Raw genomic sequence first — 54,839 nt, 5'->3', positions numbered from 1 at the left:
CTGCATCGCCATGCCGCGCAGCTCGGTCACGGTATAATCCTCGCGGCCGACCAGCTTCTCGGCGGCGGCCTGCGACAGGCCCATGCCGAACACGGCCGCACCGTCGCGAAGCCCGAGGAACACCGTGCCGGGATTGGCGCCGCATTTCAGCGCTTCGTCGATTCCGAGCAGCGCCCGCACCTTGTCGCCCTCGCGCTTCACCAGCAGCGAGTCGCGATAGACCACGTAGGCGCGCGAGGACGGCTTCTGCTCCAGCGCGAACAGCTTTTCGTCGTCGCGGCGCAGATGCGCGGCGCGGTCGAGGACGTTGGTGACGAAGGCCGGCTGCCCGAGCGGAAACGCGTTGAATGCTGACATTATCGTTCTTTCAACCCAACCAGATCTTGCGGCGAAGCGCGCTGATGAAATTCTGAACCTCCGCGGCGTCATGCGCCAGCGGCGGCATCACGCCCCACACCGGCCGCGGCCAGGCCGCGTCACTGGTGCGGCGCGCGATGATGTGGACGTGCAGCTGCGGCACGAGGTTGCCGAGCGCGGCGATGTTGAGCTTGTCGCATTTGGTGATCTCCTTCAGCGCGCGCGAGACGCGGGAGATCTCCGTCATCAACTGCGCCTGCTGCACCTCGTCGAGATCGATGATCTCGACCGTGTCGGCGCGCCGCGGCACCAGCAGCAGCCAGGGATAATGCGCGTCCTTGATGACCAGCACCTTCGACAGCGGCAGGTCGCCGATATCGATGGTGTCCTCTTTCAGGCGGGAGTGCAGCGACCAGGCGGGTTCGGGCATGAAGGCTTCTCTGGATTGATTCTTACCGTCGCAGAGACCACGCCCCCAGACAACATGCGTGTGCGCCGTGGTCCTTATGCGCCGGACCCGGTTGGACAGGCCGAATGAGGGCGAATTCGGCGCCGGAAGTCCTCAAGCGCCGTCGGATCAGCCCCAGACCCCGCTTGCTTTCCGCTCCCTTTGGCCCCAAATAGGGACCGGGAGATTGGCGGTGGACGAGCCACTCGCCAACCGGGTCAGGTCCGGAAGGAAGCAGCCCTAACGAGGTCCGGATCGGGTCGCTCGTCAGTCTCCTACCTGTTTTTCGAGCGAACCAGCGCCGGCGGTACCAGCCGCCAGCGCGCTCCTTTCCGCAAAAGCCGGCCAAGAGACATTTCATTGCGGATCGACCGATGACCGACGCTGGCGCCCCTCCCGATCCCGACAGCGCCGGCCAGGCCGGCAATGCGCCCTACCGGGTGCTGGCGCGCAAATACCGCCCATCCTCGTTCGACGACCTGATCGGCCAGGAGGCCGTGGTCCGTACCGTCTCCAATGCGTTCGAGACCGGCCGCATTCCGCAGGCCTGGATTCTCACCGGCGTCCGCGGGGTCGGTAAGACCACCACCGCGCGCATTCTCGCCCGCGCACTCAACTACGAGATGCCGGATGGATCGGTGAAGGGGCCGACCATCCACATGCCGACGTTGGGAGTTCATTGCCAGGCGATCATGGAAAGCCGGCACATGGACGTGCTGGAGATGGACGCGGCCTCGCATACCGGCGTCGACGACGTCCGCCAGATCAATGACAGCGTGCGCTATGCCCCGGCCAGCGCCCGCTATAAGGTCTACATCATCGACGAAGTCCACATGCTGTCGACGGCGGCGTTCAACGCCTTCCTGAAGACGCTGGAGGAACCGCCCGAGCACGCCAAGTTCGTGTTCGCGACGACCGAGATCCGCAAGGTTCCGGTCACCGTGCTGTCGCGCTGCCAGCGCTTCGACCTGCGCCGCGTCGAGGCCGACGTGCTGATGAAGCACCTCGCCAGCATTGCGGCGAAGGAAGACGTCGAGATCGAGCCGGAAGCGCTCGGCATCATCGCGCGCGCCGCGGAGGGCTCGGTGCGCGATTCGCTGTCGCTGCTCGACCAGGCGATCGCGCATGCGGCGGGGCAGGTGAAGGCCGATGCCGTCAGGCAGATGCTGGGCCTTGCCGACCGCACCCGGGTCATCGACCTGTTCGAGTCGCTGGCGCGCGGCGACATCGCGTCCGCCTTCAAGGAGTTCCGCGACCAATACGATGTCGGCGCCGATCCCATCGTCGTGCTCTCGGACCTCGCCGAGTTCGTCAATTTCGTCACCCGTGTGAAGGTCATCCCGGCGACCGCCGACAACGTCGCCTATGGAGAGACCGAGCGGGTGCGCGCCAAGGAGTTCGCCTCCAAGATCTCGATGCGCGTGCTGTCGCGGATGTGGCAGATGCTGCTTAAGGGCATCGCCGAGGTGCAGGCCGCAACGCGTCCCGCAGCCGCGGCCGAAATGGTTCTGGTGCGCATCGCCTATGTCGCCGACCTGCCGACGCCCGACGAAGCGATCAGAATGCTCGAGCAGAACGGCGGCGGCTCGCCGGTCGTGAACGGCGGAAGTAGCGCGCGCAACGGCGCGCCGGCCGCGCCGGTTGCCTCCGCAGCGCCGATGTCAGCTGCGCCCGTGCGCATGCCGACAGCCTCGGCTCCAGCGTTTGGCGGTGGCGCCCGGCCGCAGATGGCGGCCCCCGCGCCGGATACGCAAGGGGCGGCGCCCCAGCTGCGCATCGCGAGCTTCACCCAGCTGGTTGCGCTCGCAGGGCAGAAGCGCGACATCATGACCAAGAGCGCGCTCGAAGGCGACATGCGCCTCGTCCGTTTCGAGGAGGGGCGGCTGGAAGTCGCGCTCGAGCCCAACGCTTCCAAGACCATGATCTCGGAACTTGCGAAGAAGTTCGAGCTGTGGACCGGCCGCCGCTGGACCGTGATCGTCTCCAACGAGCAGGGCCAGCCGACTTTGCGCTCGGTGAACCAGGCGGCTAAGCAGGAGCATGCCCGTACCGCGGAAGCCGATCCGCGCGTGCAGGAGGTGCTGTCGCGTTTCCCCGGCGCCAAGGTCGTCGAGGTCCGCAGGCTTGCTCCCGAGACGCCGGAAACCGATATTAACGCCGACTATGGCAGCGACGATCCGCCGGACGGTTCCGACGGCGACGATCTCTGAACCATTCTTTCCAAGGACACGCACCCATGGCTGATTTTCTCGGCATGATGAAACAGGCGGCGCAGCTGCAATCCAAGATGCAGGAGATGCAGGACCAGCTCGCCAACGTCGAGGTCGAAGGCATCTCCGGCGGCGGTCTCGTCGCCGTGCGCATGACCGCGAAGATGGACGTCAAGGGCATCAAGATCGATCCTTCGCTGATGAAGGCCGAGGAGCGCGAGGTGCTGGAAGACCTGCTCGTCACCGCCCTCGCTGATGCGCGCCGCAAGGCCGAGACCGCCATGCAGGAGAAGATGCAGGCCCTCACCGGCGGGCTCGGCCTGCCGCCGGGGCTGTTCGGCCAATAAAATGGGCGCTGTTGCAGGTCCCGAGATCGAGCGGCTGGTCCAGCTGCTCGCGCGGCTGCCGGGCCTCGGTCCGCGCTCGGCGCGGCGCGCGGCGCTGCATCTGATCAAGAAGCGCGAAGCGCTGATGATGCCGTTGTCGAGCGCCTTGCAGGTGGCGCTGGACAAGGTCCAGGTCTGCAAGACCTGCGGCAACATCGACACGCAAAATCCCTGCACCGTCTGCACCGATCCGAAGCGCGATCCTGCGATCATCGTCGTCGTCGCCGATGTCGCCGACCTCTGGGCGCTGGAGCGGGCCAATGCGACCCAGGGGCGCTATCATGTGCTCGGCGCGACATTGTCGCCGCTCGACGGCGTCGGCCCGCAGGACCTCACCATCGACGCGCTGGTGGCGCGCGCGCATGATTCGCAAGTGCATGAAATCATCCTAGCGCTGAATGCGACGGTGGACGGCCAGACCACGGCGCATTACATCACCGACCTGCTTCAGGACGCCAATGTGAAGGTGACGCGGCTCGCCCACGGGGTTCCCGTCGGCGGCGAGCTTGATTATCTCGATGAAGGTACGCTATCGGCTGCGATGCGGCAGCGCACCCTGTTCTAGAGCGTTTTCGAGCGAAGTGGATACCGGTTCGCGTGAAGAAAACGCGTCAAAACAGGAATCTCCATCCAGACTTTACGGAACGGACGACATGACGAAACTTTTCGCCACGCGATGGGCTTTGGTCGCGACGATGCTGATGCTGGTGACCCCGGCCATCTCCGCGCAGCAGGGCGACGCGGCGCTGCCGCCGTCCAAGCCCGGCAAGCCGATCAACACTGGCGATGTGCTCTCCGGCGAGCTCAACGCGATGAAGGTGCGCGACGTCAAGAACGGCAAGCGCGTCGCGACCTACCAGATCACGTCGGAACCGCGCCGCCTGCCGCCGCCGAACGGGCTCTGCAATCTCGAAACCGGCCCCGAGACGTTCCAGCTCGTCACCTCCAGCGAGGCGCAGGCCGCCCAGCTGAAATCCTTCGTCGGCAAGGAGATCTCCGTGAAGGTGGACGAAGTCGCCTGCGCCAGCGATCCCGGCCAGATGAGCGAGGCCGTGATCACGAAGTGGAGCCTGATCAAGAAGCAGTAGGGGTGGAGTCGTCTCCCCGATTCCGGTGTCATCGCCCGCGAAGGCGGGCGATCCAGTACGCCGCAGCTTCTCGGTCGATCACGACTGTCTCGGAGTACTGGATGCCCCGCCTTCGCGGGGCATGACAGGGGTGCCTACACCCGCACCGGCCCCAGTGCCTCGAAATGCCCGCGCTTCTGCAAGTACGCCAGCAACATCAGGCTCGGGATGGCGACGAGGACGGAGATCGCGAAGAACATCGGCCAGCCCGTCGCCTTCGCCAGATAGCCTGCGCCCGACGACAAATAGGTCCGTCCCACCGCGGCGAGCGCCGTCAGCAGCGCATATTGGGTCGCCGTGTGCAGCGGGTTCTGGCACAGCGCCGAGAGATAGGCGACGAAGATCACGGTGCCGATGGCGTTGCAGAAATTGTCGGAGGTGATCGCGAGGGTCAGCGCCCATTCGTTGACGCCGACAATCGCAAGCCACGAGAACGACAAATTGGACATCGCCTGCACGATGCCGCCGATCCACAGGCTGGTCGCGAGCGAATAGCGTCGGGCCACGAAGCCGCCGGCAAAGCCGCCGGCCAGGGTCGCGATGATGCCGACGCCCTTGACGATCACGGCATAGTCGTTCCGCGTGAAGCCGATGTCGATGACGAACGGCACGGTCATGTTGCCGGAGAACGCGTCGGTGAACTTGAACAGCACGACGAAGGCGAGCACGACCCATGCTTCCTTGCGTCGCAGGAATTCCGAGAACGCGCCCAGCGCCGCATGGAACACCCGCGTGAGCGCGCCCTCGTCCTGCGTGGCGGCCTCGGCGCGCGCGGATTGTGCGGGCTCGGTGGCGGCCAGCGCAGTCACCGTGCCGATCAGCACCAGAGCCGCCATCACCACATAGCCCCACATCCAGGCGGCCCCACGAGGGACGATCGCCTCGAAGCCGGTGACGATGAACAGGGCGCCTGCAGTCGAGACCAACATGCCGATGCGATAGGCCGCGACATAGGCGGCCATGCCGGCGGCCTGCTCGCTTTCGGGCAGGCTCTCGACGCGGAACGCGTCGACCACGATGTCCTGCGTCGAGGACATCGTCGCGACCAGCAGCGCGCCGAGTGCGACCAGCAGCGGCGAACGTGCCGGATCGGTCAGCGCCAACAGCAGAATCGCGCCGATCAGCAGCAGCTGCGCAAACACCAGCCACCCACGGCGACGTCCGAAGGCATGCGTGAAGAACGGCACATGCAGCGCATCGACCAGCGGTGCCCACAGGAATTTGAGCGTGTATGGCGTTCCAACCAGCGCAAACAGCCCGATCGTTCCAAGATCGACCCCGGCCTCGGCCATCCACACCAGCAGCGTCGAGCCCGACAGCGCCAGCGGCAGCCCCGAGGAGAAGCCGAGAAACAGCACGATCAGCACCCGCGGCTGCAGGTAAACGGCAAGGCTGTCGCGCCAGGAGGGCGAGGCGGTGGAAGTCGCGGCGGGGGAGGTCGCGTCGGGTGCGGTCATGGGGGGCGTGTTAGCAGATTCTGGGGGAAAAGACTCTCGCGGTAGCTGGTGAGACGGGAGAGCTTCCAACACGCTCGGTGTCATCGTCCGCGAAGGCGGACGATCCAGTACTCCGCGGCGTCTCGGTTCAACCACACGGGCTGCGGAATACTGGATGCCCCGCGTTCGCGGAGCACGACAGTGTGCCCTAGTCTCACTCCCCCGCCTGGAGCTTGCGCGGAAACAGCTCTGCCGCTCCCGTCGCCACCAGGCGCGGCGCCTCCGGCGCATCGCTCTTGCTGAAATCGAGTTCCTCGATGCGCCCTGCGCGCTTTTCGATCTTGTCGGCGGAGATCAGCACCTGGCGGACGTCCTCGTTCACGTCGGCAAAATGCTTTTGCAGCTTGAGCACGCGGTCGCGCAGGCGCCCCAGATCGTCGCCGAGCTTGATCACTTCGGTGCGGATCTGGTCGGCGGCGTCGCGCATGCGCGCATCTTTCATGATCTGCTGCATCACCTGGATCGCGAGCATCAGCAGCGACGGCGATACCAGCACGACGCGGGCGCGATAGGCCTTCTGGATCACGTCGTCGAAGCCGTCATGGATCTCGGCGTAGACCGATTCCGACGGCACGAACATCAGCGCCATCTCCTGGGTCTCGCCGGTGACGAGGTATTTTTCGGCGATGTCACTGACATGCTTCATCACGTCGCCGCGCAGCCGCTGCGTGGCAACGCGCCGCTCCTCGTCGGTGCGGGCGTCGTGCAGCGCCGTCATCGCCTCCAGCGGAAACTTCGCGTCGATGCAGAGCGGGCGCTGGTCGGGCAGGAACACGACGCAGTCCGGTCGTTTTCCGGTCGAGAGCGTGAACTGGAACTCGTAGGAGCCTTTGGGCAGACCGTCCTGGACGATCGCCTCCATCCGCGCCTGGCCGAAGGCGCCGCGCGACTGCTTGTTGGCGAGTACGTCGCGCAGAGTGGTCACCTGCGTGGTGAGGTCGGTGAGGTTCTTGTGCGCGTTGTCGATGATGCCGAGCCGTTCATGCAGCGCGCGCAGGCTCTCCATGGTGTTGCGGGTCGAATGTTCCATGGACTGGCCGACTCGATGCGTCACCGAATCAAGCCGCTCGTTGACCGCGCGCGCCATCTCGGCCTGGCGTCCCGCCAGCGCCTGGGTCATGGCGTCGACCCGCCCCGAGGCCTCGCTCTGGGCGTGCAGCACCTGGGCGAGCCGCTCCTCGAGCTCGTCGGCCCGGATCGCGTTCGCCATGGCGAGTTCCGCGCCACGCCGCCCCGAGCGCGCGATCACAACCGCAATCACAACCAGCAGGATGAGGACGAGCGCACCGAAGCCGATCAGCGCATCGACGATGCGCACCGGCCAGTCGCCCAGCATGACAATGATCTCGTTCATGCCGCCTTGTAGCCGATTCGCCGCGCTCTCGCGAACGAAGAGGGAACATTCTGGGTTAACCGGCCCCTAATTTTCATGGTTAATGAAAGGTGAAGTTTTATGGTTAGCGAGGGGTTAAGGGGTTCCGGGCCGCATTGACCGCATCCGGCGCGCGGCTTAAATCGCGGCCATGGCCCTCAGAGAAATCATCATCCTGCCCGACAAGCAGCTGCGCCTGGTCTCCAAGCCGATCGAGAAGGTCACGGCGGAGATCCGCAAGCTTGCCGACGACATGTTCGAGACCATGTACGACGCGCCCGGCATCGGGCTGGCGGCGATCCAGGTCGCGCAACCCTTGCGTCTCATCACCATGGATCTCGCCAAGCGTGACGAGAGCGGCGAGACCAAGCACGTGCCGCGCGTCTTCATCAATCCTGAAATCATCGCCTCGTCCGAGGAACTGTCGGTCTACGAGGAAGGCTGCCTGTCGATCCCGGAATATTACGAGGAGGTCGAGCGTCCCGCGAAGGTGCGCGTGCGCTTCACCGATCTCGACGGCAAGGTGCACGAGGAGGATGCCGAAGGCCTCTACGCCACCTGCATCCAGCACGAGATCGACCATCTCAACGGCGTGCTGTTCGTCGACTATCTGTCCAAGCTCAAGCGCGACCGCGTCATGAAGAAGTTCGAGAAAGCCGCCAAGCGCGCGGCGGAGTGATAATTCCTCCGCCGTCATGCCCGGGCTTGTCCCGGGCATCCACGTTCTTTGCCGCCGCGAGCAGGACGAACGTGGATGGCCGGGACAAGCCCGGCCATGACGAGTACCTTGCTCGTTTCAAGGATTGTCTCGTCAAATGCCCCTCCGCCTCATCTTCATGGGCACGCCCGATTTCTCCGTGCCGACGCTGCTCGAGCTGGTCGCGCATGGGCACGAGATCGCGGCCGCCTACACCCGCGCGCCGAAGCCGGGCGGCCGGCGCGGCCTGCAATTGCAGCCGACCCCGGTCGAGGAGGCCGCGCGAAAGCTCGGCATTCCCGTGCTGACGCCGAAGACGCTGAAGACCGAGCAGGCGCTGGCGGAGTTCCGCGCCTTCGATGCGGACGCGGCCGTCGTCGTCGCCTATGGCATGATCCTGCCACAGGCGATCCTCGATGCGCCAAAACTCGGCTGCTACAATCTGCATGCCTCGCTGTTGCCGCGCTGGCGCGGCGCCGCGCCGATCAACCGCGCCATCATGGCCGGCGATGCCGAGAGCGGCGTGATGGTGATGAAGATGGATGTCGGCTTAGATACCGGCGACGTCGCCATGGCCGAGCGCATCACGATCACCGACAACATGACCGCGCTCGACCTGCACGATCGTCTGTCCCGCCTTGGCGCCGACCTGATGGTGCGCGCGATGGCCGCGCTCGAACGCGGCGGGCTCCAGCTCAAGGCGCAGAGCGAGGACGGGGTCACCTATGCCGCCAAGATCGAGAAGGCCGAGGCGCGGATCGATTGGAGCAAGCCGGCGCGCGCGGTGCTGCGCCACATCCACGGCTTGTCGCCGTTTCCCGGTGCCTGGGCTGAGCTGGGGGATGCGCGCGTAAAAATCCTGCGTTGCGAGTTGGCGCAAGGCTCCGGCGCGCCTGGCGAAATGCTCGACGATCAGCTTACCGTCGCCTGCGGCGACGGCGCCATCCGCATCATCGAGCTGCAGCGCGAGGGCAAGGCCCGCATGCGGGCCGCGGACTTCCTGCGCGGCGTGCCGTTAAAGGCGGGATCCAAATTCACCTGACACTGTCATACCCCGCGAAGGCGGGGTATCCAGTACGCCGAGGCTTCTCGGTCAATCGGATAAGCTGCGGAGTACTGGGTTGCCCGCCCCAGTGCGCAACAGCGCACAAGGCGGGCAATGACGACGAAACTGGACACGATGCCCCGCTACAAGCTCACCATCGAATATGACGGCGCGCCATTCTTCGGCTGGCAGGTGCAGGACACGCTGCCATCGGTGCAGGGCGCGCTGCAAGCCGCGGTGAAGGCGATGACTGGTTCGGATCTGCGCGTGCACGGTGCCGGCCGCACCGATGCCGGCGTGCATGCGCGCGGCCAGGTCGCCCATGTCGACGTCGACAAGCAGTTTCCGCCGGGCCGTTTTCGCGACGGGCTCAACGCGCATCTGCGCCCGCATCCGATCGCGGTGCTCGAGGCCGAGATCGTGCCCGACGATTTCGAGGCGCGCTTCTCGGCGGTCAAGCGCCACTACCGCTATCGCATCGTCAACACTCGCGCCAATCTCGCGCTCGATGTCGGCCACGCCTGGCGCGTGCCGCGCAAGCTCGATGCCGACGCAATGCACGCGGCGGCGCAGCGCCTGCTCGGCAAGCACGATTTCACCACCTTTCGCGACACAGAGTGCCAGGCCAAATCGCCGGAGAAGACGCTCGACCAGCTGGACGTGATCCGCGATGGCCGCGAGATCAACGTCATCACCTCGGCGCGCTCGTTCCTGCACAGCCAGGTGCGCTCGATGGTGGGATCCCTGGTCTGGGTCGGCGAGGGCCGCTGGACCGCCGACGATCTCTCCGCCGCACTCAAAGCCCGCAACCGCGCCGCCTGCGGCATCGTCGCCCCGCCCGAGGGGCTGTATTTGATGAAGGTGGATTATTAGGCGAGCGGCGCAGAGAGCGGGCACGCTCTCGCCAAACCTCGGTGTCATGCCCCGGCTTGACCGGGGCATCCAGTACGCCGCGGCCTCTCGGCTCAATCACTGCCGTCTCTGGAATACTGGATCGCCCGGTCAAGCCGGGCGATGACGGTCGTGTTTGTGGAGGCAACACTGCCTCAAGCAAAATACCGCGCCAAAATCCCGCGATACACCTTCGTCAGCCTCTCCAGATCCGCCACCGGCACGCGCTCGTCGACCTGGTGCATGGTCTGCCCGACCAGGCCGAACTCGATCACGGGGCAATAGCTTGAAATAAACCGCGCATCCGACGTGCCGCCTGACGTCGACAGCTCGGGCTTGCGTCCCGTCACCTCCTCGATCGCGGAGACCGCGAGATCGGTGAACGGACCCGGCCTGGTCACGAACACGTTCGAGTTGGAGGGCTCCCACACGATGCGGGCCTTGATGCGGTTGCCGCAGGCTTTGGCGAGACGCGTCTCCACCAATTCACGCAAGCTCGCCTGGGTGTGGTTGTCGTTGTAGCGGATGTTGAATCTTGCGCGGGCCTCGCCGGGGATGACGTTGAAGGCCTTGTTGCCGACGTCGACCGAGACGAATTCGAGATTGGACGCCTGGAATTGCGCGCTGCCATGGTCGAGCGGCTCGTCGGAGATCGCGACGATCAGCCGCGAGATATCAGGCACCGGATTGGAGGCGCGGTGCGGATAGGCGACGTGGCCCTGCACGCCGTCGACGACGAGCGTGCCGGATTGCGAGCCGCGCCGGCCGATCTTGATGGTGTCGCCGAGCGTCTCGACGTTGGAAGGCTCGCCGAGCACGCAATGGTCGAATTTCTCGCCGCGATCGGCGACCCATTTCAGCAGCTTGATGGTGCCGTTGATCGAGACGTCTTCCTCGTCGCCGGTGATCAGGAACGAGATCGAGCCCTTTCCGTCGCTGCGCGGCTTGCCGCCGTTGGCGGCGAGATGCTCCAGCACCGCGGCGACCGAGCAGGCGATGCCGCCTTTCATGTCGACCGCGCCGCGGCCATGCAGCGCGCCGTCCTTCACCTCTCCGGAGAACGCGCCGACGCTCCAGGCGCTCTCGTCGCCGGGCGGCACCACATCGGTGTGGCCTGCGAAGGTGATGTGCGGACCGTCGGTGCCGATCCGAGCGTAGAGATTGTCGACGTCGGCGGTGCCTTCCTCGCTGAAGGTCACGCGGTGACAGGTGAAACCGGCAGCGCCCAGGATTTTTTCGAGCACCCCGAGCGCGCCGGCATCGGCCGGAGTGACTGAAGGGCAACGGATCAGGTCGCGGGCAATGGAGAGAGCATCGGTCATGCGCCCCGCTTAACATGCCATTGCGGCGGTGGGCCAGCCTTCTGCGCCGGCATTTCGAGCTCACGCTGCTGATCCCAACCCGGCCTTCCCGTGGGCGGGACGTGGAGCGGATCGGCGCCGAAACGATTGGTCCTCTTCGCGCCGCGGAAGAACAGCAGCTCGATGCCGCCCCAGGTCGCGAGGATGAACGAGATCAGCCCGAGCGTGAAGCCGATATAATCGTTGCTGATCCGGTCCAGGAACTGGTTGATGAGGCCGGGCAGGACAAAGAAGGGCAACCCCCACCAGGCGCTCTTGTCGCGGTCATGGAGCCGTTTGACGGAGGTCGCGGCGAACACCCATGTGAACAGCGGCGTGCCGATCAGCTTGACCAGGATCAGCGGGAGGTCGGCGCGCGATACATCTCGATAGGTTTCGGGATCGACGACCTTGAAGATGTCGTCGACCGAAAAGCGGAAGGGGCGGGGGTCGAACGCCGCCACGATCGCGGCCATCAAGATCATCCAGCAGAGGATGATCAGCCCGGCCAGCCAATATTTGGCGCGGTTGATACGGCCGTCGAAGCGGAAGAGAAACCGGGTCCAGTCCATGCGAGCGGCTCCGGGCGGAACGGGCCGCCCGGACATTGGTCGCGATGGAGGGAAGTTGGGTTCGACGGGTGGTGCGAGGGGCTCTTTCACCTCTCCCCGCCTGCGGGGAGAGGTCGGATCGCTCTTGCGATCCGGGTGAGGGGGTACAGGTCTCGCGGCTATCTCATCCGCGGAGAGAGGTCCCTCAGCCCAACCCTCTCCCCGTAAGAACGGGGAGAGGGGGAGGAGATAGCATCAATCCCGCAGCAGCTCGTTGATGCTGGTCTTCGACCGCGTGCGCTCGTCGACGCGCTTGACGATCACGGCGCAAGCGGTGCTCGGGCCGATCTGGCCGTTCTTCATCGGCTTGCCGGGCAGCGCGCCGGGCACCACGACGGAATATTCGGGCACTTCGCCCATGAAGACCTCGCCGGTCTCGCGGTCGACGATCTTGGTCGAGGCGCCCAGGAACACGCCCATCGCCAGCACCGCGCCCTTGCGCACGATCACGCCTTCGGCGACTTCCGAGCGCGCGCCGATGAAGCAATCGTCCTCGATGATGACAGGCTCGGCCTGCAGCGGCTCGAGCACGCCGCCGATGCCGGCGCCGCCGGAAATGTGCACGCGCTTGCCGATCTGCGCGCAGGAGCCGACGGTGGCCCAGGTGTCGACCATCGTGCTCTCATCGACATAGGCGCCGAGATTGACGAAGGACGGCATCAAGACGACGTTCTTGGCGATGAAGGCCGAGCGGCGCACCACCGCACCCGGCACCGCGCGAAAACCGGCATCGCGAAAGCGGTTTGGGCCCCAGCCTTCGAATTTCGAGGGCACCTTGTCCCACCAGCTTGCCTTGCCGGGGCCGCCGCCAATGACGTCCATGTCGTTGAGGCGGAACGACAGCAGCACGGCCTTCTTCAGCCATTGATTGACCTTCCACTTGCCGTCGCTGCCGCGCTCGGCAACGCGCGCCTCGCCCTTGTCAAGGATCTCCAGCGACTGGTCGACGGCCTCGCGCACCTCGCCCTTGGTCGTGGTCGAGATGCCTTCACGCGCCTCGAAGGCGCTGTTGATGGTGGATTCGAGGGCTGCAAGGGACATCGTGATTTCCTCTGGGAAGCGCGTGGTTTCGCGAGAATTGGAGCGCTTTTTCGGGATTTGGCGGAGCGGAGTCAAGGCTGCGTTCTGGATCACCACCCGGGAAGACCCGTAGCCCGGATGGAGCGAAGCGCAATCCGGGACAGTCTCTCCGCAGCTACGCCAGCCCCGGATTACGCTGCGCTCCATCCAGGCTACGAAATCACCCCGACAACTTTGCCAAAAACCCCGCCAGATCATCCGTGACGTGGTCGACATGGGCGGCGTCGCGGCCTTCCAGCTCCCAGTCCTCGCGCACCACCTCCTTGGTGCCGTCGGGCACCACCAACACGGTGGTCATGCCGAGCCGGTAGGGGACGGTGAGGTTGCGGGCGAGGTCCTCGAACATGGCGGCGCGGGTCGGATCGACCGCATGCTGGCCGAGGAACTTGCGGTAGGTCTGCTCCGCCGGCTTCGGTTCGAACTCGGCGGCGATGATGTCGAACACGCCGTCGAAATGGCCGGCGAAGCCGAGCCGCGCCAGCACGGCATCGACATGGTCGACCGAGCCGTTGGTGAGGATCAGCTTGCGGCCCGGCAGCTTTGCGATGGCCGCGCCAAGCGCCGGATTCGGCTCCAGCGGAGAGTGGTCGATCTTGTGGACATAGGCGAGGTAGTCGTCGGCGGAGACGCCGTGCAGGGTCATCATGCCGCGCATCGTGGTGCCGAAGCGGCGATAATAGTCTTTCTGGATCGCCCGCGCTTCCTCCGGGCCGACATTCAGCCAGTTGCAGACGAACTCCCCGATCCGCGCATCGACCTGCTGCCACAGATTGACGTGATGCGGATAGAGCGTGTTGTCGAGGTCGAACACCCAGGTGTCGACATGGTTGAAGCTGCGGGGGAAGGTCATATCGGCATTCTCAACTTGTCGTCCCGGGGCGCGCGAAGCGCGAGCCCGGGACCCATAACCCCAGGGAGGAGTTTTGCGAAGACTCGGGGTGACCAGCTTCCCTCCGCAACCACTCCCTGGGGTTATGGGTCCCCGCCTTCGCGGGGACGACGGCGGAGCTTGTGGATGCTTGCGTGCTGATCATTGCGCCAATCTCACGGCACCGCAAAGCGCAGCGTCTTGCCGCCGCTCGACATGTCTACCGCGCCGAAGCCCGTTGGCGCAAAGCCGCGCGCGCCGCAATCGGTCTGCTCGCTGGTCTCGAACTTGGTCTCGCGTGTGCAGAGCTGCCTGTCGCCGCCCCAATTCAGCGGCTTGTCCTTCAGCTTGACGATTCGGTTGTCGGCGTCGACCGCTTCCGCGAAGCTGAAGATCTGCTTCGGCTGGCCTGATACATCGGGGTGCAGGCAGGTCTTGGGATCGATGCGATACCAGCCGCGGCTGGTCACCGCCTTGCCGTCGTCGGTCGCGATCGCCGCCATCACCTTGTGCGGCGTGTCGTTGCACCAGGTGAGGCCGGTCGCGGACGGCGTCTGCACGGCATCGACCATGGTCTTGAAGAAGTTCTGCGAGCCCACGATGTCGGACGACAAGCCCCGGCTCTTCAGGAATGCGGCCAGCGCGCTCTGCGTCTTCGGCCCGTCGACGCCATCGATCGGCGCGGCGTCGTAGCCTGCGATCACCAGGAGCCGCTGGATGCCGGCGAGGCGCGCCTGCTCGTCGTCATATTCGGAATCCTCGGCGAGATAAGCGACGAGGTTGCCGTCCGGGCTTTGCGTCGGCGTCACCTGTGTGAAGGGAACCTGCGTCTGGCCGCTGCGGCACTGCCTGGCCGCCGCGATGACGAAATTGTCCTGCGCGACGCACAGCATGTCGTTGCCGCTTTGCGGGATCGGGGACGCGCCGTAGACGCCGAGCGCGCGCGCGTTGAGCAGGATGCGGTCGGCGGTCAGCGTGCCCTGCACCACCACGCGGCAGGCGGCGGGATCGATCCTGAACCAGCCGCGCGTCGCGGTGGCCGCCTTGTCGTCGATGCCGATCGCGGCCTCGACCACATAGGACATGCGGTTGCAGATCTTGAGGTCGGCGATCGCCGGCGCCGAGGAGAAGAAGAAGGAGACAGTTGCGGCAGGCAGCGTCATCAGGAAGCGGGTGAGGGGGGAGCGGCGTGGATGACGCTCTCTCAAATCGTCATGGCCGGGCTTGACCCGGCCATCCACGTCTTTGCCGCGAGAAGAAAGGTCGTGGATGCCCGGGACAAGCCCGGGCATGACGACCTTCTTCCGCTGCTCGCGTTCCCGCATCACTTGTGGATCAGCGTGCCCGTGCCTTGGTTGGTGAAGAGCTCGAGCAGCACCGCATGCTGCATCTTGCCGTCGATGATGACGACGCCCTCGACGCCCTGCTCCAGCGCGTAGATGCAGGTCTCGACCTTCGGGATCATGCCGCCGGAGATGGTGCCGTCGGCGATCAGTTTTCGCGCGTCTTTCACCGACAATTGCGGGATCAGCTTCTTCGACTTGTCGAGCACGCCGGGCACGTCGGTGAGCAGCAGAAGGCGCTTGGCCTTCAGCGCGCCGGCGACGGCCCCTGCAAAGGTGTCGGCGTTGATGTTCAGCGTCTGGCCCTCTTTCGAGGTTGCGAGCGGCGCCAGCACCGGGATCAGCTCGTAGCCGATCAGCTGGTTCAGCAAAGTGAGGTCGACCTTCTCGGGGTCGCCGACGAAGCCGAGATCGATCGCCTTCTCGATGTTCGAGTCGGGATCGACGATGGTGCGCGTCGTCTTGGTCGCCTTCACCATGTTGCCGTCCTTGCCGGACAGGCCCACCGCCTTGCCGCCGGCCTCGTTGATGTAGCCGACGATCTGCTTGTTGACGGAGCCGGCGAGCACCATCTCGACGATCTCGATGGTCGCGGCATCGGTGATGCGCAGGCCCGCGGCGAATTCCGAGACGATCCCAAGACGCTTGAGCATGGTCGCGATCTGCGGCCCGCCGCCATGCACCACCACCGGATTGATCGCGGTCTGCTCCAAGAGCACGATGTCGCGGGCAAAGTTCTTCGCGGTCTCCTCGTCGCCCATGGCATGGCCGCCATATTTGATGACGATGGTTTCCTCGTCATATTGCTGCATGTGCGGCAGCGCTTCGGACAGGATGCGGGCCTGGTCGAGCGGAGAGATGTCGGTCATGTCGCGGGTCTCGCTGGCGGGTCGAATGGTGCGCGTTCTATCCGATTGGCGGGGACAGCGCAAAGGTGGGCAGCTATGTAGCCCGGATGGAGCGCAGCGTAATCCGGGATTCGTCGCCGCAGACACCGGCCCCGGATTGCGCTTCGCTCCATCCGGGCTACGGATTCAGCGCTTCGCCGCCACCGCCGCCACGCTTACCGCCAGCCAGCTCGCAATCATCACCATCCCGCCCGTCGGCGCCGCCATCGGAAACAGCGCGTGCCCGGCATACTGCCGCAAGGTGAGGTCGCCTGCGAACAGCGCGGCACCGATCGCGAAGCCGAACGTCGCCACGATTCCAATTCCGCCGTGCAGAAGGCCGCGCGTGAGCAAGGCGATGGTCGCAAGTATGGCACTTGCATGAAACAGCAGCATGGCGCTGGCGGAGGCAAGACGGCTCGCGTCGGCACCATGGGCGGACGCGGCGGCCAGCGCGACGCCGGCGGCGCCCATCAAGCCGGCAAGCCCGATCAGCAGGCGGTGCGCTGCCATCACGAGGCCCGCTCTTCCAGGAGCTTCGCCATCGCGGCGCGAAGCTCGGCCATGCCGGTCGCGCTGCGCGACGAGGTCGCGAGCACGGTCGGGAACGCGGCCGGATGCTTGGCGAGCACGGCCTCGGTCTCGGCGATGCGTGCTTGCAGCTCGGCGACTTTCACCTGGTCGGCCTTGGTCAGCACGATCTGGTAGCTGACGGCGGAGCGGTCGAGCGTCTTCAGCACCTCGAGATCGACATCCTTGATCCCGTGCCGCGCATCGATCAGCACGTAGACGCGCGCGAGACTGGCGCGTCCCAGCAGGAATTTGTGGATCAGCTCGGTCCAGGACGCGACCTGGCTCTTCGGCGCCTTGGCATAGCCGTAGCCGGGCATGTCGACGAGGCGCAGGTCGTTCTTGCCGGGGACCTCGAAGAAGATCAGCTCCTGGGTGCGGCCCGGCGTATGCGAGGTGCGCGCCAGCGCGTTGCGGCCCGTGAGCGCGTTGATCAGGCTCGACTTGCCGACATTGGAGCGCCCGGCAAAGGCGATCTCCAGCCCCGCCATCGGCGGCAGCGTTTCGATCGAAGGGGAGGCCCAGATGAACTGCCAGTCGCGGGCGAACAGTTTTCGCCCGGCCTCGATCAGCTTGCCGTCTTTTTTCTCGTCCATGAGAAGGATCTATCCCCTCGTCATGGCCGGGCTCGTCCCGGCCGTCCACGTCTGTCGCCGCGGTACCCTCCAAAACGTGGATGCCCGGGACAAGCCCGGGCATGATGTTGTGGAGGCAGCTCGGTTCCGCAACGACGGCTACGTTGCCTCAGTCGTCACTTTTTTTTTGAACGAGTTCCGAATGTTGTCGAACAGCTCCACCTTCACGCCGTTGCGGCGCATGATGTAGCCCTGCTGGACCACCGAGAGCAGGTTGTTCCAGGCCCAGTAGATCACGAGGCCCGCCGGGAATCCCGCCAGCATGAAGGTGAAGATCAGCGGCATCCAGTTGAAGATGATCTGCTGGGTCGGATCCGGCGGCGTCGGATTCAGCTTCATCTGGATCCACATCGTGATGCCCATGATGATCGGCCAGATGCCGAGCGCGAGGTAATAGCCGAACACCGGAATCGTGGTCGGATCGAACGGGAGCAGCCCGAACAGGTTGAAGAGGTTGGTCGGGTCCGGCGCGGAGAGGTCCTTGATCCAGCCGAAGAACGGCGCGTGCCGCATCTCGATGGTGACGAACAGCACCTTGTAGAGCGCGAAGAACACCGGAATCTGGATCAGCACGGGCAGACAGCCGGCGACCGGATTGATCTTCTCCTTGCGGTAGATCTCCATCATCTCCTGCTGCTGCTTCACCTTGTCGTCGGGATAGCGCTCCTTCAGTGCCAGCAGCTGCGGCTGGATCGACTTCATCTTCGCCATCGAGGCGTAGGACTTGTTCGCCAGCGGGAAGAACAACAGCTTCACGATCACCGTGACGAGCAGGATCGAGACGCCGAAATTGCCGAAGAAGCGGAAGAAGAAGTCGAGGCCGAGGAACATCGGCTTGGTGAGGAAATAGAACCAGCCCCAGTCGATCAGCAGGTCGAACTGGTTGAGGCCGAGCGCCTTGTTGTAGCCGCCGAGGCCCGCGAGCGGGAAGTTGATGCCGACCACGCCGGCTTCCTTGGCGCCTGCGAACAGCCGCGCGTTGGCCGTCGCGGTGCCGCCGATCGCGACGGTGACGGGGTCGAGCAGATAGTCGGTCTGGTAGGTATGGACCTTGCCGACCGGGTTCGACGAGAAACGTGCCTGGAGCTGGGCGTTGGTATCCGGCAGCAGCGCGGAGGCCCAGTATTTGTCGGTGATGCCGAGCCAGCCATTGGTGGCCTTGAAGTTCACCTGCTTGGCTTCGTCGATCTTGCTGTAGGCATATTCCTGCAGCCTGTGTTCGCCGAGATAGCCGATCAGGCCCTCATGCAGGATATAGTAGCCGGAGACATGCGGCGCGCCGTGGCGCGAGATCAGCGCGAACGGATAGAGCGTGACGGGCGCGTTGCCGACATTGCTCACCTCGTCCTTGATGGTGAAGAGATAATGGTCGTCGACGGCGATGGTGCGGCGGAAAGTCAGGCCGTCGCCATTGTCCCATTTCAGCACCACGGGCGTCGACGGCGTCAGGCTGCCGCTGCCCTCCTGCTGCCAGACGGTCTGGGCATCCGGCATCTTTGCCGTCACGCCCGTCGCTGCAACCCAGCCGAACTCGGCGTAATAGGGCTCCGCCGTGCCCGACGGCGAATAGAGGACGATCGGCGGCGATTTCGGATCGACCGTCTCGCGATATTGCACCAGCGCGATGTCGTCGATGCGGCCGCCCTTCAGCGAGATGCTGCCGGCGATCCGCGGCGTCTCGATCTTGACGCGCGGGCTCGCTGCAATGGCAGTCTCGCGCGAAACGACCGCTTGGGGCGGGCTCGCGGCCGGCGTCGACGGCTGGGCCGCGCCGGGCTGCGGCGCGCTGCCCGGCGTCGGGGACGCGCCCGGCTGCGGCGTGCTGCCCTTCTGGAGCTCGGACTGCGCCTGCTGCTGGGCGCGCTGCTTCTCCATCTGCGGCACATTGTAGAAGTACTGCCAGGCGATCAGCACCAGGCCGGACAGAATGACGGCGAGGATGGTATTGCGATTGTCGGTCATCTCGATTGTCTCGTCATCAATCCGGTTTGCGGCTGGTCGCTGCGGCGTGACCCGGCCTGTGGCCGCGCGCTTTGGCCGTATGCCGCGCGGGCTTCGTGAACGCTATGCGCAGATCGTCGAGCATGGTGGCGAAGTCGCGCGAGAGCGCGTCCTTTCGTCCGACCAGGACATAATCATGGTGGGGCTGCATCGATGTCGGATCGAGCCGCTTCACCAGTTCGCGCAACCGGCGCCGGATGCGATTGCGCTCGGGGGCGTTGCCGTTCTTCTTGGTGACGGTGAAGCCGATCCTGACAGGGCCGGAATCATCGCGGCGGCGGCTTTGCAGGACGAACGCGGGACTATTCACCCGCGCGCCATTGGCAACGGCGAGGAAATCCGCCCGCTGCCTCAGCCGATCCATGATGAAATCCCAAAAAGGGGGTCCGGCTCAGGCGCTCAGACGCTTGCGGCCGCGGGCGCGGCGGGCGGCGAGAACCTTGCGGCCGCCGGCAGTGGCGAGACGGGCGCGGAAGCCGTGACGGCGCTTGCGCACCAGTTTGCTGGGTTGATAAGTCCGCTTCACGGGTTTTTCTCCGCTGACCGGGCAATTTGCCTGTAGAATTGATGGTAAAGTCCGGAAGATGCGGCCCAAAACGGGCCCTTTTTCGGCCCCAAGAGAGCCGCTCCCGGTGTCGCACCGGGTCATCGCGGACAATTCGCGCGGCTTATAAGGGAGCGCCTTGTCTTCGTCAACGCCGCACAAGCGCGCGATTGTGGTGAATATCGCTGTTTGAGCGGCGTTTTTAACCCTTGAGGTGGCGACTCGCGCTATCAGCGCTTACATCACACCATTAGCGATCCGTAATTTGACCGGACATCGGTCGGGTCGCATCCTCCATCAGCCAAGGCCAACAGGGGCGAGTTTCGTGCCAGCCACAGATCGCCAGCCGATCCAGGATCTGGATCAGCCAGACCAGCCGGCGACGCGGCCCCGCGGCTCGCGCGGGCTCGGGTTGTCCGGCAAGCTGCTGCTGCTCACCATTCCCTTGGTGATGATCGCCGCGGTGCTGCTCTACGTGCCAGCCATCGCGAATTTTTGGGTCAACCGGCTGAATGATCGCGTGGCGGCGGCCAACACCGCGGCGCTGGTGCTGGATGCGGCGCCGCTCGGCATGGTCCCCGATTCGCTGTCGCGGCAGATCCTGAAGAGCATCAATGCCCGCGCCGTCGCCATCAAGATGGGCCAGCAGCGCCGGCTGCTCGCCAGCGACAACATTCCCGCCGCCATCGAGCACGACATCGACCTGCGCGACATGACGGCCTGGGAGGCGATCACCGGCTCGTTCCGGATGATGCTGGAAACCGGCAACCAGGCCATCCGCATCGTCGGCCCCGGGGTCGGCAATGCACAGTTCATCGAGATCGTCACCGATGAGCTGCCGCTGCGGAAGCAGATGTACCGCTTCTCCCGCAACCTCGTCGTGGTCGCGTTGATCATCGCGGTGCTGACCGCGGGCCTCGTCTATCTCGCGCTTCATTATCTCTTCGTGCGCCCGATGCGGCGGCTGACCGCGAGCCTGGTCGGCTTCCACGAGAATCCCGAGAGCTCGGCCGGCATCATCGTGCCGAGCCAGCGCAGCGACGAGATCGGGGTCGCCGAGCGCGAATTGTCCGACATGCAGCGCGACCTGATGTCGATGCTGAATCAGAAGAGCCGGCTCGCTGCCCTCGGCCTCGCGGTCTCCAAGATCAACCACGATCTGCGCAATCTGCTCGCCTCGGCCCAGCTGCTGTCGGATCAGCTCGCCAGCGTGCCGGATCCGCGCGTGCAGCGCTTTGCGCCCAAGCTCGTGCGCTCGCTCGAGCGCGCCATCGCCTTCTGCCAGTCGACATTGTCCTACGGCCGCGCCCAGGAGGCCGCACCCGACCGCCGCATGATCCTGATCGAGCCTGTTGTGATGGAGGTGCGGGAGACCGCGGGGCTCGCCAACGACGCCTCGATCGCCTGGGTCGCCGCGATCGAGCGCGGGCTCGCGGTCGACGCCGACCCCGACCAGCTGTTCCGCGTCTTGCTCAACCTCGTCCGCAACGCCGCCCAGGCGCTCGAAAGCCATGCGGCGGGTGAGGGGCGCGTGCAGCAGATCCGGATCACCGGGAAGCGCGAAGGCGCCGTCGCCATTCTCGAGGTCTCCGACACCGGCCCCGGCGTTCCCCCGAAGACCCGGGAGCGCCTGTTCGAGGCCTTCCAGACCTCGGGCCGCCCCGGCGGCAGCGGCCTTGGCCTCGCCATCGCCGCCGAGCTGGTCCGCGCCCATGGCGGCGAGATCCACCTGGTCGAAGGCACCATCGGCGCCACTTTCCGCATCGTCATCCCCGACCGTCCCGTGGAACTGCTCTCCATCCGCAACGAGCGCCAGAGGGCTTAAGGCTAGGCCAGCGGCCGACTGAAACGAGCTGGGCCATCGCCATTCCTTCCGTCATTCCGGGACGACCCGAAGGGTCGGGCCCGGAATCCATAACCCCGGCTGGTGGTTATGGATTCCGGGCTCGCGACTTCGTCGCGCCCCGGAATGACGAAGAGAAGTGCGGAAATGCCCCAAAATACCGGCGAGCCGGACCTTGCCAATCGGGACAAGAGCGGTTAGTCAGAGCGCTCTTTCGCACCCCCTCCGGCTCTGCCGGGGGCTGCTTGCGGGCCCCGCCCGCGCTGTTTGCGAAACACGCGCCCGTAGCTCAGCTGGATAGAGCATCAGACTACGAATCTGAGGGTCGGACGTTCGAATCGTTCCGGGCGCGCCATTCTTTGCCGAAAGGTCAGGACAGGACAGCATCTGGTCGCCAGACCGGCCCGAGACCGGATGGCCATGCCGTGTGGGGAGCTGGATGAGGATATCGCAGGCGTTCAAGTTCGAGGCGGCGCATCGGCTGCCAAACGTGCCCGAGACTCACAGGTGCAGCCGGCTGCATGGTCATTCCTATCGGGTCGAGGTCCAGCTGGATGGGCCGGTCGACCCGCACACCGGCTTCGTCGCTGATTTCTTCGATATCGAGAAAAGCTTCGCCGGCATCATGGCGGCGCTGGACCACCAGTGCCTGAACGAGGTCGACGGCCTCGCGAATCCGACCGCCGAGAATATCGCGGTCTGGATCTGGGACCGCTTGAAGCCCAGCCTGCCGCAGCTGTGGGCGGTCCGCGTCTATGAAACGGCGGATTGCTGGGCCGAATATCAGGGGCGGTGACGACGGCCCGCTGACCCAGCGCCGGCCTCACCGTCGCCATATGGGAACCCGCAGGGAAACTCTGGATCAGCCGTATGAGCGGAGTGGTGCTGCTTGCGCGCCGCCGGACGGGTCTCATTACTCACGAATATATGAGCTGTGTTGATAACCGCATGCGGGTTGGAAGGTTTAATTTCAAGCTGGCGTAGAATGTCCGCAATGCCAGTTGTGCCTGGCCCCTGTACAGGGAAACTGTTGATGGAACGCAAGCTCGCCGCGATCATGGCCGCCGACATCGTCAGCTACAGCCTGATGATGGCCGAAAACGAGGCCTCCACCTATAAAGAGCTGCGCACGGTCTTCGACAATCTGATCGAGCCCACAGTCGCGCAGCATGGTGGACGCATCTTCAAGAAGACCGGGGACGGGTTTCTGGCGATGTTTCCCAGCGTCAACGAAGCCGTTGATGCGGGCTCTGCCATCCAGCAAGGGTTCGACAACGCCCCGTTTGAGCTGCGCATAGGCATCAACCTCGGTGATGTCATCGAGGACAATGGCGACATGTACGGCGACGGCGTTAATGTCGCCACACGGCTCGAGACGATGGCCGATCCCGGCAGCATCTTTGTTAGCGGCGCTGTCGTCATGGCCGCAGACCGCAATCGCGGCGATGTGTTCGCGCGTGTGGGCCGCAGGCGCGCCAAAAACATTCCCGACCGTCTTAACGTCTACCGGGTCCGACGCGCGCAATCCTCGTGGTCTCGCTGGCGAAAAGTCCCGCGCGTTCTACGCGGTACCGCTGCGCGCTGGTCGTATGGCGTCGCCGCCGTAGCCCTTGTCCTCATCGGCACCCAAATCCAACCGCTTTCCCTGGCGGCGATGGTCAGCCGGCTCCCGGCCGCGCTATCTTTCGACCAGACCCGCGCCGACCCGCGCCCGTCAGTTGCGGTCATGCCCTTTGCGACCATGGGCGGGGACCAGTCGTACTTTGCAGACGGGCTGACCGAGGATGTGACCACGGCGCTCGCAAGGAATTCCGAGCTTCAGATCATCGCGCGCGACTCCACCTATGCCGTGCGCGGGCAGGAAAGCGATATGCGCAAGCTCGGGGCAAAGCTGGGCGTTTCCTACGTGGTGGAAGGCAGCGCGCGCCGCGAGGGGGACCGGCTTCGCGTCTCGGCGCAGCTGATCGACGTGAAATCGGGCGCGCACCTTTGGTCGCGCAGCTTCGACAGGCAGGTTGCCGACGTCTTCACCGTACAAAGCGAGCTGACCACGGAAATCGTCGCCCAGCTCGCGCCGTATATCGGCCGAAGTGAAGCCATCGCTGCCGCGCAACGGCCGACCGACAACCTCCAGGCTTACGATTTTCTCTTGCGGGCCCGTCATCGATACCGGCATGGCGTCCAGGATGCGGAAGCACTCATGGAGGCACGCGGCCTCTATCAGCGCGCGCTGGAAATGGACCCGGCCTATGCCGCCGCTCGTGCGGGCTTGGCGCTCACTTACATCGCAGATGTGGCCAAGAGGTCGAGTGGTCGGGCGACAGCGCATGAGCTGGAACTAGGTCTTAGCGAAGCGCGCCAGGCTGTGCGCCTCGATCCCAATCTCTCGCTCGGCTATCAGGTGATCAGCTTCGGGCTGGCGGTGCAGGGCGATTATGCGGGCGGCTTGCAGGCCGCCAAGCGCGCTGTCGAACTGAATCCCAATGACCCGGATAGCATGATGGCATTGGCAAAAGCACAAGTCCGTTTCGGGGACTACGCGGACGCCGTTGCCAATGCCGAGCGGGCGCGTCGCCTTCATCCCATGGCACCGGAATATTACGCCTATGTGCATGGCCAGGCTCTTTACGCCGCTGATCGTCGCGATGAGTCGGCTACCGTGATCTCCGAATGCCTTGTAAGGGCGCCGCGCGATGCCAACTGCCTGCTCATCCAGGCTGCGCTGCAAGGGCGGCGCGGTGATATAGAAGCGGCGCAGCTGACGATGGCAAGCTTGGTAGGGGCCCAACCGACATTTTCGTTGGAGGCAGAGCGCTCTTATCGCCGGTTTGGCAACAAGCCGCTGATGGAGCAGTTCCTGAAGGACCTGACGGTGGCGAAGGCACCGGGGGCTGCGTAATAGGATTTTTGTTCACTTTCATCTCGTCGGGCGCACCGTTTCGATAGTAAGTTCGTCCGATGCGCACGATCGATCATCTATTCTCCCGCTTCGTTTTATTCCTTGCCATCGCAGCCGCCCCGGTGCTTCCCGCGCGCGCGGCCGAAACCTGCCCGTTCATCAGCGCCCAGGAGCTCGCCCGGGCGATGCCGGCGCTGAAATGGTCGCTGATTTCGAACCAGGACGGCCGCGGCTGCATCTACCAGGCCGGGCGCGGCGACACGATGATGCTCTCCGTGTTCCGCAATCCCGACAAGGACCGCGCCAGGGAATTGTACGCGACCTTCGTCAAGACGCTTGGCGAACGCATGCCGCTGAGCGCAGTGTCCGGAATCGGCGACGAGGGCCAGGGTGGAACGAGCGCGGCGGGCGCGGAACGCCAGGAGGCCTCGGTCGTCGCCCTGTCCGGCGATTACATCCTGCAGATCAGCGTCTATCCGATCGGCCGGCGTACCGATGATGCGCTGCTCGCGCCGATCACTGAGGCCGCGCGCGTTGCCGTCGGCAATGTGAGCAGGAGCAGCGAGCGGTTCGGCAATTGCGAGTGGCTCACCGCCGCCGATGCCGACGGCTTTCTCGACAACGGCACGCTGACGGTGCAGCGGACCGGGGCAGGCAGCTGCATGATGTTCGATCGTGAGGCCAACACCATGACCGTCGCGGTGATCACGACCTCGCGCGATACCGCCATCGGCATGATGAAGCGTGCAGGGCCATGCACGCACGTGGCGATCCCCGAGCTCGGCCGCGAAGCCTTCGGCGAGCATTCCTGCACCAAGGGCAACGGCAACGCCGTCCACATCCATGTCTGGAAGAACGGCCGCCAAGCCTCGATCCTGTTCGCCCCGGTCAAGCCGCATCCGCAGTCCGGCTCGGTCGAGCGCCTGAAGGCGGTTGCCACGCGGGTGTATGGGAAACTGTGACGACGGTGGTCGGGGTCACACTTGCGCCGCGCAATTCTGGATTGCGTTTGCCGTTGGTGCAGCTATCGTCCCACACCCCACGGTCTGCTGGAAAGCCCTTGATGTCTAAGCGTCGCACATGGTCCGCAGCCAGTGACTTGATTTGTGTCGCTGCCGCGCTGCTGCTATCGGCCCTCACCGCCGATGCCCAGGAGGCACAGTGGTCTCCGTTGTGGGATGCCTTGACGAAGCGGTCCGACGCAAAGGTGGTCGACGGCGTCAATGACAAGGGCAAGGCGACGCGACGTATAGATCTCTCCTCGGGGGTGTCCTTCTTTTTGGAGCGCGATGGCGACCGGATCATGAGTACCGGGTTCGACAATAGCGGACGCGGAGCCGTGCAATGCAGTTGGGAGATTTATGTCGGGGTTCGAGCCTACACCGAAGCTTGCCAGCCGGGCGAAGATCAAGCCTTTGAAGCCGATCTGGACGATGCGATAGCTCGCATGAACCAGTTCATCGTTGAGAACAGCATCGTTCCCGTGACCAAATCGGAGCTTCAGGATGCCATTCGGCAACGTAAGCAGCACGTCGGGGACGTGGTACGCGGGCAATCCGACGACGATCGCCGCAAGCTGTGCGAAGCCAACCCTATTCGTCCCATGAGCATTGCATTGCGGTCCGCTTCGCACGACTTGCGAGTTTCAACTTTGAACACGCTCTTGTCCGTCAAGCGACCACCGGTGAAGAATCCGTGCCTTTGAGCGTGCCGCTGCCGGCGTGATGCGGTTTCGCAAAACGATGCAAGACGACAGCAACATCCGGGACCGCCCAGCGGCCCCGGATGCCATCCGCCTACACCGTCAGCCCGCAAGCCCGCCGGATCGCGATCTGAATCGGCGAAGGTGGCAGCGCCGGATCGAATTCGCGCTTCGGCAGCAGCGGAGGCTGTGCCATGAAGCGTGGCTCTTTCCCGCGGTGGGGTTGCGCGGCATGAACCAGGAACGGGTGGCACAGATAGACGGTGCCTGGCTTGCCGGTCGCAAGTTCAACCTCGCAATCCCTGCTCGACGCCCAGTCGCCGGCAGCAAGTTGCCGGAGCGTTGTGCCCGCCTCGCCATGGCGCAGTAGCTCCCGCGCGATGGCCGCATGCGAGCCTTTCCGGATTCGCGTGGGCGCATCATCGTTTCCGACGTCCGAGAACAGGAAGAGCATCAGCAGCGCACGGCCGCTGCTCTTCACATTGGCACGCCATTCCATGAAGTCGGCATGGGCTGTGCCAAAGCTCATGTCCACATGCCAGCCATCGTCGCCTGGCGATTGCGATGACGGGAAGCGGATCGGAAAGGTTCCGAGGCCCTTGGGCGCAAGCCAGCGCCCTTCGCCGGCGAGCTGATCATAGGCCTTGTGCAGACGCGGCGTGTTCGCGGCTTCAATGAAGGGGGGCGTCGCTTTGGCGCCGACCCGGACAACGGGCTGGGTCCAATGTTCGGGCTCGTCCGGCGACAGGCCGATATCCGCCCACAGCTCGTCCCTGCATTGCTTGGCAAGGTCGGTGCTGAAGGCATTCTCGAGTTTGACGAAACCGTCGTCGATGAAGGTCTGGACCTGACGGGGCGTCAGGCCAACCTGTTCGGTCTTGGGCATTGCACATCTCTCCGTTCGGCTACCGCAGCGCGCGTAGCCGTTTGATCTGAGTGGCGCAGGAGCGCCGGAACGACGTTCGGCCGTTCAGATCAGCGGGAAGAATGTGGAGATGAACATCATGGCGGGAACGTATAGCGCGGCGGAGCGGGGAATCAAGACACGGACAAGCGGATGAGCGAGGCCTTCACCGCAGGCCCTGCTCGTCGATCAGGATGCGGTGGATCTCGATGCGCTCCGGCAGCTCGATCAGAAACTCCGCGTCGCGCGCGAGATGATGGACCTTGGTCGGCTCGCCCTTGGTGAAAGCCGTCATGGCTGCGATGTCCGCCCAATAGGAAATGGTGGTGAACCACGTCTCCTCGTCGCGGTCCTCGCGCAGTTGCTGCACACCGAGCGCGGTCTTTCGCAGCGGCGGGATGCCCTCGGCTTGCAGATAGGCCTGGTAGGCGTCGGCGAGGTCGCGGCGGGTACGGCCGCGCCAGACGCGGGCGATGGTCGGCTTGGTCGGCATGGCAGGATTCTCCTCGCTGCCGAACGCCGTGCGGCGCATCTCGTTCCAGCGTCGCCATGTCACGGCCGCCGGCAGCCGCGGCTGGAACCTGGCGCTTGGTCGGCACTGGCGATTCATCGGCCGGATCTTGACCGGCGCCGCGGCAGCATTTCCACATCATTGATCTGAAACAATGATGGTCTTCGCGACAAATGCTAGGGCGAGTCGCAGGTCACGTGCGAGGCTCCCCAGGCCGGTCAAGACAATCTCCGCGCGTGATGAAATCCGAGGGCTCAATGGGACGACTGCTGAATATCGTAACGCCGCTGCACACTGCGACCAAGCGCGACTACATGGGCCGCATGAACGACGACAAGATCGGCTGCTCGCTGAAGGCGCGGGAGTACGAGGCCGATTACTGGGATGGCGATCGCCGTTTCGGTTATGGCGGCTACCGCTTCATCGAGGGGCGCTGGGCCCCGGTCGCCAAGGCGCTGATCGAGACCTATGGCCTGAAGGACGGGTCGAGCGTGCTCGACGTCGGCTGCGGCAAGGGTTTTCTGTTGTACGAGATGCAGAAGATCCTGCCGGGCCTGAAGGTCACCGGCTTCGACATCTCCAAGCATGGTCTTGCCAATGCGCACGAGCAGGTGAAGCCGTATCTGTTCAATTATCGCGCCCAGGACGTCTATCCCTATGGCGACGACAGCTTCGACCTCGTCATCTCGCTCGGCACCCTGCACAATCTCAGGCTCTACGAGCTCGAGGCCGCGCTCAAGGAGATCGAGCGGGTCGGCAAGAACAAATACGTCATGGTCGAGGGCTACCGGAACGTCACCGAGCTGCACAACCTCGAATGCTGGGCGCTAACGGCAGAATCCATCCTGCACACCTCGGAATGGATCTGGCTCTACGGCAAGCTCGGCTACACCGGCGACTACGAATTCATCTATTTCGAGTGACCGGGCGCGCGATCCATGGACATCAAGACCGCGAAGGCCGCGATACTCGTCGAATCCGGCAAGCCGCTGATCGTCGACGAGTTCAATCTGCCCGACAGGCTCGAGCATGGTCAGGTGCTCGCCCATGTGCACACGTCGAGCATTTGCGGCGCACAGATCAACGAGATCGACGCCGTCAAGGGCGTCGACAAGTTCCTGCCGCACCTGTTGGGGCACGAGGCGCTGGCGACCATCGTCGAAACCGGACCCGGCGTCGTCTCCTGCAAGCAGGGCGATACCGTCGTCATGCATTGGCGGCCGGGCAAGGGCATCCAGTCCAACACGCCGGTCTATTCCTGGCGCGGCAAGCGCCTCAATGCGGGCTGGGTCACCACCTTCAACGAATATGCCGTGGTGTCGGAAAATCGCGTCACGCCCGTTCCTGATACGATCGACCGCACCAGTGCGCCGCTGCTCGGCTGCGCGGTGACGACCGCGCTCGGCGTCGTCAACAACGATGCGCAGATCGCCATCGGCGAAGCCGTCGTCGTATTCGGCGTCGGCGGCGTCGGATTGAACATCGTGCAATTCGCCGCGATGGTCGGCGCCTGGCCGGTCATTGCGATCGATCGCCTCGACAACAAGCTGGCCATGGCGAAGGATTTCGGCGCCACCCACATCATCAATTCCGAGACGGTGAAGGATGTGGCCGCCGAGGTCCGGTGCATCACGGGGTCCGACGGACCCGACAAGGTCGTCGAGACCACCGGCGTCAAGAACCTGATCGAGCTCGCCTACGAGATCACGGCCAAGAAAGGCCGCTGCATCCTCGTCGGCGTGCCCCGCGAGAAGGCCGAGATCTATACCCTGCCGTTGCACTTCGAGAAGGTGCTGAAGGGCTCGGAAGGCGGGCAATGCCAGCCCGCGCGGGATATCCCGCGCCTGGTGCGACTCAGCGACGCCGGCAAGGTGAGCTACCGCGGCATCGTGACCCACCAATTCGCGCTCGACGACATCAACGCCGCCCTGGATCTGATGCGCAGCGGCACATCGGGACGGATCCTCCTGAACATCAGCTGAGCGCTATGCTCGCCGCGCACGCGCGAACATCGAGCGCAATAGGTCACTAATCGATCTCCGCCTTGGTCTTCAGTCCGGGCAACACGGTGCGGACGTGCTCGGCCAGCGTCGTCGCCAGTAGCGAGGGCCTCGCCTCCGAGAATTCGAGCGCGATGCCGATGGTTGGAAGCAGGGGCAGTCCGGCCGAGACGACATGAAGATCGAACGGAACGGCGGTTCGTGTCAGGACGCTGATCGCATGACCGGACCGCGCGATCGCGATCAGGCCGGCGAGGCTGTTGCTCGCGTAGGCGACCCTGTAGCGCCGATTGACCGCGTCCATCGCGGCGCAGGCGGCGCGGTAGTCCAGGCTCATCGGCGCCGCCAGCGCCAGCGGCAGCACATCCTGCGTCAGTATTTTCGGTTCGGCCTCGTTCGCGACCCAGACGAAGCGCTCCTCTCGGATCACCTCGCGCGCTCCGGCATCGGACAGCGAGACCAGCGCCATCTCGATCTGGCGCCGCGCCAGCATCGGGCGCAGCTCGGAGGTCGGTGCGCAGACCATGCGCAGCTCGACATTGGGATGCAGCGCGCAGAACCCCTTCAGCAGCGCCGGCAGGAAAGCGATCGAATAGTCCTCCGGGCAGCCCAGGCTCAGCGTCCCCTTGAGACTCTCGCCGCTCATGTCGGCGAGAATCTCGTCGTGCTGCGCCAGCAGCGTCTCGGCGTGGGCGAGCAGTTTCTCGCCGGCCGCGGTCAGCCTCATGCCGGATCCGCTGCGGTGAAACAGCGGCTGCGTGATCGTCTGTTCCAGCCGTTGCATCTGCATGCTGAGCGCGGACTGTGTCCGGCCAATTTGCAAGGCCGCCAGGCTGATCGAGCCGGTGCGGGCCACGAGGACGAAATTCCTCAGGAGGGTGAGATCCAGCGTCGGCATCAGGAAGATTGATATCCAGATTGAATTATATCAATTAGCCTGAAGCCAGATTCTTGACTAGAGGTCAGACGTCCCAAGCGCAGGTGGCTGTCATGACCTTGAATGCCGATCCCGATTTCTGGGCGTCCGCCAACACGCATCTGACCCGCTACGGGCCGAGTTTCGAACCCGTCATCATCGAGCGTGCGGCCGGCAGTTTCGTCTACGACGCCGACGGACGCGCCATCCTCGACTTCACCTCGGGTCAGATGAGCGCCGTGCTGGGGCACACGCATCCCGACATCGTCGCCACGGTCGCACGGCAAATGGGTGCGGTCGCTCATCTCTTCAGCGGCATGCTCTCGCGTCCGGTGGTGACGTTGGCCGAGCGTCTCGCTGCGCTTGCGCCCGGTCTCGACCGCGTGCAGCTGCTGACGACAGGCGCGGAAGCCAATGAAGCGGCGATCCGGATGGCCAAGCTCGTCACCGGCAGGCACGAAATCGTCGCCTTCGCGCAAAGCTGGCACGGCATGACCGGCGCGGCGGCGTCGGCGACCTACAGCGCGGGCCGGCGCGGTTATGGGCCGGCCGCGGTCGGATCGTTCGTCATTCCCGCGCCGAACGCCTATCGGCCGCGCTTCAGGAACGTCGACGGCAGCAACGACTGGCAGACCGAGCTCGACGATGCGTTCGCACTGATCGACAGCCAGTCGACCGGTAGTCTGGCGGCCTTCATCGCCGAGCCGATCCTCTCCAGCGGCGGCATTCTGGAACTGCCGCTCGGCTATCTCGCGGCCTTGAAGCAAAAATGCGAGCAGCGCGGCATGCTGCTGATCCTCGACGAAGCTCAGACCGGCATCGGCCGCACCGGGCACATGTTTGCCTTCGAGCGTGACGGCGTGGTGCCTGATATTCTCACGCTGTCGAAGACGCTCGGCGCCGGTCTGCCGCTCGCCGCGGTCATGACGACAAAGGCCATCGAGCAGACCGCGTTCGAGCGCGGCTTCCTGTTCTACACCACGCATGTCTCCGATCCCTTGCCCGCCGCGATCGGCGTCACGGTGCTCGACGTTGTCGCGCGCGACGGGTTGGTGGCGCAGGCAACCGCCAGGGGCAACAGGCTCCGGGATGGATTGCTGTCGCTGCAGCAAAAGTTCGAATGCGTCGGTGACGTCAGGGGCCGCGGGCTTCTGCTTGGTCTTGAAATCGTCGTCGACCGGCAGTCCAAGACGCCGGGGTTTGAACTCGGCGCGCGGATCATGGAGGAGACCATGCGTCGCGGTCTCAGCATGAACATCGTCAAGTTGCCCAGCATGGGCGGCGTATTCCGCATCGCGCCGCCGCTCACGGTGTCCGAGGCCGAAATCGATCGCGGTCTCGAGATCATGTCGGAGGCGATCCAGGCTGCTGCGACGACGCACTGATCGGGGAAGGCCTTTTCCGGATGCAACTCGCCAGGACATATGGGCGTCCGACGCTGTTCTCGCGGCACGGCATGGTCGCCGCCGCGCATCCGCTCGCGGCACAGGCCGGTGCACGAATCCTGATGCAGGGCGGCAATGCGTTCGATGCGGCCGTCGCCACGGCGGCCGCCCTCAACGTGGTCGAGCCGTTCATGTCGGGGCTTGCCGGGTTTGGACTGGCCACGATCTGGGTGGCGATCGAGCAGCGCATTCGCGTGCTCGACTTCGCGCCGCCGATGCCCGCAAGCTTCCCGGTCGGCAGATACACCAGCAGATTCGAGCTCGAGCGCGGTCCGCAGGCGGCCTCGACGCCCGGCAATCTCGCGGGCTGGTGCGAGCTGCTCTCGCGCTATGGACGCAAATCGCTTCCCGACGTCTTTGCGCCGGCGATCACGCTGGCGCGCGACGGCTTTGCGCTCTCGGACTTCGGTGTTGATGAGATCAACGAGCAGGTGCCGCTGCTCGAACCCTGGCCGGAGCTGCACGCCGCACTGGTTAGGAACTATCTCCCGGATGGAATGCCGGTGAAGCTCGGCAGCATCGTCGCGCAGCCTGATCTTGCGCGGACTCTTGCCGAGATCGCCGAATTGGGGCCCGAGCATCTGTATGGCGGCAAGCTCGGCCGGCGGATCGTGGACTATCTCGCCACGCTCGGCGGCAGCCTGACGCTGGACGATGTCATCGCCGTCGAGCCGCATTGGTTCGATCCCCTGACCGTGTCCTATCGGGGGCTCGAGCTTCACGTCCCGGCGCAGCAATGCGGCGGCTTCCAGTTCGCCCTGACCCTCAAGATCCTTGAAGGCTTTGACCTCGGGCGTCTGCCGAAGGATGGCGCCGATCATCTCGATACGGTCTATCGCGCGATCCGTCTCGCCGCCGGCGAGCGCATCGCCCATGGCAATCTGGGACCGGATCAAGCCGCTGCAGCAATGTCCGACGCGACGATCGCGCGGCTTCGCCAGCGTGTGAGCGACGGCCGGCCGATCACGGGCCCGACAGAGCAATGGATGCCGCAGGATCGTGCCGATCCCGGCCACACCACCTCGTTCTCGATCGCCGACGCCGAAGGCAATCTGGTCTGCATCACGCAAAGTCTCGGCAGCCCGTTCGGCAGCGGCGTCGTGGTGCCGGGGACCGGCGTTTGCCTCAACAATCATCTGCATTGGGCCGACGTGCAGCCGGGAAGCCCGAACCTCGCCAAGCCGGGCGATGCGTTGCCGGTGACGATGGCACCGTCGATTGCGACGCGCGGCAGCCGTCCGGTGCTGGCGCTGGGGACGCCCGGCAGCTACGGCATCCCGCAAACCCAGGCCCAGGCTTATGTGCAGCACATCGAGTTCGGCCTTCCGCTGCAGCAGGCGATCGAGGCGCCGCGTTCACGGCTGTGGGACGGCCGCTTCATTCAGGCAGAGAACCGCATCGCGCCGGAGACCATCGCCGAACTGAAGCGCCGCGGCCACGAGATCGAGATTTTGGACACCGAATGGACCATGCTCTGCGGCGGCATGCAGGCCGTCGCGCTCGATCCGGTAACCGGCGTGATGACGGGTGCCGCCGATCCCCGGCGTGACGGGTATGTCATCGCCTTGTGAGCGGTCGCACATCGAGGCGAACGCAGGCAGGCGCCGCCGATGCGCGCCGCGCCTGAATGGCTGGCCGCGTCGCGTTAACGAATCGTTCACCGCCCAAGATCATCCCAGCCCAGCCGAGCCGTAACCGGCGGTTAACCATGGATATTTACGGTGTAGCAAGCCTCTGAGCTATGACTGTCAGTTGATTTCGAGTCCAACCCATGGCGTTCGGTAGCCGCGCATCTCCGCGAAGCATCGCCCCGACGGAGCAAGCGGCTTCGTGGGAAGCGCCGCGCGCTGCGAAGGCGAAGCCTGACGGCGCCTCGCCGGGACTGACCAAGGGATCGCTGACCGTCTCCGGGACGCTGTCCTTTCTGCGCGAGAACGGCCGGCGCATTCTGACGCTGGCGCTGGCGCTGTTCGCCCTCGGCGTCGTCGCCCTGATGGTGCTTCCGGTCCGCTATGCCGCGACGGCCTTGGTCGTGCTCGATCCGCGCGAGCTGCGCGTGACCTCGGAGCAGGACGTGCTTCCCGGCATCGGCCAGGATGCAGCGGCACTGCAGAGCCAGATCGAGATCGCCAAATCCGACGGCTTCCTCCGCCCCCTGATCGAGCAGCTCAAGATCGCGGACGACGAGGACATCGCGGGCGGTTATACCGACATGACGCGCCTGCTCGAAAGATTCCGCAACCGCCTCGAGATCACCCGGCGCGGGCTGACCTACGTCATCGCGATTTCCTTCACCTCCAACCGGCCGGATCGCGCCGCCTACTACGCCAATGCCATCGCCGAGGCCTTCGTCGCCAGCCAGGGCCGCGTCCGCACCGAGGCGACGGACGAGGCGGCCGGCTGGCTCCAGGACCGGCTGAAAACGCTGAGCGAGCGCCTGCGCGCGTCGGAAGACGCCGTCGCCGCCTTCCGGCTCGAGCACAACATCGTCAATGCCGGCAAGGAATCCACCACGCAGCAATTGCGGGTGACCGATCTGACCCAGCAGGTCTCCGCCGCCCGCGCCCGCACCGAGGAGGCCAAGGCGCGCTACGAGCAGGTGCAGCGCGACGTCAAGGCCAATGTCGAAGGGCCGGTGAAGCAGGATCTCCTCAGCATGCTGCGCGCGCAGCGCTCGGCGCTGAACGACCAGATCGCGCAGAAGAAGGCGGTTTATGGCGACCGCCATCCCGACCTTGCGATCTCCTACAGCCAGCTGGCGGATATCAACCGGCAGATCGAGATCGAGCGGAAGAAGAACATCGATACGGCCAAGTCCGAATATGAGGCCCAGCTGGAGCAGCAGAACGCGCTGGAAAAGCAGCTCAAGGCGGTCGAGACCAAGATGCTGCGCGACGGCCAGGCGCTGGTGAAGCTGCAGGAGCTGCAGCGCGACGCCGATGCCAACCGCAACATCTACGAGCAGTTCCTGTCGCGGTTCAAGACCACCAATGAGCAGCGTCAGCTGCAGGCGTCCCAGACCAAGATCGCATCGGTTGCCATTCCGCCGTTGCGCTCGACGCGTCCGCCGCTCGCCTTGCTGCTCGCGGCGCTGGCGATCGGCTCGCTGCTGACGTCGACCGCCGCCGTTGCGGTGACGACCAGCCTGTCCGCCGACAAGCCCGAATCCGTTGAGGCGCCTGTCTCACGTGAAGCGGAGGAGACGCCCAACCGGCAAGTTTCCCCTCCTGCCGCCGCCGCGCGCCCAGCCGAGGCGATGCCCCGCCTTCCTGTCTGGGCTCGCATCCCCGAGCTGGCGCCAGGCGCCGGGATCAACGGAGGCGGGATCAACACGGTCTGGCAAAGACCGGTCAGCGCGTCGGCCGAGCTCGATCTCGGTCCTCACCTACGGCCGCTGCTCGAACGCATCGACCGCGTGCCGGTGCGCGGCTGCAAGGTCGCGCTGGTCTTGTCGGTCGGCAAGAGTGCCGGCGGCAACACCGTGGCGCGCGCCCTCAATCGCGCCGCCGTGAATCGCGGCATGATGAGCGTGCTGATCCGGCTCCAGCCGGAATTTGCAGGCACCCAGCCGCCGGTGACCGAATGGCAGGACGGCTCGACCACGGCGGGACTTCAGTCGATCGACGAGCTGCTCAGTGCCGGGCGGAAGCCCGATGCGCGGCCCGAGGACGATATCCGCTCGGAGTTCGACCTGATCGTGGTCCACGCCGGCAATCTCGCCTTGCAGCCCGACGCCATTGCGCTCGCCGCGCATGCGGACCTGATCGTCCTGGTAGCGCGCGCCGGCGAGCTTGGTTCGTCGGCGATGCGCAGGGTGACCGCGGCGCTGGCAAGATACGCGGCGGTGCCGACCGGCCTCGTCGTCAATCACGTGCCCGCTGATTCAATGGTGGCTCAGCCCGACGGTGGCGCTTTGGGCCTTGCGGTGTGACGATGACAGCCTTGCGCTGCCGTCTGCTGGCTGCGGCGATGCTGTTGTCGATCTCGTTCGGCCGTCCGGTATTCGCCGAGGATTGCGTGCCACTGCCGTCGACGGTTTCGCCCGGGCGGCTGGCCGCCCTCTCGCGCGGCTTCAACGCCGACGGTTGGATCAACGGTGCGCCACCGAGCCGCGCGCTGCTGCAGCAGCTGCGCAAGGCGGGCATGAGCCATGTCCGCCTGCCGGTGCCGGCGGAACGCGTGATGCCGCGCTTTGCCGCAAAGGACGAGCGCGAGGCGACGCTGCGCGTGCTAGACGGCGCGTTGAAGCAGCTGACCTCGCTCGGCTATTCCAGCTCCGTCGACCTTCATCCGGGCGAGCGCTTCAATCGCCTGCACAAGGATGATCCGGATGCAGCGATGGGCGAGATGCAGGAGGCCTGGCGCGCGCTTGCTGGGGTCATTCGGTCATATCCAGCCGATCTAGTCTTCGCCGAGTTGCTCAACGAACCCGATATCGAAGCGGACCGATGGCAAAAGGAGGTCGAGGCGCTCGCCGCCTTCGTTCGCCGGTTGCTGCCCGCCACCACGCTCATCGTCGGCCCGGTCAACTGGCAGCGCGCGGACTCGCTGCCGCGGTTTCGTCCGCTGGCGGACCCTGACGTCGTCTATGCCATCCATTTCTACGATCCGATGGTGTTCACCCATCAGGGTCACTGGGACGCGCGCGATCCGCTGCACGACATCATGGATCTGCCTTATCCGATCAATGCCGGCGATCCCAAGGTTCAGGCGCTTCGGCAGGATTTGCAGGACAGGGCCGCCGTCAAGGCGCTCGCCATGCTCGATACCGCGATTGCCGCCGCCAGGGACAAGCCGGGGGCCGATCGCTGGCTCGCGCCCGCGCTCGCATGGCAGCAGCAATTTTCGCGGCCGATCGTCGTCAATGAGTTCGGCGTGTTGAAAGCCGGCGCGCCCAGGCAGAGCCGGTTGCGCTGGCTGGCGGAGGTCACAGCCTATGCCCGCGCGCATTGCTGGGGCTGGGCGCATTGGGAATTGGCGCAAGGCTTTGGCCTTGTCGATGCCGCGACCGGCAAGCCCGATCCCGACGTGATGGAAGCGCTGCTCGGCGCGCCCGTCCGGCCTGAAGGGGCTCGCGCCACGCGCCGTGATCGTTAACGGATCCTTACCCCTCGCGCGGCTATCGTGTCCGGCGCGATGGCAAAGGACGATTGATGAGCGCCGGGTACTCACCGCAAGGCCAGAGCGTGCAGGCCGCGCCGTCGCCTCCGGCCTGGCGCGAGCTGGCCGCGACCTTCTGCATCGCCATCGCGACGATCAGCTCTGCGCCGGTTCTGCATCTCGCCAATCCCGCGCTGGCCATCATCATCGAGGTCCTGATCGGTATCGCCATCGTCGTTGCGGTCCCGACCTGGGCCCCGGCGGTCGCGATCTTCGTCCTGTTCTTCCAGAACCTGTTCGTCTCCATCCTGTCGCCGCTGGTCCCGCTCCCCTCCGATCTCGACTTCATCAAGGGCTACAATTTCCTGATTTGCTCCGTGATGTGGCTGGCGACGTTTGCGCTCTACGTGCTGGGCCAGAGGAGCCAGTCGAGGGAAATCAATCAGATCATGCGCTGGGGCGTCGTCACCCTCGCCGTCGTCTCGCTCTATTTCGCGATCGGCTTCGTCCAGGACGGACAGCCGGCGGCGGTCTATTTGCGCAACATCGTTCTGCCGCTGTTTCTGTTTCAGCTGTCGCTCCTGACCGCGGCAACCTTTGAGGTGCGCATCACGCCGTTCCTGGTCGCGCTAGCGGTCATCCTCATGCTGTGCGGCTATGTCGAGCTCGTCTTGCGCGATGTCTGGCTGGCCGTCACCAACGGCCATACGTTCTGGGGCTTCGACGAGCTCAAGGCGACCCATTCCGGCGTCTGGGAAACCCAGATGCGGCAGACCGGCAACGTGCCCGTCACACTCAAGGATCGTTTCAGCTTCGATTTCCTGAACACGCCCTTGCTCGAAGGCTTCGGCCTGTCGAAGATGCTGCGCATTCACGGCCCGAACATGCACCCGATCAGCTTCGCCTACGGGATCGGCTTTCTCGCCCTGTTCCTGTTCTCGGTCGGACGCCCGCTGCTCGCCCTGGCAGCCCTGCCGCTGCTGGTCTTCTGCAGCGTGAAGGGAGCGCTCATCACCGTCATCTTCGTGGCTGCGGGCTGGATCGGGACGCGCCTCATCGGTGCCGTAGCGACATTGTTGCTGGGGTTCGCCGGCATGATCGCCTTTGCGATCCTGGCGATCCGCATCGGCCTGCAGATCGGCGACTATCACGTCATCGGCCTGATGGGCGGCCTCGACGGATTCGTGCAGAGACCTTACGGCCGGGGCCTCGGCATCGGCGGCAATTTGTCGGATAGCTATTTTTCGATCGATTGGAGCGCCGCGCAGGCGGCCGGCACGATCGACGGCGCGGTCGAAAGCGCGATCGGCGTCCTCTTGTACCAGATGGGCATTGCGGCCTTCGTGCCGCTGGCCTTCTATTTCGCGATGGCGCTCAAGGCCTGGCGCCTGTACGCGTCGTCGGGATATCTGACGCAGGGCCTCGCCGGCTTCGGAATCCTGGTCGTTCTGCTCAACGGATTATTTCAGGAAGAGGCCCTGTTCGCGCCGCTCGCGCTGGGCCTGATGCTCTCGCTCGCCGGTCTCGTCATCGGCAGCCATGCGAGGGTGCAGAGCGTTGCAAACGAGCATGCCGAGCCCGCTCGGCTCACCGGCTACCAGCCGGCTGCGTGAGCTGCCGACCTGCCGACGGTCCCAGTACTCGGGACCGTGCCCATCCAGGAACTTCCGGTTTTTCCCGGCGTTGAACACGACCCGCACAAGCGGCCGACGCACGCGATGAAGAATTTTTCCAACGCCGAATTTTCTCCCGAGGTGATCGAGATCATGACGACCGCGCTGGAAGCTGCGGTTGCGACCCTGCCGGATCCCGTGCATTCCTCGCATGTCAACGCGCTCGCCGAATCCATCCTGCGCACCGCCGGCGCTGGCGAGCGGGACGTCTCCAACCTGCAAAGGATGGCCTTGATGGAGCTGCAACTGGCGCCGCGCAAATGACGAGGCGGACATGAAGACATTGCTTGCCGCAATCATCGCGCTCTGTGCGACATCCTCGATCGCCTCGGCAAGCGGCTGGAGGACTTACCGTATCCCGGAATCCGGAACGTCGGTCGACATTCCCGCCGCGATCTTCACCGAACCGGCCGGCAAGCCTGACGGATATGGGCAGCATTTCCGCAGCTCCGACGGCAATGCCGACTTCACCGTTCAGGCCGTCGAGAACCGGCAAGGTCTGTCGCCGGCCGAATTCCTCGCCAGCAAGAATCCGCCGACGGGGATCATCTACAAACGGATCAGCTCGAACTTCTTCGTGGTCTCGAGCATCAAGCGCGACAAGATCTGGTACAACCGCTGCAATTTCGCGCGCGGCTACGTGCACTGCGTTCTGATCAACTACCCGGCCGCCCAGAAGCGGCGATGGGATGCCGTCGTCACCCGGATCAGCCACAGCCTGCGTGGTGGCTGAGCCGGCTCGCAAGACGGAAAGTCGCAAACGGAAAAGCTGCCCGGGCCAAGCCGGGCAGCAGGTGGTGAGGAATAGAGCCGCGCGATGCTAGCGGGCCGTCGTCGTCGTCCTCGACATTGTCGGCTTCGAGCCCGGCACATGCGACATCGTCTTGGTGGTCGAGCCGACCTGCTCGCCGGCCTTGACCTTGGTGCGGGTGTGCGAGCGGCTGAACGTGCCGCCATCATGGGCTTGCGCGCGGGCGTTGGAGTTCAGTACCGGACCGTTGCCCTTGTTCATGCTGACGCCGGTCTTGGTCTTGCCGTCGACGGTAGCGGCGCTTCCGCCGGCCGCGATCGAAGAGCCGGTGCGGCCCGTCGCCGAGGTGGACGTTCCGCCGGTGCCGACGGTGGAGGCGGAGGTGCCGCCTGCTGCAGCCGAGCCGCCGCTGCCGCCGGTGATGCTGGTCTGCGCCAGCGATGGTGAAGTGGCGGCAAGCAGAAGCGCGACCGCCGAGGTCGTAACGAGCGCTCTCATGATTCAATCCTTTCTGTACCCTAAGGCGACGAGGTCGAGATTGTGCAGCCGTTGACGGTGATGGTGCTGGCGCTGGTGGAGCCGGGCCCACCCGCCGTCGACGAGGAGCTCGAGACGTGGCCGCCGCCCGCTTGCACATTGACCGACGATCCGCCGGCAGAGCTCGAGCTCGACAGCGAGCCGCTCGATGCGGTCGAGCCCGTCGTGCCTGAACCCGATGCGCCCGCGGCCGTGATGCTGCCGTCCGCATGCTTCACCACCGTCACCTTGCACGTCTCGCCCGACGCCGTCTTGCCGGTCTTTTCCATGGTAGCCGCCTGAGCTGCGCTAAACGTCAGTGCCAACGCTGCGATCGCAATGATTGATCTGTTCATGCGAGTTCTCCTCCAACAAAGACGAAGGAGCGGCATCGCTGCCGCTCCTGGTCAAGGCACTAGTTCTTGTCCTTCTTCCACTCGTCCTTGTTATGGCCCTTGCCCTTTTCGAGGCCCATGTCGCTGGCGTGGCTACCGGACTTGCCGTCGCCCATGCCGGGCGATTTCGACGAACCGGACTGGCCAACGGTCGAGCCGCCCGCAGCCGAGCCGCCAGTGCCGACGCTGGATGAGCTCTTGCCATCGCCCGCCGATGAACCACCGGTGCCGAGTGTCGAGGCCGAGCCGCTGCCCGAGCCACTGCCGGCCGCCGATCCGCCGGTGCCGACGGTCGAAGAGCTGGTGCCGCCGCCGGCCGACGAGCCGCCGGTGCCGAGCGTCGAAGCAGAGCCTGACCCGCTGCCGCCAGCCGAAGAGCCACCGGTGCCCACCGTCGAAGAGCTGGTGCCGCCGCCGGCCGATGAACCGCCGGTGCCGACCGTCGAGCTCGATTGCGCAACGGCGAGCGCCGTGCCGGCCAGCAGCGCGGCCGCAGCCGCAGAGAGCTTCAGGATCCTCATGTGCATTTCCTCCAGGTTTCCAAAAATCAAATCGCCAATCAGGCCCGGGATAAATTGGCAATCGCGGAAACGTTCCTTGTGTCGGACACGTTGACGCTTCGATTCAGCCTGAGACAGTTCCGCGACGCGAAGCGCACAGCTTTTATTCATTCAGCGTTCATCTGGTGCTGCGGCCATGGAGTCGCGTTCGCTACGATCGCCGGCTCTCAGAATGCTCCGGCCGTCACCTGACGCGTGGAGAGGCGAGAGGAAGCCGCGCGGCCATTCCGATTCGAATGCAGACCGGCTGCGCGCGCCGTGTCGCGCCGAGATGCCGCGACGTCCGGCGTTCGCGTTTCAAGCATCGTCAATGCGCCGCTCGTACCGCGATCAGGCGCGTCGGCGGCGAGCAGGGGAGTGGAGACGGTGGCGGCGATCCGAGTGGATGTGTCGAAGATGATTTTGTCAGGCAGCGCCCGTGCGGAGTGGATGCGAACGGTGGCCCGAGCGGCCTCCGGGCCGGCAGCACGCTCCGCGGGCTGCGGCAGAGAGCGATCCAGCAACAAGAGCAGCGCCACCGCGAAAATGCTTGCAAATACGACGTATCGGACGATCGGCATCAGGCGCTACCGCAAACGAGCTGTCGAAAGAATGCACGGGCGGGCCGCCGCGACGACCCGCCGTGCGGCGGTTTAGTCGATCTCCTGGACGACCATGCGGCTGCCGGGATCGACCAACATCACGCGGTTGCCCGAATAGACGTAGCGGTACTTGGTGAGCGAGGGACCCCAGTCACTCGGCACGGCTGCGAGCTCGACGTCGCTCGGCACGGGCGAACCGACGACCATCTTTTCGCGCGTTTCGACCGGACGGATCTTGCGCTCGGTGACGTAGGACCGGATCTTGGTGCGGGACTCCGGTTCGATCTGCACGGCCGCGCCGTGCCCGGCCCCGGTCGTCGTGGTGACGGTGGTTTGCGCCATCGCGCCCGTCGACACGAGCAGAGCGGCGGCCGAAATCAACATGAGCTTCTTCATTGCGTTCTCCCTCGCCGCTGCATGCGGCGCTGCAATGAACTCGCCATCGGCTGCGCCGTTCCGGGGAAACCCGGAACGTTTGCCGTTTTTTCCCGTTCTCTCCCGGGAGGATTCAACTGGAGGAGAGGAAATTGCCTGTGTTCATTCTTTGGGCAGTGCCCGCGATCATCGTGCTGGGCGGCGGCATCTATCTCATCGGCTACCTGCACTGAATGTGAAGGTTCCGGTTTCAGCACAAAGGAAGAAACCGGACCCCACATCCGCTCGCGCGCGTCGAGGCCGGTGCTCCGGCCGCGCCGTCGCCAGCGGCTTCCGATCATCGCATTGTCACGCTCCGGTCATCTCCGCTGCATCGTCCGTTGCTCTTGTCCCGCGCGCCAGAGCCTGCTTCGTCCGGTGACGTCGGAACGGAGCTCTGGATCGTCGTTTGGCGTTTTCGCGATGCGATCCCGACGCCGCTTCGCTCGAAAACGCTCTGGGGAGAGCTGACATGCAACTGATCAGGACGATTTCAGCGGACCGCCGCGCGATGCTCAAGGGCCTCGCCGCAGCAGCCGTGGCGCCGCTTGCGGGGCCGGCCTTTGCCGCCGAAGGACTTCCGCCGCAGCCGACCGGCTCAATGGCCGCCATCGCCACCGACAAGTCCTATTGGGCGGCCGTGAAAGGGCTCTATGCCGTGACGCCGGACATCGTCAATTTCGAGAACGGCTATTGGGGCATCATGGCCGAGCCCGTGCGGCGCGAGTTCATCCGCCAGTCCGACATGGTCAATTATCAGAACACCTATTACGCGCGGCTGCGTGCGGGCGCAGATTTCGAGGCGGTGCGCACCAAGGTGGCGGAGGCGGTCGGCGCGCTTCCAGCTGAGATCGCGCTCACCCGCGGCGCCACCGAAGCGCTTCAGCTCCTCATCGGCGGCTACAACAGGCTGAAGCCGGGCGACGGCGTGCTCTATGCCGATCTCGACTATGATTCGATGCAATATGCGATGAACGCGCTGAAGGCGCGCCGCGGCGTCAACGTGGTCAAGTTCGACGTGCCGGAGCCCGCCACCCGCCAGGCGGTGCTCGACGCCTATGCCCGCGCCATCGAGGCGAACCCGAAGACGAGGCTTCTGCTTCTGACCCATGTCAGCCACCGCACCGGCTTCGTCATGCCGGTCGCCGAGATCGCCCGCATGGCCAAGGCCAAAGGCATCGACACCATCGTCGATGCCGCCCATTCCTGGGGGCAGCTCGACTTTCGGGTGAGCGAGCTCGAGGCCGATTTCGTCGGCTTCAATCTGCACAAATGGATCGGCGCGCCGCTCGGCGTCGGCTTCCTCTACATCAGGAAGGATCGCCTCGCCGCCATCGACCGCAACATGTGCGACGAGGATTTTCCGGAAAGTGACATTCGCTCGCGGGTGCATACCGGCACGGTCAATTTCGCCACGATGCTGACGGTGCCGACGGCGCTGGCGCTGCATCAGCAGATCGGCGGCGCGGCCAAGCAAGCGCGCCTGCGCCATCTGCGCGACTATTGGGTGAGCCGCGTCCGCGGCTTCAAGGATATCGAGATCCTGACGCCGGATGAGGCCGGCTCATATGGCGCGATCACGTCGTTCCGCCTCGCCGGCAAGACCGGCAAGGCCGACAACGAGGCCATCGTTGCGAAACTTCGGGACAGCTACCGGATCATGACGGTGCGCCGCGCCGGCGTCGCCAAAGGCCAGTGCATCCGCGTGACTCCGGCGCTCTTCACCGACGAGGCCGATCTCGACCGCCTCGTCGAGGCGCTGGCCGTCATCACGGGGACGAAGACGGGGTGAGGCTGGCATGACACGGCGCGCGATCGCCAGAGGTCGCACGCCGGTCGGGCGGGCTCTGCCGTGCATGGCTTCGCAATTCTGTTCCGATGGGGGCGGTGAGTAGGTTACAAGCGCAGGCGATCCAGCGGTCGCCGATGCGCCTGAGCCGCGACGGCATGGGTAGGAGACGGCTCGTGCCTCACGACAGGAAAGCCCTTCAGATCCTTTTCAATGCCTACTGGCCGCCAAAGGGCTGGAAGCAAAGCGCGGCGACTGATCAGGCGGATTTCGAGTATGCCCGTCAAGCCGGTTACATGTTCGATCCCCTCGTCGTGACGCATGACGACATCGTCGCGCGGCTCGTCTCTATCCGTGCCCGGGTGAATCTGGAACAGGTCGCCAACGCCTTCCTTGCCAGCCTCAGCACCCGCCGACTCGATTTGCGCTCGGCGCTGGGCAGCTTCTCCTGTGCCGCACATTTCCCTCTTCATGGGCTTCGGAAACAGGCCTCTCGAGCGCTCGGCCGCCGGCTGCCCTGCCGCATCTGCGGGCGCTACGGTGACGGGAGCCCGGCGCAAGAGGATCTCAACCTGCTGAGCTTCCAGAGATGGAAATGGGGCGGCGTTCGTCACGCCGATCCCCTGTACTGCTGGTTCGACCTCGCACAGTTCGAAAAAGCTGATTTGGTCGAGCCGACGGAGGAAGATTGCTCGATTCTGACGGAGATCGTCGGCATCGCCTCTGGCCTCCCTCCGGACGCAAGGCCGAATGAGCTGGAGAAGCGCATCGGCAAAGTGCTCAAGTCGAACCGAGCCGAGCGGTGCGTTCTCATCCAGATTCTCGGTTATTGCGGCGTCCTGAAGCCGGCGGGCCGCAGCGGCTTCCTGCAGGCCTTTACGCCGGATGAGTTCCGGGACCGGCCTCCCGATCACACCAATGATTGGGCCTACCCGGCCATCTGGTGGCGCGGCGCGGATGGCATCGATGCCGATGCGCTCAGCCAGCTCTTTCCGAAAGTCGCTTCTATGGTCTGAGGACCTCGGCTGCGGGACGTGATGCGCCCACAATCGGCGATGCCCCTCAAGTCGAAATAGGCATGAGGCTGGCGGAACCGGCGGCGACAGCATCAATTGCGGCTTGACGATTGGATCAGGTCCCAACGGTTGCCGCACAGATCCTCGAAAACCGCCACGACGCCATAGGCCTCGTGCCGTGGCGGCCGGACGAAACGCACGCCCGCCGCCGTCATGCGCGCATGATGGCGCTCGAAGTCGTCTGTTTCCAGGAAGAGGAAGACGCGCCCGCCGGTCTGGTCGCCGATGCGCGCCGTCTGCGCCGGCCCGTCTGCCCGCGCCAGGAGCAGGCCAGAACCAGGATTGCCCCGCGGCCGCACCACCACCCAGCGCTTGCCGCCGCCGAGCGGCGTGTCCTCGCAAAGCTCGAAATCCAGAGCGCGCGTGAAGAAGGCGATCGCTTCATCATAGTCGGCGACCACGAGACTGACGAGTGACAGACGCTGATTCATCGCGCGACCCGGCGAATGGCGGCAAGCTCGCTGTGGAGGAGACAGGATAGCATAACACTGTCCAGCTCGCGTGATCCTGCCGCCGGTCCCAAGAGCTAGCACGGACACACGAAGATCGTCGAGCAATTGTTCGCTCGGCCAGAGCCCGCACGTTCATCTGCCGACGCTGACCCACTCCTGGACCTTCTTCCGCCATTCCTCATCGAATCGTAAGGTGAGTTGGTTGGCAGCGTCCGGTGAGAGAAGTTGGTCAACCGCGGACATTTGTATCTCGCCAACGTCAGGTACGTCGATGTATCCGAGGCTGGCCAACCGCTGGCCAAAAGGCGGATGTGTCGAATCGGGATCGTGCTGGCGGCTCAGACTGGCGACGGCGGCGGTCATGAATCCGGGCGCTCTTATAGCTGGAATCTGATCTAAGATTCGCGCGAATGGCGGCGATGGCGCCTTGATTGCGCCGAGCACCTCCTTCTGCAGGGGAGCGAAGACGAGATCGGCCAGACGTGCTCCACAAACCTCCATCATCACCAGCGCGCGTGCCATCTCCTCGCGTCCAACCTGCTCGGCCGCTTCCAGATCGGCGGCAAGCTCGTTCTCCCGTGACAATGCCTTGTATTCCTTCTCCAGCCTTTCGAGCAGGGAATGGAGTAGGATGCGAGCAATGTATCCGGTAATCGTGTGCTCCGGATCGGCGTAGAAGAAAACGTTCTCCGCGGCCGCCATGAAATCGGCGAGGTTGGTGCCTCCCGAAGTGTGCCGAAGCCGGGCGTGCGCCACTTCATGAGCGATAACGGCACGAACCGATCGCTGGTCCAGGATCATCAACAATGGCAGACCAATGGTCATCGTGACATGCTGTCCGAACACGCCCGCATACCGGCTTTCTTCCGAGATCGAAGCGTTGAAATCGGTGTCGACCAGCAGAGTGCGGTTCGATCTGACAAAACTGCGATCGAGCTCCCTCCATGCGGCCCAAAGCCCCGGGGCGGTCTGTTCGTCGGCTTCGAAACCGCCATGCTTGCGCGAAGGCAGGAACAGGAGCCCAATTGCGAGTGCTATGGTGGCCATGGAGCTTGTGAACACAATCGGTGCCGTGGCCAGCGCCGCAATCGTGTAGCGGTCCATGATCATCAGCCAGATGGCGAGAATCGTGCATGCCAGCGCGACGACGGGAAGCACCGCATAGCGACCAAGGCGCAAGACGATTTGCAGAATAAGGCGTTTCATCCGCGTTTCGGCCGCGGAGAGCCTCAGATCACGCCTTGCCACATGAGCTGTTGCTCTGATGCAAGCTGGCGACGTCGGCACGACCCTGGCTTTCCGTGACCTGAACCAACGTGATCGCACCGGGCGTGATGATTCCCACCTGTGGCTGGGCGGAGAGGTAGGTGGTGCTGCCGGCGCGCAGATCGAGGCTCACTTTCTCGCTTCCCTGCCCGAACAGGTTGGTACTCAGTGGAAGATTGTTGACCGCAACCTCGTGGCGGCCCGGAGGCAGCTCGCAGGCGACGAACCCTGCAGCCTGGCTGCCTCCAACGACATTTCCATCGACCGCATAATTTGGCTGGATCGCAAAACCGAGGGCGGACGAGCGATAGATGACAAGCCGCGCAGTGTTGGCCTTGACGTTCTCTGTCAGCGCCGAGCTGCCCATCGGCCCTGACGCACACCCCGCTAGCAAGAATGCTGCAACGAAAATTCCTGGACGCAAGCCCATTCAACCCCCGATCAGTCCAACAATGCCCCGGGGGATCATTGGCGTCGGTGGTGCATGAAGTCAATCACGACTTGCGGTCGTGTCACGCCTTTCAGGTCACCGCCACCCCAGCGCCGGCGCGACATGCATCAGGATCGCCTCGATCGCATGCGCGCAATAATCCACGCCGAGCTGGTTCGGGATCGTCAGCAGCAGCGTATCGGCTTCGGTGATCGCCTCGTCCTGGCGCAGCTGTTCGATCAGAACGTCCGGCTCGGCCGCATAACTCCGCCCGAAGATCGCGCGCGTGCGCGGGTCGATGAAGCCGATCTGGTCTTCGCTGCCGCGCTCGCCGCCGAAATAGGCGCGGTCGCGCTCGTCCATTAGCGCGAAGATGCTGCGGCTGACGGAGACGCGGGGCTCGCGGCTGTGGCCGGCTTCCTTCCACGCCGCGCGATAGGCGCGAATTTGTGCCGCCTGCTGCACGTGAAAGGCCTCGCCGGTCTCATCGTTCTTCAGCGTCGAGCTCTGCAGGTTCATGCCGAGCTGCGCCGCCCACACCGCGGTGGCGTTCGAGCCGGCGCCCCACCAGATCCGCTCGCGCAGGCCCGGCGCATGCGGCTCCAGGCGCAACAGCCCGGGAGGATTGGGAAACATCGGCTGCGGGTTGGGCTCGGCAAAACCTTCGCCGCGCAGGAGATCGAGGAAGACCTCCGCATGGCGCCGCCCCATGTCGGCATCGCTCTGGCCCTCGGCCGGCCGATAGCCGAAATAACGCCAGCCGTCGATCACCTGCTCTGGCGAGCCGCGGCTGATGCCGAGCTGCAGCCGTCCGCCGGCGATGAGATCGGCGCTGCCGGCGTCCTCCACCATGTAGAGCGGGTTCTCGTAGCGCATGTCGATCACGGCCGTGCCGATCTCGATTCGGCTGGTCTTGGCGCCGACGGCCGCGAGCAGCGGAAACGGCGAGGCCAGCTGCCGCGCGAAATGATGCACGCGGAAATAGGCGCCGTCGGCCCCGAGCTGTTCGGCCGCGACCGCCAGCTCGATCGATTGCAGCAGCGTATCCGCCGCCGAGCGCGTCCGGGATTGCGGCGAGGGCGTCCAGTGCCCGAAGGAGAGAAATCCGATCTTTTTCATGCGGGCAACATATGGCTGATCGGAAGAGTTTGCGAGACGTTCCTGGAGGCGGCCTCAGATGTCGCAGCCGGTCAAGTTCAAAGCCTTGAGCAGGCCGCCGAACGCCTTGAGGCGACACTGCTCGGTCTCGTTGGCGGCCTTTGCGCGCTGAACAGTGGCGGCTCGTTTGACGCCAAATGCCTTTGGCTTCGGCTTGGGAGGTTCAGCGGTCGCGATCCGTTTCGGTTTGCTTCGCGGACGGACGATCGGCGTCGGCGCGAATGAACGGACATGCACGTCCTGCGGAGCAACCGGGTTATCCACCGAAGCGGTCTGTGTCGGCATCGCGCGGCTCTCAGCGGCAACCTCGAGGCGGTCGGCCTTCGCCAGCGCATCGTGCGAAGCGGGGATGCTTGCGTTCTGCTCGGCAGGCGGCTGGACCGTGGCGGCGATGCGACGCGGTGGAGCGCTCAGCTCCATGGCCGACAGCATTCCCACACTCAACAGGATGAGGAGGCCCAACAACGCCATTCTCAGCATAACGCGCCTCTGACCCAGGTTAGCGCCGCTGAAAATTCTGCGCGTCAATGAGGCAACTTTGCCGGCGGCCGCCGCCCAACGGCAATCATTTGTCGATAGGGTTAATTCGGTGCCGCATCTTGCCAACGCAGACCGGCTTTGGTCGCGCAAGATGGTCTGTTCGGCCGTGGCTATCGACGTGAAGTGACGACTTGAACTGCTCTTTGTCCTCGAGGCAGAGCCAGGAGGAAGGGCCGAACTACTGCACCTCGGCGATCTTCGGTCCGGGTGATGGCACCTGTGCGCTCGTTGCCGACGGCCGGTTCGACGGCGAGGCCGGGTCCGGAGATCGGGATGCGGCATCGGGCGGCGTACCCTGGGACGGTCGACGGGCCGCATTCGTCGGAAGCACGATCACCTTCGCGCCGACTTTCACCCGCTCATAGAGGTCGACGACGTCCTCGTTGGTCAGGCGGATACAGCCCGACGACACCCGCTTGCCGATCGTCTCGGGCTTGTTGGTGCCGTGAATTCGATATTCGGTCTCGCCGAGATACATCGCGCGGGCGCCGAGCGGATTGCCGGGCCCGCCCGCCATGAACCGCGGCAGGTAGGGCTGACGCGAGACCATCTCCGCAGGCGGGCGCCAATCCGGCCATTCTGCCTTACGCGCCACGGTCTGCTCACCGGACCACGCAAAACCTTCGCGGCCCACACCGATGCCGTAGCGCATCGCCTGCGTGTCGCTCAGGACGAGATAGAGGAACGTGTTGTTGGTATCGATGATCACGGTGCCCGGCGTCTGGCGGCTGGCATAGTCGACCACCTGCCGGACCAAGGCTCCGGGAATTTCGGCGTCGGCTTTGGGCGGTTCGACAAGCGGCGCCGGAGTAGGAACCGGGGGCGGCGCGGGCGCTGCTGCGTGAACCTGCGGTGCCACGTAGACCGGCGTTGACGATGCCTTGGCCTGGGGCGCGGACGGCTGCCGCACCGGTTGCACGTTTCCCGGGGCGCCCAGCAGGCCATACCCCAATGCTGCGATGGCCACGGCGCCAATTCCGACTCTCGCTGCCATCGGCAGTGCGATCGTCTCGACCTTCCGGCGTTTGGCCCGCTTGCTCATGTCTTCTCCCAGGTCGCCACGCCCAGGAGGAGTACCCAGCAAGATTTAAGAAACTTCGAAGCGATTTTGCTGGGACCGGAACCGTCGACCATGGTTAACGCCGGCTGAGCCCGCGGCGGCCGCGCGGGAGACCGTCGAGCGAAGCGGCGTCATTCGTCCTCTTGCTTTGGCAGCTTCTGCTTGGTCAGCTACACAAACCAATCATGCACTGGATGATGCTCAACGCCCCTCGCGTGATCAACGGCACTTTGCTCCGCGTGCGAATGGCCAATCAGGTCTGCATCTGGGATCAGCGACAGTTCGGGATGTCCGGCGCGGTGCGGGCCGTGTTCTGCCGTGTCGGTGCCATAGCCACTCTCGCGATGATCCGAACCCTTGGCCGATGGCATATCGTTCCTGAAATGAAAGGAATCTCCGGCCCCGGGCGCGGCAGCCGCTTGTGCTGCACCGGCGCCGTGGTTCGCCGGGTCGTGGCCGTCAGCCTTTTGGCCCGGCTCTGCATGCGGATTTTGAGAAGCGTTTGGATGCGCCTGGTGCAAGTCACGCTGCGATTGGCCGGAATTGGCATGGCTTGCGGGGCCGTCATCGTCGGCAAGCTGCTTGGCAGCTGCGGAACCGGGTTCCGAAGCGTGATACGATTGTCCATGATGGGGGTCGTGCCCGGTCGAGCCCTGCTTGTCCTGATGCTTTCCGGCCGCTGCACCGTTTTCCGAACCATGCAAATCACGCTGCGATTGTCCACGAGCGGAATCGCCCTCCGGCGGGCCGAGCTCGGCATGCTTGTTGCCGGCTGCTGCATCCTTCTCCGAAGCGTGCGATTTTCCCTGGCTTGATGCGTGGTCGGGTGGCCCGTGCTCGGTCTCCGGCTTGCCGGCTGCTGCGCCGTCTTCCGAAGCGTGCAAATCGCGCTGCGCTTGTCCATGATCGCGTGCGTCGATCGCCGCTGCCTGTGTCGTGCCGCGTTCGGCATTCCTCGCGCCCGTTGCGGCCGCCTGTTCCAAGCCGCCATGATCCCTCAGAGCGTCGATGGCGCCGGATCCGATATGAGGGTTGCCGTTGTCGCCGAAGCCGTCCTCGCGCGCGGCCGCATCGATGATCTGAACCTCGTCGGCTCTGGCCATGGCGTCGCCTCGGGCAGCTTCCAACGCGAATGATTCATGGTGTGTGTCGGGATCGAGCCAGGGCAGCTTGTCGAAGCCGTCGAGATCGGGCCTGCCGGGACTATCGAGGGCGACCAACTCGCGGGGGGCGTTCGCGTCAGCCCACGCAAAGACATCGCTCGGTCTGTCCCAAGCAGTGAACGCCTGGGCGTGACTGCTCAGGAGCGAGACTCCGACTGCCGTCATCATGAACGTGCCGGCGCTGCTCAAGCCCGGCCTTGCAGGGTTGAGTGGCGGCACTGTGATCGTGCTGCCAGCAATATCGGCTCGGGATTCGATGAGCTTGGCGGCCCGCGTCGGCATGTCCGTCGGGGAGTTCTCGATACGGACGGCTCTGGCCATCTTGCCCGGAGCAGGAGTCGTTTTTGCGGAGGTGATCTTGATGGTCACGATCGCGCCGGTGCCATCTGCGGTCATGACCGTGACAGTGTCGGCATCCACAGTATCGACTTCGGTCGCGCCGGCGGATCGAACGTCCTCGAGCGCCGCCCAAATCAGAGCTGCAAGCGCGCCGACCCCGCCGTAAAGGCGCGTCAGGGCGAAGCTTGCGAGCTCCGTCCGGCCCTTGATGTCGAGCCGCGCGGATATGTGATCGATCCGCGCCTGAATGGTGCCTGGGGCGACCTTGAGCTCGCGCGCAATCTCCTTGTTCGACATGCCGCTGGCGACCAGACGCATGATCCTGCGCTCCTGGTCCGTCAGCGCTGCCAGGCCATTTTCGCCAGACGCGCCATTGCCTGTCTTGCGGGCCGCCGGGTGCGCGTTCGGCGCCACCAGCCGCAGCGACTGCAACAGGTTTTCGGGCTCCTCGCGCATCGGTATGGCGGTGCAGGCACCCGCTGCGACGGCCGCAGCGAGATCGCCGCGTGCGATCGATGCGGTGTAGAAGACCAGCCGTGTGCGAAGGCTTTCGGCGTTGACGGCGGCCAGCATGGCTGAGGCCGTCAGATCGGGAAATCCATCCTCGACAAGCGCGACGTCCGGCGCCAACGTCCGGACGGCTTCGAGGCAATCGGCTCCATTGATGCAGGACGCAACGATCTCGAAGTCACGTTCGGTCGCAAATAGCGTGGCAAAACCCTGCAAAACGATCGGACGGCGATCTGCGATCACGAGTCGGATACGACGCATCTGGTTTGGCTCGCCCGGCTTTCCCGTCTTGATTGGCCCAGCAATGCGACCCGGCCTCAGCCGCGTCACCTTCAAGAGCAGCGCGGCAACGCGCGACACCCTCGTTGGTTCCAGAGGTGTGAAGCCCAGGGATGTCAGTACGGAGCAGCGGATGGGGTCGGCCCATCTTGATTCTTCCGATGCGCCATCCTGTTCCTGTTTTGCCCGACGGTGCAACGCTTTCGTAAAATGAGCAGAGTGCGCTGCGGTCATTCGAAAGATCGTGCTTGCTGAAGCAGCCGGGTCCGCCGCGGAGATCTATCCCGGCTCGCCGCGCTCTAAGTCGCTGATTTTGTTGCCCGCGCCTACCGTGCGTGGGGTTGTTTTCGACTTTTTGTTGCGGGGGTGCAAAGATATCGGTCCGAACCCGATCTGGTACGGCGCTCGCATTTTCATCCAATCATTTTCCGGAGGCGCGTCATGCAGGTTTACAACGTCGTCAAGTTCAAGGTGAAGCCGGGCCAGGAGGGCGCCTTTCTCGATGCGCACCGAGACGGCAAGGCCAAATGGCCGGGACTGGAGCACGGCGTCATCATCAGGACCGGCGATCAGACCTTCTGCCTCATCGGCACGTGGTCCAGCCAGGACGCGCTGGTGGCGGCACGCTCGGCGATGATCAAGACCCTCGACAGTTTCAGGCCGGTGCTCGAGGACCAGGGCAACGGACGCGGCGTGACGGACGCGGTGTCGGGCGAGGTCGTGCTCGCGCTGTAGCGCGGGCAGTGCCGCGACTTCATCACCCGCAGGGGTCCTTGGTCGTGAACCGCTGCGTCTTGACGCCGGGGCCGCAGGCTCGTCGGAAAATGACGCAGGGTTGAGGCGTGTCGTCAGCTATTTGCCGACTGCCGTTGTCCGCCATTGGCCGTCAGGCGCTACTTTCCCCCGTCAAAGATGGAATGAGCGTCGATATTGGGATGGGCTCTGGCCGGTCATTGACCGGAAGACGCGGGCAAAATGCGCGGGACTGATAAAACCGACGCGTAGCGCCATCTGCGCGACCGAAAGCTTGCTGCTCGCCAGCAGTTGTTTTGCCATTGCGACTCGCCGCGCATGGACGAATGCCAGCGGCGTCTGCCCCGTCGCTGCCCTGAATGCGCGATGGAAATGGCCTTCCGAGAGCTGCGCAAGATCAGCGAGATCGGCAATCCGAATTGTCGCGCTTAAATGCGCGTCGATGAATTCGGTGACGCGCCGTAACCTCCACGCCGGCAGCTTGATCGATGTATCCTTCACTCTTGCACCACCGTATCGGCGTGCAAGGTATACAATGAGAGCAAGGCTCATCGTGTCGCAATAGATCGCGTCGAGACCTCCCTCCAGCGCGTCAACTCGTTCGAACTCCGCGAGCATGTTCCAGACAAAGCTGTCTTCCGAACCCGAGAGGGGGCCCAGTCCTTCGATCGATGCACCGGCGATTCCTGAAATCTTGGCGGGGTCGAGGGCGATCGCTGCCCATCGCCAACCCACATTGTGAAGCCGAAGCCGTCGTTCGCAGCCAGCCGGGAGAAATGAAACGGTCGACGGCAAATCGGGCCCGTCATAGCGATGCCCGCCATCGGCCGAAATTTCATGTCGCTCGGCGCCGCCGGACAGGGTCGCCATGATGAGGTGATTTGGCGACAGGATGCGTCCTTCGACGATGGAGGTCATCGGCCGGTACGCCGTTTCGAATGCGCCGTTCGCCCATTGGGTGCGCCGCCAGCCATCCGGCCGGGAGCTCAACCGATCGATTGTCGACGCATTCTCAATGACACGGTGCATCGCGACTTCCTGCGAAGCGATGTCGCCTGAATACACATTCAAGCTTGGAACCGCAATTCCTTGCAGGCCGGAAAGGGAGCATCGTCGCGTCAGGATCGGGGTGATTTGATCAGAATCCCGCGCGACAAAGCGAGAGGTCGATCCTTTCTATTGGCAGGCGACCTGCCAAGTGCGGCAGGCGAAATCACGGAGATTTGCAATGGATACACCACAGGATTGGCCGACGGCGACCGACCGCCGCCAGTTTCTCGGCGCCGCCACCGCGATGGGCGCCATCGCGGCGACGGCTGTTCACGCAACTGCGGTCGGCGTTTCGAGCGCCAGTGCGCAAGCGCCAGCCGGCACTGCATCGCGTGCGGCTGCGGCGGGGCCGGTACTCACCCGAACGATCGGCCGCACCAACGAAAGTCTGCCCGCGCTCGGACTGGGAACGTTTCTGACTTTTGACCTGCTGCCGGGCAGCAATCGCGACGCGCTGCGAGAGGTCACCAGGAAATATATAGATGCCGGCGTCCGGGTGATCGATACATCGCCGCTCTACGGTACCGGCGAGGTCAGCGTCGGTGGATTTCTCAGCGCCATGGGCGTGACGGACCAGATGTTCATCAGCAACAAGATCTGGTCGACCGGCGACTACCTGGCCGACGAAAGCCACGCCTTGGCCAGCATGGAGCAGTCGAGGCTTCGGCTGTGGCGCGACAAGATCGACGTGCTCCACTGCCACAGCCTGGTCAATGTCGACGCGATCGTGCCACTGCTGCGCGTATGGAAGAGAGAGGGCAGGATTCGCTATGTCGGCGCCTCGGTCCACGAGAATGACTATCACAACATTCTCGTAGGCTTGATCGACAAGGATCTGGTGGACATCATCCAGGTC

At 64.7% G+C, this 54,839-nt stretch carries 57 protein-coding genes, 1 tRNA gene and 1 other RNA gene (2 of these 59 running past the window's edge); 28 read left to right on the top strand and 31 right to left on the bottom strand.

The window, feature by feature from the left end:
• Together nudC and I6F16_RS26595 are read right to left on the bottom strand one after the other, a co-directional pair.
• Positions 1-357 carry the 5' end (the start) of an NAD(+) diphosphatase gene (gene nudC, locus I6F16_RS26600; RefSeq protein WP_225114340.1) on the bottom strand. The gene continues 588 nt to the left of window position 1, outside the view, so the window shows 357 of its 945 coding nt (coding positions 1-357); the start codon lies at positions 355-357; its stop codon lies off the left edge, out of view.
• A 10-nt stretch (positions 358-367) separates the two neighbouring features.
• Complete coding sequence (locus tag I6F16_RS26595; protein WP_036041788.1) at positions 368-787, bottom strand: HIT family protein; 420 nt, start codon at positions 785-787, stop codon at positions 368-370.
• Between the two features lie 200 nt (positions 788-987).
• Here I6F16_RS26595 and ffs point away from each other — a divergent pair.
• The 5 genes from ffs to I6F16_RS26570 all read left to right on the top strand — a co-directional run bounded on the left by ffs (position 988) and on the right by I6F16_RS26570 (position 4,489).
• An RNA gene (gene ffs / locus I6F16_RS26590) (signal recognition particle sRNA small type) lies at positions 988-1,084 on the top strand.
• A gap of 95 nt (positions 1,085-1,179) precedes the next feature.
• A complete protein-coding gene (locus I6F16_RS26585; protein WP_225114339.1) occupies positions 1,180-3,015 on the top strand; it encodes a DNA polymerase III subunit gamma/tau in 1,836 nt (611 codons plus the stop codon).
• Positions 3,016-3,041: 26 nt separating this feature from the next.
• A complete protein-coding gene (locus tag I6F16_RS26580) occupies positions 3,042-3,362 on the top strand; it encodes a YbaB/EbfC family nucleoid-associated protein (protein ID WP_157283374.1) in 321 nt (106 codons plus the stop codon).
• A gap of 1 nt (position 3,363) precedes the next feature.
• Positions 3,364-3,966: a recombination mediator RecR gene (gene recR / locus I6F16_RS26575; protein ID WP_036026497.1), complete on the top strand. Its 603-nt coding sequence runs from the start codon at positions 3,364-3,366 to the stop codon at positions 3,964-3,966.
• A gap of 88 nt (positions 3,967-4,054) precedes the next feature.
• Positions 4,055-4,489 (top strand): hypothetical protein, encoded by a 435-nt coding sequence (locus tag I6F16_RS26570; protein ID WP_036041781.1) that lies wholly within the window; start codon positions 4,055-4,057, stop codon positions 4,487-4,489.
• A gap of 134 nt (positions 4,490-4,623) precedes the next feature.
• Here I6F16_RS26570 and I6F16_RS26565 read toward each other — a convergent pair whose 3' ends face one another.
• A complete protein-coding gene (locus tag I6F16_RS26565; protein ID WP_225114338.1) occupies positions 4,624-5,985 on the bottom strand; it encodes an MFS transporter in 1,362 nt (453 codons plus the stop codon).
• Between the two features lie 193 nt (positions 5,986-6,178).
• Positions 6,179-7,378 (bottom strand): DNA recombination protein RmuC, encoded by a 1,200-nt coding sequence (gene rmuC / locus I6F16_RS26560; protein ID WP_036026501.1) that lies wholly within the window; start codon positions 7,376-7,378, stop codon positions 6,179-6,181.
• A 169-nt stretch (positions 7,379-7,547) separates the two neighbouring features.
• On the opposite strand from rmuC, the gene def reads away from it, so the two are divergent.
• The 3 genes from def to truA all read left to right on the top strand — a co-directional run bounded on the left by def (position 7,548) and on the right by truA (position 10,011).
• Entirely contained in the window at positions 7,548-8,075 is a 528-nt protein-coding gene (gene def / locus I6F16_RS26555) for a peptide deformylase (RefSeq protein WP_036026503.1), read from the top strand.
• A gap of 136 nt (positions 8,076-8,211) precedes the next feature.
• On the top strand, positions 8,212-9,135 hold the full coding sequence (gene fmt, locus I6F16_RS26550) for a methionyl-tRNA formyltransferase (RefSeq protein WP_225114337.1): 924 nt from the start codon (positions 8,212-8,214) through the stop codon (positions 9,133-9,135).
• A gap of 138 nt (positions 9,136-9,273) precedes the next feature.
• On the top strand, positions 9,274-10,011 hold the full coding sequence (gene truA, locus I6F16_RS26545; protein WP_057027809.1) for a tRNA pseudouridine(38-40) synthase TruA: 738 nt from the start codon (positions 9,274-9,276) through the stop codon (positions 10,009-10,011).
• Positions 10,012-10,184: 173 nt separating this feature from the next.
• Here the strand turns inward: truA and dapE are convergent, their stop codons facing one another.
• The 11 genes from dapE to rpmH all read right to left on the bottom strand — a co-directional run bounded on the left by dapE (position 10,185) and on the right by rpmH (position 19,890).
• Entirely contained in the window at positions 10,185-11,351 is a 1,167-nt protein-coding gene (gene dapE / locus I6F16_RS26540) for a succinyl-diaminopimelate desuccinylase (protein ID WP_225114336.1), read from the bottom strand.
• Positions 11,348-11,941 (bottom strand): DUF805 domain-containing protein, encoded by a 594-nt coding sequence (locus tag I6F16_RS26535; protein ID WP_225114335.1) that lies wholly within the window; start codon positions 11,939-11,941, stop codon positions 11,348-11,350. Before I6F16_RS26535 ends, dapE begins: the two co-directional genes overlap by 4 nt.
• A gap of 234 nt (positions 11,942-12,175) precedes the next feature.
• On the bottom strand, positions 12,176-13,021 hold the full coding sequence (gene dapD / locus I6F16_RS26530; RefSeq protein ID WP_225150856.1) for a 2,3,4,5-tetrahydropyridine-2,6-dicarboxylate N-succinyltransferase: 846 nt from the start codon (positions 13,019-13,021) through the stop codon (positions 12,176-12,178).
• Between the two features lie 199 nt (positions 13,022-13,220).
• A complete protein-coding gene (locus tag I6F16_RS26525) occupies positions 13,221-13,910 on the bottom strand; it encodes a pyrimidine 5'-nucleotidase (RefSeq protein WP_057027530.1) in 690 nt (229 codons plus the stop codon).
• A gap of 194 nt (positions 13,911-14,104) precedes the next feature.
• Entirely contained in the window at positions 14,105-15,091 is a 987-nt protein-coding gene (locus I6F16_RS26520; RefSeq protein WP_036026517.1) for a DUF1036 domain-containing protein, read from the bottom strand.
• Between the two features lie 161 nt (positions 15,092-15,252).
• Positions 15,253-16,140, bottom strand: coding sequence for an acetylglutamate kinase (argB, locus tag I6F16_RS26515; RefSeq protein WP_036014067.1), 888 nt, complete (start codon positions 16,138-16,140; stop codon positions 15,253-15,255).
• A 165-nt stretch (positions 16,141-16,305) separates the two neighbouring features.
• A complete protein-coding gene (locus I6F16_RS26510; protein WP_225151140.1) occupies positions 16,306-16,671 on the bottom strand; it encodes a DUF423 domain-containing protein in 366 nt (121 codons plus the stop codon).
• Positions 16,671-17,324: a ribosome biogenesis GTP-binding protein YihA/YsxC gene (gene yihA, locus I6F16_RS26505; protein WP_225150858.1), complete on the bottom strand. Its 654-nt coding sequence runs from the start codon at positions 17,322-17,324 to the stop codon at positions 16,671-16,673. The genes I6F16_RS26510 and yihA overlap by 1 nt, the downstream gene beginning before the upstream one ends.
• Positions 17,325-17,462: 138 nt before the next feature.
• Entirely contained in the window at positions 17,463-19,325 is a 1,863-nt protein-coding gene (gene yidC / locus I6F16_RS26500; RefSeq protein WP_225150860.1) for a membrane protein insertase YidC, read from the bottom strand.
• Between the two features lie 16 nt (positions 19,326-19,341).
• Positions 19,342-19,728, bottom strand: coding sequence for a ribonuclease P protein component (gene rnpA, locus I6F16_RS26495; protein WP_109145452.1), 387 nt, complete (start codon positions 19,726-19,728; stop codon positions 19,342-19,344).
• A 27-nt stretch (positions 19,729-19,755) separates the two neighbouring features.
• A complete protein-coding gene (gene rpmH, locus I6F16_RS26490; protein WP_008542748.1) occupies positions 19,756-19,890 on the bottom strand; it encodes a 50S ribosomal protein L34 in 135 nt (44 codons plus the stop codon).
• A gap of 343 nt (positions 19,891-20,233) precedes the next feature.
• Between rpmH and I6F16_RS26485 the strand changes: the two genes are divergently transcribed.
• The 6 genes from I6F16_RS26485 to I6F16_RS26460 all read left to right on the top strand — a co-directional run bounded on the left by I6F16_RS26485 (position 20,234) and on the right by I6F16_RS26460 (position 26,355).
• Positions 20,234-21,733: a HAMP domain-containing sensor histidine kinase gene (locus I6F16_RS26485; RefSeq protein WP_036014057.1), complete on the top strand. Its 1,500-nt coding sequence runs from the start codon at positions 20,234-20,236 to the stop codon at positions 21,731-21,733.
• Positions 21,734-22,029: 296 nt separating this feature from the next.
• Positions 22,030-22,106, top strand: a tRNA-Arg gene (locus tag I6F16_RS26480).
• 84 nt (positions 22,107-22,190) lie between these two features.
• On the top strand, positions 22,191-22,547 hold the full coding sequence (gene queD / locus I6F16_RS26475) for a 6-carboxytetrahydropterin synthase QueD (RefSeq protein ID WP_109145451.1): 357 nt from the start codon (positions 22,191-22,193) through the stop codon (positions 22,545-22,547).
• Positions 22,548-22,784: 237 nt separating this feature from the next.
• Positions 22,785-24,650, top strand: a complete 1,866-nt coding sequence (locus I6F16_RS26470) for a tetratricopeptide repeat protein (protein ID WP_225126995.1) — start codon at positions 22,785-22,787, stop codon at positions 24,648-24,650.
• Between the two features lie 59 nt (positions 24,651-24,709).
• The gene (locus I6F16_RS26465) at positions 24,710-25,612 is read left to right on the top strand and encodes a hypothetical protein (RefSeq protein WP_225174144.1); all 903 of its coding nucleotides are present in this window, start codon (positions 24,710-24,712) and stop codon (positions 25,610-25,612) included.
• A 101-nt stretch (positions 25,613-25,713) separates the two neighbouring features.
• Positions 25,714-26,355 (top strand): hypothetical protein, encoded by a 642-nt coding sequence (locus I6F16_RS26460; protein WP_225174143.1) that lies wholly within the window; start codon positions 25,714-25,716, stop codon positions 26,353-26,355.
• Positions 26,356-26,446: 91 nt separating this feature from the next.
• Here the strand turns inward: I6F16_RS26460 and I6F16_RS26455 are convergent, their stop codons facing one another.
• Both I6F16_RS26455 and I6F16_RS26450 read right to left on the bottom strand, forming a co-directional pair.
• Positions 26,447-27,238, bottom strand: coding sequence for a phytanoyl-CoA dioxygenase family protein (locus tag I6F16_RS26455; protein WP_225174142.1), 792 nt, complete (start codon positions 27,236-27,238; stop codon positions 26,447-26,449).
• A gap of 184 nt (positions 27,239-27,422) precedes the next feature.
• Positions 27,423-27,749, bottom strand: coding sequence for a hypothetical protein (locus tag I6F16_RS26450; RefSeq protein ID WP_036014049.1), 327 nt, complete (start codon positions 27,747-27,749; stop codon positions 27,423-27,425).
• Here I6F16_RS26450 and I6F16_RS26445 point away from each other — a divergent pair.
• The 3 genes from I6F16_RS26445 (at position 27,748) to I6F16_RS26435 (ending at position 29,749) form a co-directional block, all read left to right on the top strand.
• Positions 27,748-27,912: a hypothetical protein gene (locus I6F16_RS26445; protein WP_225174141.1), complete on the top strand. Its 165-nt coding sequence runs from the start codon at positions 27,748-27,750 to the stop codon at positions 27,910-27,912. The two genes, I6F16_RS26450 and I6F16_RS26445, sit on opposite strands and share 2 nt — an antisense overlap.
• Positions 27,913-28,024: 112 nt before the next feature.
• A complete protein-coding gene (locus tag I6F16_RS26440; protein WP_036014038.1) occupies positions 28,025-28,690 on the top strand; it encodes a class I SAM-dependent methyltransferase in 666 nt (221 codons plus the stop codon).
• 15 nt (positions 28,691-28,705) lie between these two features.
• Positions 28,706-29,749 carry a zinc-binding dehydrogenase gene (locus tag I6F16_RS26435; protein ID WP_225174140.1) on the top strand — a complete coding sequence of 348 codons (1,044 nt, stop codon included), beginning with the start codon at positions 28,706-28,708 and terminating at the stop codon, positions 29,747-29,749.
• 46 nt (positions 29,750-29,795) lie between these two features.
• On the opposite strand, the gene I6F16_RS26430 is transcribed toward I6F16_RS26435, so the two are convergent.
• Complete coding sequence (locus tag I6F16_RS26430) at positions 29,796-30,665, bottom strand: LysR family transcriptional regulator (RefSeq protein WP_225174139.1); 870 nt, start codon at positions 30,663-30,665, stop codon at positions 29,796-29,798.
• Positions 30,666-30,757: 92 nt separating this feature from the next.
• On the opposite strand from I6F16_RS26430, the gene I6F16_RS26425 reads away from it, so the two are divergent.
• The 7 genes from I6F16_RS26425 (at position 30,758) to I6F16_RS26395 (ending at position 39,634) form a co-directional block, all read left to right on the top strand.
• Positions 30,758-32,068, top strand: coding sequence for an aspartate aminotransferase family protein (locus I6F16_RS26425; RefSeq protein WP_050995977.1), 1,311 nt, complete (start codon positions 30,758-30,760; stop codon positions 32,066-32,068).
• A 20-nt stretch (positions 32,069-32,088) separates the two neighbouring features.
• Positions 32,089-33,699 (top strand): gamma-glutamyltransferase, encoded by a 1,611-nt coding sequence (locus I6F16_RS26420; RefSeq protein ID WP_225174138.1) that lies wholly within the window; start codon positions 32,089-32,091, stop codon positions 33,697-33,699.
• 200 nt (positions 33,700-33,899) lie between these two features.
• Positions 33,900-36,059, top strand: coding sequence for a GumC family protein (locus I6F16_RS26415; protein WP_225174137.1), 2,160 nt, complete (start codon positions 33,900-33,902; stop codon positions 36,057-36,059).
• Positions 36,060-36,061: 2 nt separating this feature from the next.
• Positions 36,062-37,225 carry a cellulase family glycosylhydrolase gene (locus I6F16_RS26410; RefSeq protein ID WP_225150870.1) on the top strand — a complete coding sequence of 388 codons (1,164 nt, stop codon included), beginning with the start codon at positions 36,062-36,064 and terminating at the stop codon, positions 37,223-37,225.
• 56 nt (positions 37,226-37,281) lie between these two features.
• Positions 37,282-38,841 carry a hypothetical protein gene (locus I6F16_RS26405; RefSeq protein WP_225114322.1) on the top strand — a complete coding sequence of 520 codons (1,560 nt, stop codon included), beginning with the start codon at positions 37,282-37,284 and terminating at the stop codon, positions 38,839-38,841.
• A gap of 105 nt (positions 38,842-38,946) precedes the next feature.
• Complete coding sequence (locus tag I6F16_RS26400; RefSeq protein ID WP_036026528.1) at positions 38,947-39,165, top strand: hypothetical protein; 219 nt, start codon at positions 38,947-38,949, stop codon at positions 39,163-39,165.
• A gap of 10 nt (positions 39,166-39,175) precedes the next feature.
• Positions 39,176-39,634 (top strand): hypothetical protein, encoded by a 459-nt coding sequence (locus tag I6F16_RS26395; protein WP_225114321.1) that lies wholly within the window; start codon positions 39,176-39,178, stop codon positions 39,632-39,634.
• A gap of 87 nt (positions 39,635-39,721) precedes the next feature.
• On the opposite strand, the gene I6F16_RS26390 is transcribed toward I6F16_RS26395, so the two are convergent.
• The 5 genes from I6F16_RS26390 to I6F16_RS26370 all read right to left on the bottom strand — a co-directional run bounded on the left by I6F16_RS26390 (position 39,722) and on the right by I6F16_RS26370 (position 42,100).
• Positions 39,722-40,150, bottom strand: a complete 429-nt coding sequence (locus I6F16_RS26390) for a hypothetical protein (RefSeq protein WP_225174136.1) — start codon at positions 40,148-40,150, stop codon at positions 39,722-39,724.
• Positions 40,151-40,170: 20 nt separating this feature from the next.
• Entirely contained in the window at positions 40,171-40,524 is a 354-nt protein-coding gene (locus I6F16_RS26385) for a hypothetical protein (protein WP_074448055.1), read from the bottom strand.
• Between the two features lie 59 nt (positions 40,525-40,583).
• Positions 40,584-41,084 carry a hypothetical protein gene (locus tag I6F16_RS26380; protein WP_057027814.1) on the bottom strand — a complete coding sequence of 167 codons (501 nt, stop codon included), beginning with the start codon at positions 41,082-41,084 and terminating at the stop codon, positions 40,584-40,586.
• 206 nt (positions 41,085-41,290) lie between these two features.
• Complete coding sequence (locus I6F16_RS26375) at positions 41,291-41,683, bottom strand: hypothetical protein (RefSeq protein WP_225114319.1); 393 nt, start codon at positions 41,681-41,683, stop codon at positions 41,291-41,293.
• A gap of 72 nt (positions 41,684-41,755) precedes the next feature.
• On the bottom strand, positions 41,756-42,100 hold the full coding sequence (locus I6F16_RS26370) for a DUF1236 domain-containing protein (RefSeq protein WP_225114318.1): 345 nt from the start codon (positions 42,098-42,100) through the stop codon (positions 41,756-41,758).
• A gap of 490 nt (positions 42,101-42,590) precedes the next feature.
• Between I6F16_RS26370 and I6F16_RS26365 the strand changes: the two genes are divergently transcribed.
• The gene (locus tag I6F16_RS26365; RefSeq protein WP_225114317.1) at positions 42,591-43,910 is read left to right on the top strand and encodes an aminotransferase class V-fold PLP-dependent enzyme; all 1,320 of its coding nucleotides are present in this window, start codon (positions 42,591-42,593) and stop codon (positions 43,908-43,910) included.
• 173 nt (positions 43,911-44,083) lie between these two features.
• Positions 44,084-44,923, top strand: a complete 840-nt coding sequence (locus tag I6F16_RS26360) for a hypothetical protein (protein ID WP_225114316.1) — start codon at positions 44,084-44,086, stop codon at positions 44,921-44,923.
• A gap of 92 nt (positions 44,924-45,015) precedes the next feature.
• On the opposite strand, the gene I6F16_RS26355 is transcribed toward I6F16_RS26360, so the two are convergent.
• The 7 genes from I6F16_RS26355 to I6F16_RS26325 all read right to left on the bottom strand — a co-directional run bounded on the left by I6F16_RS26355 (position 45,016) and on the right by I6F16_RS26325 (position 52,414).
• The gene (locus tag I6F16_RS26355) at positions 45,016-45,414 is read right to left on the bottom strand and encodes a VOC family protein (RefSeq protein WP_225174135.1); all 399 of its coding nucleotides are present in this window, start codon (positions 45,412-45,414) and stop codon (positions 45,016-45,018) included.
• Between the two features lie 153 nt (positions 45,415-45,567).
• Entirely contained in the window at positions 45,568-46,641 is a 1,074-nt protein-coding gene (locus I6F16_RS26350; protein WP_050995992.1) for a M48 family metallopeptidase, read from the bottom strand.
• 28 nt (positions 46,642-46,669) lie between these two features.
• Entirely contained in the window at positions 46,670-47,068 is a 399-nt protein-coding gene (locus I6F16_RS26345) for a DUF2846 domain-containing protein (protein ID WP_225114314.1), read from the bottom strand.
• Between the two features lie 159 nt (positions 47,069-47,227).
• Positions 47,228-48,250, bottom strand: coding sequence for an LLM class flavin-dependent oxidoreductase (locus tag I6F16_RS26340; protein ID WP_225114313.1), 1,023 nt, complete (start codon positions 48,248-48,250; stop codon positions 47,228-47,230).
• Positions 48,251-48,304: 54 nt separating this feature from the next.
• Entirely contained in the window at positions 48,305-48,769 is a 465-nt protein-coding gene (locus I6F16_RS26335; RefSeq protein ID WP_225114312.1) for a hypothetical protein, read from the bottom strand.
• Between the two features lie 238 nt (positions 48,770-49,007).
• Positions 49,008-49,871, bottom strand: a complete 864-nt coding sequence (locus I6F16_RS26330) for a L,D-transpeptidase (protein ID WP_225114311.1) — start codon at positions 49,869-49,871, stop codon at positions 49,008-49,010.
• A gap of 188 nt (positions 49,872-50,059) precedes the next feature.
• Positions 50,060-52,414, bottom strand: coding sequence for a response regulator transcription factor (locus I6F16_RS26325; RefSeq protein WP_225114310.1), 2,355 nt, complete (start codon positions 52,412-52,414; stop codon positions 50,060-50,062).
• A gap of 207 nt (positions 52,415-52,621) precedes the next feature.
• Between I6F16_RS26325 and I6F16_RS26320 the strand changes: the two genes are divergently transcribed.
• Positions 52,622-52,915 (top strand): hypothetical protein, encoded by a 294-nt coding sequence (locus I6F16_RS26320; protein ID WP_036014479.1) that lies wholly within the window; start codon positions 52,622-52,624, stop codon positions 52,913-52,915.
• Positions 52,916-53,086: 171 nt separating this feature from the next.
• Here the strand turns inward: I6F16_RS26320 and I6F16_RS26315 are convergent, their stop codons facing one another.
• The gene (locus I6F16_RS26315; RefSeq protein ID WP_141697659.1) at positions 53,087-53,962 is read right to left on the bottom strand and encodes an AraC family transcriptional regulator; all 876 of its coding nucleotides are present in this window, start codon (positions 53,960-53,962) and stop codon (positions 53,087-53,089) included.
• 199 nt (positions 53,963-54,161) lie between these two features.
• On the opposite strand from I6F16_RS26315, the gene I6F16_RS26310 reads away from it, so the two are divergent.
• On the top strand, positions 54,162-54,839 hold the 5' portion of the coding sequence (locus I6F16_RS26310; protein ID WP_225174134.1) for an aldo/keto reductase. It continues 438 nt past the right edge of the window; 678 of the gene's 1,116 nt are visible here — the first part of the coding sequence; its start codon is at positions 54,162-54,164; its stop codon lies off the right edge, out of view.

The organism is Bradyrhizobium sp. IC4060 (genome assembly GCF_020193715.1).
Lineage (GTDB): Bacteria > Pseudomonadota > Alphaproteobacteria > Rhizobiales > Xanthobacteraceae > Bradyrhizobium > Bradyrhizobium yuanmingense.
Note: the sequence above shows the minus strand (reverse complement) of the source record. Positions and strands in the feature narration are given on the sequence as shown.

What these genes read in the sequence shown, in the direction of transcription:
- I6F16_RS26460 (WP_225174143.1), top strand. Translation starts at nt 25,714, where the DNA reads ATGTCTAAGCGTCGCACATGGTCCGCAGCCAGTGACTTGATTTGTGTC.
- I6F16_RS26425 (WP_050995977.1), top strand. Translation starts at nt 30,758, where the DNA reads ATGACCTTGAATGCCGATCCCGATTTCTGGGCGTCCGCCAACACGCAT.
- I6F16_RS26565 (WP_225114338.1), bottom strand. Translation starts at nt 5,985, where the DNA reads ATGACCGCACCCGACGCGACCTCCCCCGCCGCGACTTCCACCGCCTCG.
- I6F16_RS26450 (WP_036014049.1), bottom strand. Translation starts at nt 27,749, where the DNA reads ATGCCGACCAAGCCGACCATCGCCCGCGTCTGGCGCGGCCGTACCCGC.
- I6F16_RS26535 (WP_225114335.1), bottom strand. Translation starts at nt 11,941, where the DNA reads ATGGACTGGACCCGGTTTCTCTTCCGCTTCGACGGCCGTATCAACCGC.
- I6F16_RS26340 (WP_225114313.1), bottom strand. Translation starts at nt 48,250, where the DNA reads ATGAAAAAGATCGGATTTCTCTCCTTCGGGCACTGGACGCCCTCGCCG.
- I6F16_RS26415 (WP_225174137.1), top strand. Translation starts at nt 33,900, where the DNA reads ATGGCGTTCGGTAGCCGCGCATCTCCGCGAAGCATCGCCCCGACGGAG.
- I6F16_RS26410 (WP_225150870.1), top strand. Translation starts at nt 36,062, where the DNA reads ATGACAGCCTTGCGCTGCCGTCTGCTGGCTGCGGCGATGCTGTTGTCG.
- recR (WP_036026497.1), top strand. Translation starts at nt 3,364, where the DNA reads ATGGGCGCTGTTGCAGGTCCCGAGATCGAGCGGCTGGTCCAGCTGCTC.
- I6F16_RS26595 (WP_036041788.1), bottom strand. Translation starts at nt 787, where the DNA reads ATGCCCGAACCCGCCTGGTCGCTGCACTCCCGCCTGAAAGAGGACACC.
- I6F16_RS26445 (WP_225174141.1), top strand. Translation starts at nt 27,748, where the DNA reads ATGGCAGGATTCTCCTCGCTGCCGAACGCCGTGCGGCGCATCTCGTTC.
- I6F16_RS26405 (WP_225114322.1), top strand. Translation starts at nt 37,282, where the DNA reads ATGAGCGCCGGGTACTCACCGCAAGGCCAGAGCGTGCAGGCCGCGCCG.
- fmt (WP_225114337.1), top strand. Translation starts at nt 8,212, where the DNA reads ATGCCCCTCCGCCTCATCTTCATGGGCACGCCCGATTTCTCCGTGCCG.
- I6F16_RS26470 (WP_225126995.1), top strand. Translation starts at nt 22,785, where the DNA reads ATGGAACGCAAGCTCGCCGCGATCATGGCCGCCGACATCGTCAGCTAC.
- I6F16_RS26585 (WP_225114339.1), top strand. Translation starts at nt 1,180, where the DNA reads ATGACCGACGCTGGCGCCCCTCCCGATCCCGACAGCGCCGGCCAGGCC.
- I6F16_RS26570 (WP_036041781.1), top strand. Translation starts at nt 4,055, where the DNA reads ATGACGAAACTTTTCGCCACGCGATGGGCTTTGGTCGCGACGATGCTG.
- I6F16_RS26440 (WP_036014038.1), top strand. Translation starts at nt 28,025, where the DNA reads ATGGGACGACTGCTGAATATCGTAACGCCGCTGCACACTGCGACCAAG.
- I6F16_RS26400 (WP_036026528.1), top strand. Translation starts at nt 38,947, where the DNA reads ATGAAGAATTTTTCCAACGCCGAATTTTCTCCCGAGGTGATCGAGATC.
- argB (WP_036014067.1), bottom strand. Translation starts at nt 16,140, where the DNA reads ATGACCGACATCTCTCCGCTCGACCAGGCCCGCATCCTGTCCGAAGCG.
- I6F16_RS26435 (WP_225174140.1), top strand. Translation starts at nt 28,706, where the DNA reads ATGGACATCAAGACCGCGAAGGCCGCGATACTCGTCGAATCCGGCAAG.
- I6F16_RS26455 (WP_225174142.1), bottom strand. Translation starts at nt 27,238, where the DNA reads ATGCCCAAGACCGAACAGGTTGGCCTGACGCCCCGTCAGGTCCAGACC.
- I6F16_RS26335 (WP_225114312.1), bottom strand. Translation starts at nt 48,769, where the DNA reads ATGCTGAGAATGGCGTTGTTGGGCCTCCTCATCCTGTTGAGTGTGGGA.
- I6F16_RS26315 (WP_141697659.1), bottom strand. Translation starts at nt 53,962, where the DNA reads ATGCACCGTGTCATTGAGAATGCGTCGACAATCGATCGGTTGAGCTCC.
- I6F16_RS26325 (WP_225114310.1), bottom strand. Translation starts at nt 52,414, where the DNA reads ATGACCGCAGCGCACTCTGCTCATTTTACGAAAGCGTTGCACCGTCGG.
- I6F16_RS26580 (WP_157283374.1), top strand. Translation starts at nt 3,042, where the DNA reads ATGGCTGATTTTCTCGGCATGATGAAACAGGCGGCGCAGCTGCAATCC.
- I6F16_RS26395 (WP_225114321.1), top strand. Translation starts at nt 39,176, where the DNA reads ATGAAGACATTGCTTGCCGCAATCATCGCGCTCTGTGCGACATCCTCG.
- truA (WP_057027809.1), top strand. Translation starts at nt 9,274, where the DNA reads ATGCCCCGCTACAAGCTCACCATCGAATATGACGGCGCGCCATTCTTC.
- queD (WP_109145451.1), top strand. Translation starts at nt 22,191, where the DNA reads ATGAGGATATCGCAGGCGTTCAAGTTCGAGGCGGCGCATCGGCTGCCA.
- I6F16_RS26330 (WP_225114311.1), bottom strand. Translation starts at nt 49,871, where the DNA reads ATGAGCAAGCGGGCCAAACGCCGGAAGGTCGAGACGATCGCACTGCCG.
- I6F16_RS26350 (WP_050995992.1), bottom strand. Translation starts at nt 46,641, where the DNA reads ATGAAACGCCTTATTCTGCAAATCGTCTTGCGCCTTGGTCGCTATGCG.
- I6F16_RS26430 (WP_225174139.1), bottom strand. Translation starts at nt 30,665, where the DNA reads ATGCCGACGCTGGATCTCACCCTCCTGAGGAATTTCGTCCTCGTGGCC.
- I6F16_RS26520 (WP_036026517.1), bottom strand. Translation starts at nt 15,091, where the DNA reads ATGACGCTGCCTGCCGCAACTGTCTCCTTCTTCTTCTCCTCGGCGCCG.
- I6F16_RS26380 (WP_057027814.1), bottom strand. Translation starts at nt 41,084, where the DNA reads ATGAGGATCCTGAAGCTCTCTGCGGCTGCGGCCGCGCTGCTGGCCGGC.
- yidC (WP_225150860.1), bottom strand. Translation starts at nt 19,325, where the DNA reads ATGACCGACAATCGCAATACCATCCTCGCCGTCATTCTGTCCGGCCTG.
- rmuC (WP_036026501.1), bottom strand. Translation starts at nt 7,378, where the DNA reads ATGAACGAGATCATTGTCATGCTGGGCGACTGGCCGGTGCGCATCGTC.
- I6F16_RS26345 (WP_225114314.1), bottom strand. Translation starts at nt 47,068, where the DNA reads ATGGGCAGCTCGGCGCTGACAGAGAACGTCAAGGCCAACACTGCGCGG.
- I6F16_RS26355 (WP_225174135.1), bottom strand. Translation starts at nt 45,414, where the DNA reads ATGAATCAGCGTCTGTCACTCGTCAGTCTCGTGGTCGCCGACTATGAT.
- I6F16_RS26385 (WP_074448055.1), bottom strand. Translation starts at nt 40,524, where the DNA reads ATGAACAGATCAATCATTGCGATCGCAGCGTTGGCACTGACGTTTAGC.
- I6F16_RS26320 (WP_036014479.1), top strand. Translation starts at nt 52,622, where the DNA reads ATGCAGGTTTACAACGTCGTCAAGTTCAAGGTGAAGCCGGGCCAGGAG.
- yihA (WP_225150858.1), bottom strand. Translation starts at nt 17,324, where the DNA reads ATGGACGAGAAAAAAGACGGCAAGCTGATCGAGGCCGGGCGAAAACTG.
- I6F16_RS26390 (WP_225174136.1), bottom strand. Translation starts at nt 40,150, where the DNA reads ATGAGAGCGCTCGTTACGACCTCGGCGGTCGCGCTTCTGCTTGCCGCC.
- I6F16_RS26420 (WP_225174138.1), top strand. Translation starts at nt 32,089, where the DNA reads ATGCAACTCGCCAGGACATATGGGCGTCCGACGCTGTTCTCGCGGCAC.
- I6F16_RS26510 (WP_225151140.1), bottom strand. Translation starts at nt 16,671, where the DNA reads ATGGCAGCGCACCGCCTGCTGATCGGGCTTGCCGGCTTGATGGGCGCC.
- def (WP_036026503.1), top strand. Translation starts at nt 7,548, where the DNA reads ATGGCCCTCAGAGAAATCATCATCCTGCCCGACAAGCAGCTGCGCCTG.
- I6F16_RS26525 (WP_057027530.1), bottom strand. Translation starts at nt 13,910, where the DNA reads ATGACCTTCCCCCGCAGCTTCAACCATGTCGACACCTGGGTGTTCGAC.
- I6F16_RS26465 (WP_225174144.1), top strand. Translation starts at nt 24,710, where the DNA reads ATGCGCACGATCGATCATCTATTCTCCCGCTTCGTTTTATTCCTTGCC.
- I6F16_RS26365 (WP_225114317.1), top strand. Translation starts at nt 42,591, where the DNA reads ATGCAACTGATCAGGACGATTTCAGCGGACCGCCGCGCGATGCTCAAG.
- I6F16_RS26375 (WP_225114319.1), bottom strand. Translation starts at nt 41,683, where the DNA reads ATGCCGATCGTCCGATACGTCGTATTTGCAAGCATTTTCGCGGTGGCG.
- dapE (WP_225114336.1), bottom strand. Translation starts at nt 11,351, where the DNA reads ATGACCGATGCTCTCTCCATTGCCCGCGACCTGATCCGTTGCCCTTCA.
- I6F16_RS26370 (WP_225114318.1), bottom strand. Translation starts at nt 42,100, where the DNA reads ATGAAGAAGCTCATGTTGATTTCGGCCGCCGCTCTGCTCGTGTCGACG.
- dapD (WP_225150856.1), bottom strand. Translation starts at nt 13,021, where the DNA reads ATGTCCCTTGCAGCCCTCGAATCCACCATCAACAGCGCCTTCGAGGCG.
- rnpA (WP_109145452.1), bottom strand. Translation starts at nt 19,728, where the DNA reads ATGGATCGGCTGAGGCAGCGGGCGGATTTCCTCGCCGTTGCCAATGGC.